Here is a 53,140-nt window from a genome sequence, read left to right as displayed (position 1 = left end):
CGCGCGGGGAACGCGTCCGCCGTCCGAATTCGATGCGCGGGCGGTGTTCGCGGCGTGCGCGGCGTCGGGTGTCGCGGTCGAGATCAATTCGCGGCCGGAGCGTCAGGATCCGCCGGACGACCTCCTCGCGCTGGCCCTCGCGGAGGGATGCCTGTTCTCGATCGACTCCGATGCCCACGCGCCCGGGCAGCTGTCGCTGCTCGACCACGGGGCGGCACGCGCGGAAGCGGCCGGTGTGCCCGCCGAGCGGATCATCACGACGTGGCCGCTTCCGCGGCTCCGGGAGTGGCTCGCGCGCGAGCGCTGAGGTCAGGCGCGCAGCGCGGCCAGGGCCCGGGTCATCGACGTGCCGAGGTTCCAGCGCGCGGCGAGTTCGGTGGCGGCCTCGGCGCGGGCGTCGTCGACGGCGATGCGGTCGTCGGCGGGCGCGAGGTCGAGGTCGCGCACGACTCGGACGACCGTCGGCGCGACGTCGAGGTAGTCCGCGGCGGCCAGGATCTTGGCCCGCTGCGCCGGAGATCCAACAGTGCCCTCCGCGGCGGCGGAGCGGATGCCGTCGAGGTCGCCGCCCGCAGCCAGCAGCGTGGCCGCGGACTTCTCGCCGATCCCCGGCACGCCCGGAAGGCCGTCGGACGGGTCGCCGCGGAGCGCCGCGAAGTCGGCGTATTGCGCCGCACGGATGCCGTAGCGGGCCTGCACGGCCGCGTCGTCGATGATCTCGAGATTGCTCATTCCTCGAGCCGTATAGATCACCCGGATGCCGCGGTCGTCGTCGACGAGCTGGAAGAGGTCGCGATCCCCGGTGACGATGTCGACGGGCACCTCCGCGCGCGTGGCGAGGGTTCCGATCACGTCATCGGCCTCGTGCTCGGGCGCCCCGACGATCGCGAGGCCGAGCGTCTCGAGGGTTTCGCGGATCAGCGGGATCTGCGCGGTGAGCGCCTCCGGCACTTCCTCGACGTCCGGCGCGCCCGTCACGGCCTGGACGACCCGGTGTGCCTTGTAGGTGGGGAGCAGGTCGACGCGCCAGCCCGGGCGCCAGTCGTCGTCCCAGCAGGCGACGAGCCGCGTCGGCTCGTACGTGGTCACGAGCTTCACGATGATGTCGAGCAGACCCCGCACGGCGTTGACGGACGTGCCGTCGTCTGCCTTGACCTTGTCGGGCACGCCGTAGAAGGCGCGGAAATAGAGCGACGCGGTGTCGAGAAGGAGGAGCTTTTCCGGACGGGATGCCATGGGCTCAGGGTAGTGAGGAGAGGGGGCTGATCGGCCGAGGGGCTCGTTCTCCCGCTGCCAGTAGGCTCGGCCTCATGTGCGCCGAAGCCGCCCCTCTCGCGGTGCTCGGCGTGCGCTGGGCGGAGGACCCCCAGTGGGATGTGAAGATCCGAGGGCTTTTCCGCTGGCGGTTCGAGGCGACTGCCCGTGAGCCGCTGAAGTTCATCGACTGGACGATCGACGGCCAGCCTCTTCGCGACCGGATGACCTTCTCCAACGGTCGAACGTGTGAGGACATCACCTTCTTGATCGAAGGTTCCCGCGCCGATGGGCTCGCTGCCGCCAGTCTTCGTGTGCTCCTCGGCGAGGATGCTTCCGATATGGATCGATGGGTGCGGTACGACGACGGTCGTGTCGGGTTGCTGTTCTGCCGGGGGTGCGGAGGTCTGGACTGCGGCGGTGTGAGCACCGACGTCCGAGTGTTGGACACGACGGTCGAGTGGCGGAGCGTCGGATACCAGGATGCCAATCATCCCTTCGACACCGAGCAGGAGGTGCCGGTGTTCACGCTGCGCTTCGACCGCGCGCAGTACGAGACGACGGTGCGCACGCTGCTCGCCGTGTGGAGTGCCTAGAGTGTCGGAGTGTCCTTCGGCGTTCGCTCCCATCGGCCGGCGGCCTCGGCGCCGTGCCCGTGCGGGCGCGCGGCGTTCGGCGAGTGCTGCGGGCCGCTGCTCGACGGTGAGGCCGCGCCCTCGGCGGAACGGCTCATGCGGTCGCGGTACACCGCGTTCGCGCTCGGCGACGCGGATCACCTCGTGCGGACATGGCATCCACGGACCCGCCCGGACGACGTCGACCTCGACGACGGTACGACGTGGGAGGGGCTCGTCGTCGAGGAGGCGAGCGAAGACGGGGATGCCGCGACCGTGACGTTCCGCGCGTCGTGGCGGCGCGGCGCTGAGCGGGGCGTGCTGGCGGAGCGGAGCCGGTTCGTCCGGCGCGGCGGGCGCTGGGTGTACGTCGACGGTGACGTCGACTGACCCGTCAACCCCGACCTCGGTGTCGGAGGGGGTGCGTAGGCTCGCGAAGCGACACCCGACGAGAGGACACGCATGATCCCCGATGCGCTTCGCGACCTGCTCGAGAACCCGAACTACGGCGCCCTGGGCACCGTCCGCCCGGACGGAACGGTCCAGGTCAACCCGATGTGGTTCGAGTTCGACGGCGAGCACGTGCTCTTCACGCACACGACGACCCGGCAGAAGTACCGCAACCTGCAGGCGAACCCGTCGATGAGCTTCATGGTCTTCGACCCCGAGCAGCCGTACCGCTACATCGAGGTGCGCGGACGATTGGTGGACGAGGTCCCCGATCCCGAGGGGGCGTTCTACGTCCGTCTCGGTCAGCGCTACGGCAACGCGGGGCAGCAGCCGCCGCCGGATCGCGGGAACCGCGTGATCCTGAAGATGTCGGTCGAGAAGGTCGGAGGTCAGTGACATGGAACGCATCGTGATCATCGGAGGGCACGGCAAGGTCGCGCTGCACCTCACGGGGCTCCTGGCTGAGCGCGGGGACGAGGCGGTCTCGATCGTCCGCAACCCGGACCATCGCGCCGACGTGGAGGCCGCGGGCGGGCACCCGCTCGTGCTCGACGTCGAGAAGGCGGACGTCGACGCGCTCGCCGAGGCCTTCGACGGCGCCGACGCCGTGGTGTGGTCGGCCGGTGCGGGCGGCGGCTCGGCCGAGCGCACGTACGCGGTCGACCGGGATGCCGCGCAGCGCGCGATGGACGCGGCGGCGAAGGCCGGCATCCGTCGATTCGTGATGGTCTCGTGGATCGGGTCGACGCCGGATCACGGCATTCCGAAAGACGATCCGTTCTTCGCCTACGCCGACGCCAAGCTCGCGGCCGACGACCATCTGCGTGCGAGCGACCTGGACTGGACGATCCTCGGTCCGGGGACGCTCACGCTCGACCCGCCGACCGGGCGCATCACCACGGCGCCGCAGGGCAAGGGCGAGGTCGGGCGCGCGGACGTCGCGGCGGTGGTCGCCGCGACGCTCGTGCAGTCCGCGACGATCGGCCGGTTCATCCGCTTCGGCGCGGGCGACACGCTCATCCCCGAGGCGCTCGTCGCCGATCCGGAACTCGACGCCGACCCCGAGTCCTGAGGTCAGGACGGCTCAGTCGTCCTCGGCGTCGTCATCGGGATCGTCCACGACCACGATGACGCCGTCGGGGATGGGGTCGCCGAGCAGCGGTTCGGCGGCGAGCGTGAGGTCGATCGTCGCGCGCAGCAGCCCGCCCATCGTGGCCGAGCGCAGCAGCTCCATCTGATCCAGTTCGCCCAGCGGCGCGATCGCGGCCACCTGCCAGGCACGTTCGAGCGGCTCGTCCGACAGCTCCACCTCGGGATCCCACCGGGTGGCGCCGTACTCCCGCGCACGTCCGAGGACCCGGCGGACCACGCCTTCGGCCTCGTCGAGCAGGGGCTCCAACGCCTCGTTCCACTCCAGCTCGGGAAGAGCCCGGACCTCGGCCCGCGGGTACGGGGCGTCGTCGAGCCATTCGACGATCTCGAATCGCTCGGCGCCGCGCGCGACGATCGACATCTGGCCGGCCTGCGGAACGACGTGGCTGAGCCGCGCCATCGTGCCGAGGGTGAAGCGCTGGTCTCCGCCGCCGGTCTCGACGCCCCGCTCGATCAGCACGACCCCGAACTCCGGGTCCACCTCGTCCAGCAGCATGCCGAGCATCACGAGGTAGCGCTCCTCGAAGATCCGCAACGCGAGGGGCGTGTGCGGAAAGAGGACGGCTCCCAACGGGAACATCGCGGTACCCATGCCGACCAGTCAACCAGCGCTGCGGGGCGCGAGGGTCGTCGGCGCCGAGTTCACGCGGGCTCGTCGCTCAGCGTCTCGTGGATGCGATGGAGGTCCATCAGCAGCGAGCCGATGAGCACCCAGTGCTCGGGGGACGGCGTGCGGATCTGCAGCGGCCGCGTGAGCGCCGGTTCCTCGGCGACCGGGGCGCGCGCGGTGTCGGGCTCGAGGCTGAAGTCGAGGCGCACGTCGTGGGCGGCGCGGTGCAGCTGCTCGGCGATCGCGCGCACCGACGGGTCCTCGACGATCGAGGACGTGTACCCGTCGTAGACGGCGCGCGTCATCCCGACGGTCTGCGTCACGACGGGGGTGAAGCGATCGAGCCGCGCCTGCATCTCGGCGAGGTCGGCGCGGTGGCGGGAGCTGCGGGGGTTGAGGGACAGCGAGTCGGCGCCGTCGCGGATCGCGTCGGCCGCGGCATCCCGAACGGGCCGAAGGAGGCGGGCCTCGAGCAGGAGGCCCTCGAGGGCCTCGCGCGTCTGCGGCGTCTCGAGCGCGTCGGCGAGACGCTCGAGGGCAGCCGCGAGTTCGCGGCCCAGGATGTCGACCTTGGACCGGGCATCGGGCACGAGCACGGGAGGGACGAGGGCGGTGTTCACCAGGATGCCGATGATCGCCCCGATCACCGTCTCGAGGACGCGGTCGACGGCGTAGTTCGGGGTCGCCGTTCCGAGGGCGAGTACGAGCACCGCGCTGATGGCGACCTGGTTCGTCGCGCCGGGCGACATGCGAAGCACCCACGCCACGACGAGCGACACCGCGCCGGCGAGCAGGATGACCCACGTCGGGGAGCCGAGGAGGATGCCGAGCACCGAGGCGATCACGACGCCGACGATCACGCCGACGCTGCGCTCGACCGCGCGCGTGAACGACTGGTTGATGCTCGGCTGGACGACGAGGACAGCGGCGATCGCGGCGAAGATCGGGGGCGGGCCCGGCACGAGGAGGTCGGCCACGACCCACGCGGCGATCATCGCGATCGCCGACTTCGCCACCTGCAGGAACGGCCCACGCCGCGGAGCGCGGAAACTCAGGCTTTCACGCGGGAGTCGCAGCGGGAGGCGCATGGATCGAGCGTACGGTGCGGTCGGGATCAGTCCGGCCGATCCAGCATCGCGGCGGCGTTGTCGGCCACCCAGTCCATCAGCGGGAGCATGCGCATCATCAGGTCGCGCCCGAGCGCGGTCAGCGCGTATTCGACGCGCGGCGGAACCTCGGGATAGGCGGTGCGCCGCACGAGCCCGTCGGCCTCCAGGGTCTTCAGGGTGCTCGCGAGCATCTTCTCGCTGATCCCCGAGATGTTGCGGCGGAGTTCGCCCCACCGCTGGGTGCCGTCGGAGAGCGCGACCAGGACCAGCACGCCCCACTTGCCCATCACGTGGTCGAGGACCGTGCGCGTCGGGCACCCGTCCGAAAAAGCTTCGGGCCGCTCGGCCCGGATTTCCGCAAGACTCACCATCACGCCAGTACCTAACTCGAAAGTGGGTACCGACATTCCGGAATGTGTCTCGGATGGGCGCGTTGGTCTCGGCGTACCGACCGAAAGGACACATCATGACCCTCCTCGTCTCCGCCGCCAACGGCCACCTCGGACGCCACGTCCTCGACGCTCTGATCGAGCGCGGGGTCCCGGCATCCGACATCGTCGCCGGCGTCCGCACCCCCGCCAAGGCCGACGACATCGCCGCCCGCGGCATCCACGTTGTCGAGTTCGACTACTCCCGGCCCGAGACCCTGACCGCCGGGCTCGAGGGCGTGACGCGCGTCCTGCTCATCTCGGGCACCGACCCCGACCGGGCCACCGGCCACCGCAACGTCGTCGAGGCCGCGCGGGCCGCGGGCATCGAGCGCCTCGTCTACACCAGCGCGCCGCGCGTCGACGAGATCGAGTACGCGCTGGGCGCGGACCACCTCGCCACGGAGCGCGCGATCGCCGCGTCGGGACTGGATGCCACGATCCTCCGCAACAACTGGTACACCGAGAACTACCTCGACTCCGTCTCGCGCGCCGCGGAGTCCGGCGTCATCGTCGCCGCCGTCGGCGACGGCCGGGTCGCGAGCGCCAACCGCCGCGACTACGCCGAAGCCGCCGCCGTGGCCCTGACCACGGACGATTTCGCGGGCCAGACGCTCGAGCTCGGCGGCGACGTCACCTGGACGTACGACGAGCTCGCCGCGGCAGCCGCCGAGGTGCTCGGACGCGAGGTCGTGTACCAGCCGGTCTCGGTCGAGCAGCTCGCCGCGGGTCTCCAGCAGGCGGGCCTGGATGCCGGGACCGCGGCGTTCGTCGCCGGCATCGACGACGCGATCGCCCGCGGCGCGCTGTCGCAGACCGACGGCACCCTCGCCCGCGTGATCGGCCACCCGACGACGCCGCTCGTCGAGGGCCTGCGCGCCGCCCTGAAGGGCTGACGCCCACCCGCGTGAGGTGCCAGGATTTGTCGCCCGACGCGCAGCCGAAGCGACAAATCCTGGCGACTCACGCGTCCGCGCGAGCGGCGGGTGCGAGCGAGCGGCGGGCCGTCAGCTTACGTTCGCGCATCGCGAGGAACAGCGGGAACGTGAAGGCGAACGCGGTCAGCCCGGACAGCACGACGTACAGCCACGCGTGCCGCATGCCGAGGCGCCGAGCTTCCACGAGCAGGAAGATGCTGCCGGCCACCGCCACGACGAGCAGGTCGACGGTGATCGACGACACCGCCGGGCCGCTGGTCATGAGGTCGCCGAGGAAGTCCGCCATCTGCACCACGGCCAGGACGTTGAAGGTCCAGGTTCCGACGAGCCCGAGGATCGACAGCACGAGGAACGCCACCGACAGTGGGGTCCAGTGCTTGGTGAGGTCAGCCATGGACCGATCGTGGCGGTTCGCCCGCCCCCGATCCAGCCCGGCCCCGGTGTCGGAGCCCCGCGCTACGTTCGAGGGATGGATGCCACCCGAGCCACCGCGCTCCTCGACGAGCTCGACCGTGCCGTCGAGCGGCGTCTGCGGCACCTGACCGCCGACGCCGAGAGCCTGCGGCACGATCGGGCGGATGCCACGGCCGACGACGAGCACGACCCCGAGGGATCGACGCTGTCGGGGGAGTGGGCGCACGTCGACGCCCTGGCGCGCGAGGCGCGCGGGGAGCGGGACGAGATCCGGGCCGCGCGGGAGCGCGTGGCATCCGGGACCTTCGGGGTGTGCGAGGTGTGCGGCCGTCCCATCGCGGATGCACGTCTGGAGGCGCGGCCGACCGCGCGACGCTGCATCGCCTGCGCGACCTGAACCCCCGCGTAGGCTCGCAGGGTGGAACCGCTGCTGATCGTCCTGCTCTTCGCCAACGCCGTCTTCAACGCGGTCGTGTGGCCCCGGTTCTATCCGCGGATCGCGAAGGACCCCCGGGCGCGGGATGCCGCGGGCAAGCCGACCCCGTTCCTCATCGTGCACACGGTGCTGATCGCGATCGCCCTGGTGCTCGCGCTCGCGTCGGTGATCGCGGCGATCGCGGCGCTCGTCTCCTGAGCCGCTCGCGCGGCGCCTCTGTAGAATGAAGGGGCGGGTTCGCCCGCCGCACCTCGTGCATCTACCTACCGGACCGGCAAGGCGGCACCGCCCCCTGCCCCGGAGATCCTCATGCACCACCCTGCCCCGACCGTCGCGCACCGCTCGCTGATCCACCACACGGGGTTCTGGTTCTTCCCCGTCGCGTTCGTCGCGCGACTCCCGTTCGCGATGATGACGGTCGGCGTGCTGGCGCTCGTCGTCGCGGTGCGCGGTTCCGTCGCGCTCGGCGGGCTCACCTCGGCCGCCGTCGGCATCGGCGTCGTCGTGGCGGGTCCGATCCTGGGCGACCTCGCCGACCGGTTCGGGCAGTCGCGCGTGCTCGTTCCCACGGGCCTGGCCAATGGCATCCTGCTCGCTCTCTTCCCGGTCGTCGTGGGCTCGCCGATCGGCGACGGCTTCGTGCTCGCGGCCGCCGTCGCGATCGGCCTCACCGGTCCGCAGACGGCGGCGATGTCGCGCAGCCGGGTCATGGCGTTGATCGGCGACCGGGTCGCCGCCGACCGCCGGGAGCGCACGTTCTCGCGCGCCATGGCGTACGAGTCCGCGGCCGACGAGACCGCGTTCGTCGTCGGCCCGTTCGTCGTGGGTCTCCTCGCGGCGGTCCTCGCGCCGTGGGCGCCGATCGTCGCCGCGGCGGTCCTCAGCCTCATCTTCGTCACGGCGTTCGCGCTGCACCCGACGGGTCGCGTCGTTCCCGTGGCGGCCCAACGCGGGGCGATGGCGCCCGTGCGCGAACTGCTCCGGCCACCGGTTCTCATGCTCGTCGTCGCCGTCATCGGCGTCGGCGCGTTCTTCGGTTCGACGCTCACCTCGCTCACCGCGTTCATGGAAGCGCGCGGAGCCGCCGAGGCCGGCGCCCTGCTGTACGGCGTGATGGGCGTCGGTTCGGCGGTGCTCGCGCTCGCGGTGGCGGTGCTCCCCGCGCGCTTCTCGCTGCGGTGGCGACTCGTGACGTTCGCAATCCTGCTGTTCGCCTCGGCGGGGGCGTACTCGGTCGGCGGGTCCGTCGTCACCGTGACAGCGGTGCTGTGCCTCATGGGCGTCGGGGTGGGTCCGTCGCTCGTGACGCTGTTCAGCCTCGCGGGACACCGCGCCCCGGCCGGGCGCACCGCCACGACGATGACGGTGCTCGCCTCGGCGCTGACCCTCGCGCAGGCGCTGTCGTCCGCGGTCACCGGTGCCGTCGCGGAGCGCGTGTCGGTCGAGACGGCGATGCTCTTCCCCGCCGGGGCGGCGCTGATCGTGCTCGCCATGGCGGCGCTCAACCTGGCTCAGGCCGGTCGGTGGGATGCCACCCGCCCGTCGTCGATCGGATAGATCCGCCGCAGGATCAGGCGCTGCCCGAACGTCCAGAGGGTCGTGACGGCGAGGTAGAGCCCCGCGGCGAGCGGGACGAACAGCGCGACGACGGCGGTGGTGAACGGGAGCACGGCCGTCATCACGACGACCGCGCGCGGGGTCGCCGGATCGAACGGCGGGCGCAGGAAGCGGCGCGTGAGCTCGCCCGCGCCGGCGATCACGGCGACGAGGATCCCGAGGAGCAGCACGGTCGTGGCATCCGCGCTCCCTCCGGTGACGGCGGCGAGGAGGCTCGTGCCGAGCGGGACGCCGGCGAGCTGCTGGGTGAGCAGGGCGTTGGCGTGTCCCGCGACCGTCGGGTGCAGGAACACGGCGTACAGCAGGCCGACCACGGGTGCCTGCGCGAGGACGGGGAGGCACCCCGCGAACGGGGAGACGCCCGCATCGCGATACAGCTGCATGGTCTCGCGCTGGAGGCGTTCGGGGTTCTTCCCCCATCGTTCGCGGAGCACGCGCAGGCGCGGGGCGAGCCGTGCGCGGTCGCGTTCCGCGCGGGCCTGCGACACCCCGACGGGGATGAGCGCGGCGCGGACGACGAGCGTCACCAGCACCACCGCCAGCGCGGCGGCCGCGGCCCCGGCGACAGGGGACAGGAAGGACGTGAGGGCCAGGAGGCCCTGCGTGGTCAGGTCGAGCAGGGCCGCGAGCGGCGGCAGGGCGAAGAAATCCAAGGAAGTATCCGTTCGTGGAAGCGATCAGGGCGTGATCGGCCACGAAGGGAGGCCACCGCGGCGCCGTCGAGGGCGCGGGGGCGTGCTACGCGGCCGCGGCCGCGCGTCCGGGAGCTCGCGGGCGCGGGTGGCCGGCGGCGTCGGGATCGCTCTGCGCGAGCGGAGCGGAGGGGTCGATGGGGCGCGTCGCCTCTACCGGCGGCGAGCCGGACAGGATCCGGAACACCACCACGGCGATCGCGACGGTCAGCACGACCGCGGCCGCCAGCGCGAGGGCCAGCAGTGGAGCGGGCGACGACCCGCCGTCGGGGACGAGCGCGAGCTCCGCGGCGACGAGCAGGAGGTTCAGGGCGCTGAGGAAGGACGCGATCATTCCGTGCCCCCTCTCGCCGGTCCAGCCTTCACGCTACCAGCGGCCCGGTGGCTACGCTTTCGAGCATGACGACTCTCGTGATCACCGTGGTGGGCGACGACCGCGCCGGGCTCGTGGCATCCCTCGCCGACATCGTCGACGCGCACGGCGGCAACTGGGAGACGAGCGAGCTCGCGGAACTGGCCGGCGCGTTCGCCGGAATCGTCGAGGTGTCGGTGGCGCCCGATCGAGCCGACGACCTCCGGGCCGCCCTCGAAGCCGCGGCGGGCACGCTGCGCGTCACGGTGCACGGTCCGGCGCCGGTGGCGGCGAACCCGGCCCGCACCGTCGCGTTGACGGTGATGGGCAACGACCGTCCCGGGATCGTGCGGGAGATCACGAGCGCGCTGAACGCCCGCGGCGCCAGCATCGCGCGGATGTCGACCGAGACGACGGATGCCGCGATGGCGGGCGGTCGCCTGTTCGAGGCGTCGGTCACCGCGACGCTGGCCGAGGGCGGCGGGGTCGACGAGCTGGTGGAGGACCTTCAGGGTCTCGCGGCGGAGATCCAGGTCGACGTCACGCTGATCGACTGACCCGCACGCGCGCGACGAGCGCCGCGATCGCGCGCCACCCGACGAGGAACAGCAGAAGGGTGATCCCCGCGACGATGACGAACGCCACCGCGACGCCCTGACCGCTCAGCGCCCGGAGCAGCATTCCGGCCACGAGCGTGACGGCCCATACCGGCAGTCCGGTCCGGAGCGGCGCTGTGGGGCGCCGCCAGCCGAGGCTCACGACCCAGCCGAGCAGCAGCCCCGCGAGGAACGGCCACGCGGTCGTGGCGAGGCCCGATCCGCCCGGGCCGAGGATGTCGCCGTCGTGGGTCGCCCGCCCGATGGCGGCGAACACCACCACGAGCACGGCATCGAGGAGCAGGGCGAGGAGGGCTGCGCGGCGGATCGTCACGCTCCATCCTCGCACCGCCGGGTCGCCCGCCCGGTCGCCCGCCCGACCGCATATCGCGGACGTATCGGTTCGCGCAGACACCCGGGCAACGTCGCGCGCGGTCCGATGGAGTCTTCCGATCCCTGGAGGCCCGATGTCCGCCCGTCCCGCTCCGACGTTCACCGCCGGTCGCATTCTCGCCGCCACCTTCGCCGTCGCCGCGGTCGCCGGGCTCACCCTGGCCCCGCGGTCGTGGGCCTGGCCCGCGCGCTCGTGGGCGCTCGACGCCGTCGCGCTCCTGCCGACGCGGTGGGCCGACTTCCTGCTCGGCGGGGACGCGGATCGAGCGCTGAACATCGCTATCTTCGTGCCGCTGGGCGCCGCGATCGCCGCGCTGCTTCCGCTGCGCTGGGTGCCGGCATCCGTCGGGGTGGGTTTCGCGATCTCGTGCGCCGTCGAGATGGCTCAGACGGCGATCCCGGGACGTGTTCCCGACGTCGCCGACATCGTCGCCAACACCGCCGGAGCGCTCATGGGAACCGTTCTCGTCCTGGCCGTGCGGCTCATCGCGCGGATGTGACCGGGAGCCGACGGGGGAGGTGCAGGCGTGCGCGCAGTCCGCCGTCCTCGCGCGGCCATAGCTCGAGCAGGCCGCCGTGCGCCCGCGCGATCGACACGACGATGGCGAGTCCCAGCCCCGCTCCGTCGCGGGATCCGCGGGCGCGGCCGGCACCGCGGACGAAGGGCTCCGGGAGCGTCGCGACGAGCTCGCGCGTCAGGACCGGGCCGGAGTTCTCGACGTCGATGACGGCCGCCGTCGCCGTTCCGTGGACGTCCACCCGCACCCACCCGCCCGGGAGGTTGTGCACGACGGCGTTGTGGACGAGGTTCGCCACGGCCTGGTGGATCAGCAACGCGTCGCCCTCGACCGGGTCGCTCGCCGTGGTCGTGACCGCGAGCTCGACGTGGGCGCCCGCTTCCGCGTCGCGCTCCTCCTCGACCACGGCCGTGGCGACGGCGGCGACGTCCACCGGTCCCGGGCCGACGCCCCCGCGCCGCCCGACGCGCGCGAGGGTCAGCAGGGCCTCGGTGAGGCGGATCGCCCGCTCGTTCGTCGCCTCCAGGCGGGGGAGGAGGACGGCGAGGTCGACGCCGTCGGGGTCGGCGCGCGCGACCTCCAGCAGCGTCCGCATCGTCGCGAGCGGCGTCCGCAGTTCGTGCGAGGCGTTGGCCGCGAACCGCTGCTGCTCCTCGAGGGTCTCGCTCAGGCGCGCGATCATCGCGTCGAGGGTGTCTGCCAGATCGGTGAGCTCGTCGCGACGCCCGGGCAGGTCGACCCGCTGCCCGAGATCGCCGTCGCGCACCGCGCCCGCGGCATCCGTGATCCGTGTGAGCGGCCGCAGCATGATTCCGGCGACGATCCACCCGCCGCCGAGGCCCACGACCGCGAGGCCGGCGACGGTCCACCATGCGTAACGGACGAACGCGGCGATGAGGTCGCGCCGGGCGGGAGTGAACTCGCCGCTGTCGGCGAAGAGATTCCCGTCGGGGAGAAAGCGCAGGACGAGGAACCCGAGCGTGAAGACCGCGATGCCGACGAGCACGACGAAGACCGCGTAGCTCAGCGTGAGTTTCACCCGGACGGACAGGCCCGGCGGGCGCTCACGCATCCGCGGGTCCCATGCGGTATCCCACGCCCGCCACCGTCTGGATGAGCCAGGGTTCGCCGAGGCGCTTGCGCAGCGTGGAGATCGTGATGCGCACCGCATTGGTGAAGGGGTCGGCGTTCTCGTCCCACGCCCGTTCGAGGAGAGCCTCGGCGCTGACGACCCCGCCCGCCGCGGTCATGAGCACCTCGAGGACGGCGAACTGCTTCCGGGTCAGCGCGACGTAGTGACCGTCGCGGAAGACCTCGCGGCGGAACGGATCCAGACGGATGCCGTGCTGCTCGAGGACAGGCGGGGTCGCGGCCGTGCGTCGGCGTTCGAGCGCCCGCAGGCGCAGCACCAGCTCCCGCAGCACGAACGGCTTGGTCAGGTAGTCGTCCGCGCCGCTCGCGAAGCCGGTGACCTTGTCGTCCAGGCGATCGGCGGCGGTGAGCATGAGCACCCGCGGCGCTCCGGGCTGCCCGGAGAGGTGCCGGGCGATGTCGTCGCCGTTCGGGCCCGGGATGTCGCGGTCCAGGACGACCACGTCGTAACCGGTGTGACTCAGGCGTTCCAGGGCGGTGTCGCCGTCCCCGGCGATGTCGGCGGCGATCGCCTCGAGCCGCAGTCCGTCGCGGATCGCCTCGGCGAGGAAGGGCTCGTCCTCGACGATCAGCACGCGCATCCCGTCATCGTAGGCGCGCCGATGTATCGCGAGTGTATGTAGCGTGGCGGGATGGCGACCCGCGTGCTCCTCGTGGCCGACACCCACGTTCCGAAGCGGGCGCGGCACCTGCCCCGCGAGCTGCTGCGTGCGGCGGACGAGGTCGATCTCATCGTGCACGCGGGCGACTGGGTGGAGGTCGACGTTCTCGACGAACTCGGCGCTCTGGCGCCGGTGCTGGGCGTGTGGGGCAACAACGACGGAGCGGCTCTCCGCGAGCGGCTGCCCGAGGTCGCGCGCGCCGACATCGACGGGGTCCGCGTCGCGGTGATCCACGAGACCGGTCCGGCCGCGGGTCGCGAGAAACGGATGGATGCCACCTTCCCGGACGCGGATCTCCTCGTGTTCGGGCACAGCCACATCCCGTGGGACACGGTGACGCCGCGCGGGCTCCGCCTCCTCAATCCGGGATCGCCGACCGACCGGCGCCGGCAACCCGACTGCACCCTCATGACCGCCACGCTCGCCGACAGCGGCGTTCACGACGTCCGCCTCCGCGCGGTGTCGCGGGACTGAGGCGTATCGCCGGCATATCGTCGCGCGCATACGCGCTGGCAACGCGGCCCGGACTCGACTGGGGGCGTGAGTACCTCGGCATCCCTTCTCGCCCGCCATGTCCTCCGACGTCGGATCGCCCTGCTAGCCGGGTGCGGCCTCGCGATCGTGATCCTCGCCTCGGTGCTCTTCCTCGCGGCGTCGACGACGATGTCGGGCTTCACCGCGCGCATCGTGGCGGGAGCGGCGACCCCACCGACCGCGGACGACGGGGTGATCGACGCCGACGCCCCTCTGACCGTCGATGACGACGACCACCCCGCGATGACCCGGCTCGATCCCGCTCTGCGCGATGCGCTGCGGGCGGCGCAGGCCGCCGCCTCTGCGGACGGGATCACGTTCGAGGTCACGAGCGGGTGGCGCAGCGACGGCTACCAGCGGTGGCTCCTGACCGACGCGATCCGCACCTACGGCAGCCGGGAGATCGCGGAGCAGTACGTCGCCGCCCCCGAGGTCTCGAGCCACGTCACCGGTCACGCCGTCGACATCGGGCCGCTCGACGCGCAGCTCTGGCTCGCCGACCACGGACGCGAGTGGGGACTGTGCCAGACCTACGCGAACGAACGCTGGCACTTTGAGCGGGCGACGGATGCCGGGGGAGAGTGCCCCACCCCGCATCTCGACGCCCGCGGATGACCGACCCCCGTCAGACGCGCCGCGCCGCCGAGGTCAGCGGGCACTCGAACGGGTCGCGGGCGGCGAGGCCCACGCGGTTCAGGTACGCGATGACGATCCCGTAGGACTGGAGGAGCGTCGTCTCGACGTACGGCACCTGCAGCGTCTGGCAGTGCTCGCGCACGATCTCGCGCGCGCGGCTGAGGTACGGCCGCGGCATGTTCGGGAAGAGGTGGTGCTCGATCTGATAGTTGAGGCCGCCCATGAGCCAGGTCGCCCACCATCCGCCCGAGACATTGCGGGACGTGCGCACCTGCTTGCTGAAGAAGTCGAGCTTCGCGCCCGGCGCGATGACGGCCATGCCCTTGTGGTTGGGGGCGAACGACGCGCCCATGTACACGCCGAACACGGCCAGCTGCACGCCGAGGAACGCGAACGCCATCCCGAGCGGGAGGAACACGAACACCGGGGCGACGAAGAGCGCCATACGGAGGGTGAGGAGGCCCAGCTCGGTCCAGCGTCCCTTGACCTCGCCGCGGGAGAAGAGGTGGCGGATCGCCAGGGCGTGGAGGTTCAGGCCCTCGAGCGTGAGGAGGGGGAAGAACAACCAGCCCTGCCGCTGGGTGATCCAGCGCTGGATGCCGCGAGCCTTGGCGGCATCCTCGTCGAGGAACGAGATCGTGTCGATCTCGATGTCGGGGTCCTTGCCGACGCGGTTGGGGTTGGCGTGATGGCGGGTGTGCTTGGTGGCCCACCACGACTGGCTCATACCGACGACGCCGTTGCCGATCCACAGCGCCAGGCGGTCGTTGGCCCGCCCGGAGGCGAAGATCTGCCGGTGGTTGGCCTCGTGCGCGAGGAAGGCGACCTGGGTGAACAGGATGCCGAGCGCTGCGGCGATGAGCAGCTGGAACCAGCTGTCACCGAGCAGGACGAAGCCGGTGATCGCCCCGCCGAAGCCGAGGACGATGGCCGCGCCGACGAGCGAGTAGAAGACGGGGGTGCGGGCCAGGAACCCGCTCTCGCGGATTACCTGCGAGAGTTCCGTGTAGGCCTTGGCGATCGGGGGGAATTCGGTGGTGCCGGAATAGGTCTGACGGACGGGGCCGAGTCGGGACTCGACGATGGTGGAGGCGATGAAGATGCTCCTCGCGATGATGACCGAAGTCGGGAACCGAGGCGTTTACCCGGGCTGCGGCTCACACTACGGGGGAGTCCATAAGCGTGTCGGTATACGCCCTCATGCACGGCATATTCACCGGAACCCGGCATCTCGCGGACACCGCTTCATCGTTCGCCGGGTATCGCGTTGCGTGAACGCGGCGAAGGCCGGGGAGCCGCCGAAGCGGCCCTCCCGGCCTTCGCTGAGGAGCGTGAGCTCAGAGGGGACGGATGTTCGCCGCCTGCATGCCCTTGGGGCCCTGCTCAGCGTCGAATTCGACCTTCTGTGCTTCCTGCAGCTCCTTGAAGCCATTGCCCTGGATCGCGCTGAAGTGCGCGAACAGGTCGGCCGAGCCGTCGTCGGGTGCGATGAACCCGTAGCCCTTCTCGGAGTTGAACCATTTCACGGTGCCAGTGGCCATCGTGTTCTTCCTTTTTCTTCGTGGGCCGCGATTGCGGCCGGGTGCGCCGCTCCGACGCATGCGGAGCGGACGGGGACGCCGCGCGACCGGGAGGGTCGTGCGAACGCGGTGGACGTCGACGGCGGACTGGGCCGCGGCGACGGAGTCGTGGATGCCGAGATCTTCACCGCGCGCCCCCTGGGCTTCGAAGCCCGAGGGGACGGCGCCGACGAAACCGGCGTACGCCGAATCGACCGTCGCGACGAACACGTCGAGATCGGCCTGGCGCCACGACAGAGGCGGGGGGAGGAGAGGAGACACGCGAACTTTCCGCGGCCGATGGGCGACCGGGGGTCGCGCCCACGCAGACCGCGCGGAGATGAGGAGGGAATGGCATCGATCACGGCTCGGTGCCGTGCGCCCGGCATCTCAGCGATGAGGCGGACGTCGATGAAGCTAATCCCAGAACGAATACTCCACGGTAGCACGGATGGCCCCCACGACCTATGGGCGCACGTCGCGGCCCGACCGCACCGTACGCGGCCGGGCCGGAATCACCGGGGCGTCAGCCGCCGGAGGGGTTGTCGACCGGCGCGTCGTCGTCATCCGTGCCGTCGGGGATTTCGGGGAGGTCGGCCGTCTCGAGCTCGTCGGGCTGGTCGGCGGTGTCGGGCGTGGAGTCAGGTGTGGAGGTCATGCCATCCACTCGACCAACGATCGCGGGCGGGCGCAGGTCCCTTGCGCGGGAGCGGTCGGTGTGCACGGCGCAAGCCCCCGATCCGGACCGCACCCCGCTGGCACCATGACGCCATGTCACGACCTCCGCTGCGCACCAAGCCGTGCGCCTACTGCGGCCGCCCCTTCTCCGATCGGAAGCGCTGGAGCGGGCGCGACCAGTGGGACGAGGTCCTGTACTGCTCGCGCGGATGCCGCGCCAACGCGGCGAAGCAGCGGCGGCGCGCGTGAGGGCGGCGCTGATCCTCGCGACGCAGCAGTTCGCGGAGCATCCGGCGTTCGCCGACGACGGCGTGGAGGAGTTCTTCTTCATCGAGTCCGCGCCGCGCTTCGCGAAGCTGCCGTACCACCGGCACAAGATCGTGCTGCTGCTCTCCGCGATGCGGCACACCGCGGCGCGGCTCGAGGCGGAGGGGCGGACCGTCCGGCGCATCGTGCTCGCCGACGACCTCACGTTCCGCGCGGGCCTCGAGCGCCTGATAGAGAAGCACGGCGCCACCGAGCTGACGTGGATGAGCGATCCCAACCGGCCGGTCGACGAGCGCATCGCGGCGATCTGCGCGGCGCACGACGTGGAAACCGACATCCTTCCGGACGGCCTGTTCTTGACCCCGGAGGACGAGGTCGACGGGTGGTTCGCGGAGCACCCCACGCCGTTGATGGAGGACTTCTATCACTGGCAGCGCCGGCGCACCGGCATCCTGATGGAGGGCGGGAAGCCCGCGGGCCGGCGCTGGAACTTCGACGCCGACAATCGCAAGCCGCTGCCGAAGAAGGGCGTCGGGATCCCGGCTCTGCCGACGCTCGCGCACGACGACATCACGGCCGCGGTCATCGCCGAGGTCGACGACCGCTTCCCCGAGCACCCCGGTGCCGCGACGGACTTCTGGCTCCCCGTCACCCCGGAGGACGCGCGTGCGTGGCTCGACGTCTTCGTCGCCGAACGCCTCGGCGACTTCGGCCGGTACGAAGACGCCATGAAGGCCGACGAGCCGTTCCTCTTCCACGCGGTCATCTCGCCGATGCTCAACATCGGGCTGCTCACCGTCGGAGAGGTGATCGCCGCGGTCACGCGGACCGCCGCGCCGCTGGCATCCCTCGAGGGTTTCGTCCGGCAGGTGATCGGCTGGCGCGAGTACATGCGCGGCATGTACCGGGCGCACCCGAAGCTCGAGCGGGTGAACGCGCTGCACCTCGAGCGACGTGTCGAGAAGTACTGGTACTCGGGGAAACGGATGCCGTCCGACCTGCCGGTGCCGGTGCGAACCGTACTCGAGCGCGTGCATCGGTGGGGGTACGCGCACCACATCGAGCGGCTCATGGTGCTCGGCAACTGGTTCCTGCTGCAGGGGTATGCCCCGCGGGAGGTGAACGCGTGGTTCCTCGCGCTGTTCGTCGACGCGTACGACTGGGTCATGGTGCCCAACGTCATGGGCATGAGCCAGTTCGCCGACGGCGGCTTCGTCGCCACCAAGCCGTACGTGTCGGGCGGGGCGTACCTGCAGAAGATGGGGTCGTGGTGGCCGTCGGCCCAGGATGCCAAGGACTCGGTGTTCACCGACGCGTACTGGGCATTCCTCGAGCGGCATGAGGACGTGCTCGCGGGCAACCACCGGCTGTCCCTCGCACTCGCGCAGATGCGCAAACGGAGGGAGGCGGCGGGGTGACCGCGGGCGGCGGTGCCGGGCTCCGGATCGGCGGGCGATCGGGGCGACTCGGAGGCGACTGAGGCCCTGTTCCCGCCGAATCCTCCGGAGCCCGGGACGCGTCAGCTCTTCAGCTTGTTCAGCGCCGAACCCTTGTGGGCGGCGGTCGAGCCGGATTTCTCCGACTTGACGATGTAGGCCGGGTCGTCGTCGGATGCCGTGAATTTCTGGCCGTCGTGCTGGAAGTCCTTCGTCTTCTTCTCCACGACCTCACCCTGCGTGCGGCCCTGCGGTGTGTCCCAGCTGACGCGGTCACCCTTGGACAGATCCTTCGACATGTGCGGTTCCTTCCGATCGGTCCCGCCATGCTCGCGAGCCGCCGGATCGCGGAGCCGGGGATTGACAGCCGCACCCGTCATACGATCGCTCGGTCACGTCGGGTCAACCGGAATCGGGATGCCAGCACTCCGGCGATCAGCGCGCCGACACCTCCCGCGACCATGTCGCCGATGGTGTCGTCGTACGTCACGAAGATCGAGTCCGTGATGAAGCGATAGCCGAACCACTCGACCATCTCCCAGACGGCGCTGAGCGCGAGTCCCGCGATGGTCGCGACGATCACCGGCGTGCGGCGCCGGCCGGTCCGGACGACGACATCGGCATCGGCCAGCACCACCAGAGCGACCGCCGCGAGCACTCCGGTGCACACCGCGTGCACGATGAGGTCCCATCCCGTCCAGGAGCGGTACAGGTCGACGACGTTGCTGCCGGCCGCGACGATCACCGTGACGCAGACCGCGAGGTCGAGGCCCGCGCGCAGACCCAGCATCCGGGAGAGCATGACGGCGGGAAGCGCCATCGACAGCACGGCCGCCTCGGTCGGGGGGAGGGCGAAGACAGCCACGGCGACCCCGATGATGGCGACCGCACGGATGGCATCCGTGATCCACTCGAGCGCCGTTCGCGGCGGGCGCTTCAGGTTGGCGTACAGCGCGCCGATCACCGCGGCACCGGGATGCGCACGACGGCCTGGACGGGAAGGTGGTCGGAGGGCCAGCTCGTACCCGTCGGGCGCGGGTCGATGCCCGTCGCGCGCACGCCGACGTCGGGGGTCGCGAGGATCGCGTCGATGCGACGGGCGCCGACGCGCGGTCGCCGGTAGTTGTTGAACGTGCCCCATTCGACCGTCCGGCGAGTGGGGGCGTACGACCAGGTGTCGACGAGGCTGCCGTCGGCGAACATCCCGGCCAGTTCCGCCGAGCGGATCGGGGCGTTCACGTCGGCTGTGAACAGCAGGGGCAGCTCCTCCGTCGCGACGAGCTCGGCGAGCCAGCGAGCGGAGCGGCGACGCGCGCGGCGCGAGAACGCGTCGAAGTGGCTGTTGACGAACACGAACGGAGCGCCCGTCGCGGAGTCGACGAACCGCGCGATGACCGCGATGCGCGGAATTGTGTTGCCCCAGCCCACGGAGCCGTCGATCGCCGGGGTGTCGGACAGGGCGACCTGCGTCCAGTCCAGGAGGTCGACCCGGTCGCGGTCGTAGAAGATCGGCGTGCCCTCGCCGTCGCCGTCCTTGCCGCGGCCGTGGCCGATGCGCCCGTACGCGCTCCCGAGGGACTCCTGCACCCAGCGCGCCTGATCGGGACGGGCCTCCTGCGACCCGAGGATGTGCGGCTTGTTGGCGCCCAGGAACACCCGCAGGCGCTCCTTCCGCAGACCCCAGCGGTCCTCCGGCGGCCAGGTGACCCGCTCGAACCGGCGGCGGATGTTGAAGCTCATCACGTGCAGGTCGGGAGCCCCGACGTTCGGGAACAGCACCGCGGTCACGAGCGCCCCCCCAGACGTCGCGCCCAGCGCAGGGGCGGGAGTTCGCGCGGCCAGTGCGCGAACACGGTGCCCATCCCGCGTGAGAAGCTCTTCGCGAACCGGCGGGGCCGCACCGTGCGGGAGGACACCCGCATGTGCTGCCCGGAGACGATGCGAATGCGGTGGTCCGGGCCGAGGTGGAACGCGAGGTCGAGATCGTCGTGCAGCTCGGGGTCGAGGTGCACCCGGTCGCGGACCGCGAGCCAGGCCGCGCGCCGGAAGGCCATGTTCGACCCCCACAGCGGTGCGTGCCCCAGCGCCGGATAGGCGAAGGCGGCGTAGGTGCCGAGGAACGCCCACGCCATCGGCCGTCGACCCCGCGCTGGCCCGTCGTGGAACACGGCGCCGGCGGTGACGGCATCCACGTCCGGGTCGGAGAGCGCGGCGGTCATGTGCGCGATCCAGCCGGGGGCGGGCAGGCTGTCCGCATCGAGCCGCAGGATGAGGTCGCCGGTCGCGGCGTCGTACCCGGCGGCTGCGGCGGCGGGGATTCCGCGCTCGCCGCAGAACACCACCCGCGCTCCCGCGGCACGCGCCACGTCGGCGCTGTCGTCGGTGGAGGCGTTGTCGACCACGACGATCTCGTCCGCGGGGTGCGTCTGCGCGGCGAGCGCCGCGAGGCACGCGGCCAGGGGCGCGGCGTCGTCCCGGACGGGGATCACGACCGAGACGGTCGGGGCGGCGAGAGTCATCGCGTGTCACGCTAGCGTCCGACGCGTCCGGCACGAGGTGCCTTGCGCTCTGCGTACCCTGGATGCCATGGCATCCAGGGCATCCGGGACATCCGTCCTCAACGTCTCGGCGTATCTGTTCACGCCGATCGACGATCCCGCGGCGCTCCGGCCCGTGCTGCGCGAGCGCGCGGCGGACGCGGGGCTGCGCGGGACGATCCTGCTCGCCGAGGAGGGCATCAACCTGTTCCTCGCGGGTCAGTCGGACGCCGTGCGGGGCTTCGTCGACGGGTTGCGCGGGGACTTTCCGGCCCTTCAGACGAAGGAGAGCTGGTCGGATGCCGTGCCCTTCGGTCGTCTGCTCGTGAAGGTGAAGCGCGAGATCATCCGCATGGACCGGCCCGAGGTGCGCCCGCAGGACGGTCGTGCCCCCGCGGTGTCGCCCGCGACGCTGCGCCGCTGGCTCGACCGCGGAGCCGATGACGAGGGCCGCGAGGTCGTGCTCGTCGACACGCGCAACGCGTTCGAGGTGGACTACGGCACGTTCTCCGGAGCCCGCGACTGGCGCATCGAGCGGTTCACGCAGTTCCCGGAAGCCGCGAGCGCCCACCGCGACGAACTCGACGGCAAGACCGTGGTGAGCTTCTGCACCGGTGGCATCCGGTGCGAGAAGGCGGCCCTCTATCTGCGCGACCAGGGCCTCGACGCGTACCAGCTCGACGGCGGCATCCTCGGCTGGTTCGCCGCCGAGGGCGACGCGCACTGGGACGGCGACTGCTTCGTCTTCGACGAGCGCGAAGCCCTCGACCCGGCGCTCGCCGCCCGCGCGGGCGTCGCCTGATGCTGTGGGATCAGCACGCGTGCGCCGAACTCGTCGAGACCGCTGACCTCACGGAACTGCACCGCTACCGTCCGGCCGGTGGCGGACTCGTCTCGCTCAACGTCGGATACGCCCCGCACGGCCCCGAGGTCATGGCATCAGTCCTCCGCGCCTTCCGTGCCCAGGTGACCGCGATCGACGGGCTGGAGCTCGCCGCGACGGTCGCGGACGTCGACCGGATCGCCGCCGTCGGCGACACCGCGGTCGTGTTCGACCTCGAGGACTGCGCGCCGCTGGGCGGTGACCTCGACGCGGTGGCGACGCTCGTCGCTCAGGGCGTCCGCACGCTCGGCCCGGTGTACAACTACACCAACGCGGCCGGGGGCGGATGCCTGGATGCCGAGGACCCCGGGCTCTCGCGCTGGGGCCGCGACCTCGTCGCCGAGCTGAATCTGCGCGGCGTGGTTCCGGACGGCTCGCACGTCGGCACCCGCACCTCGCTCGACATGTGCGCGGTGTCGACCCGGCCCGTCGTCTTCAGCCACTCGTGCATGCGCGCCGTGTGGGACCACCCCCGCAACATCACCGACGACCAGGCCCGCGCGGCCGCCGACACCGGGGGAGTCGTGGGCATCACCGGCGTCGGCATCTTCCTCGGCCCCAACACCCCGACCCTCGAGGCGATGGTGCACCACATCGAGTACGCCGTCGAGGTCGTCGGCATCCGACACGTCGGGGTGAGCACGGACTTCTCGTTCGACTGGGAGACGTTCCAGACCACCCTGGCCGAGAGCCCCGCGCTGTACGACGCGAGCTACACCGCGTGGGGCCCGGTCGAATGGATGCCACCCGAGACCTTCGTCGGCCTGGGCGCGGCGCTCCGCGACCGCGGGTGGGACGATGCCGATATCTCGGCGGTCCTCGGCGGGAACTTCCGCCGCGTCGCCCTGGAGAGCTGGGAGCCTCAGCCATGACCGAACTGACCGACGGCGCCGTCCTGCGCCGCGCCCGCCCCGGCGACGAGGCCGGGATCCTCGCGTGCATCCAGGCGCTCGCCGACTACGAACACGAACCGGATGCCGTCGACAACACCGTCGACATGCTCACGGCCACGCTGTTCGGCGACGACCCCCGCGCGTTCGCGTTCGTCGTGGAAAAGGGTGGAGAGATTCGCGCGATCGCGATCTGGTTCCTGACCTACTCGACCTGGACCGGAAAGCACGGCATCTGGCTCGAGGACCTGTTCGTGCACGAGCGTTACCGCTCGCACGGCTACGGGGTGGCGCTGCTGTCCGCGCTCGCCACCGAGTGCCTCGCGCAGGGGTACCCGCGGCTCGAGTGGACGGTGCTCGACTGGAACGAGCCCGCGATCGGCTTCTACCGCGCCCTCGGCGCCGAGGCGATGGAGGAGTGGACGACGCGGCGCGTGACCGGTGCGGCGCTGGAGGCACTCGCCGCGCGGGGCTGACGCACCCCGGTCACCGCCCGGCCCGGCGGGCGAGGAACCTCGCGATCCGCGCGACCGCGAGGAGCTTCCGCAGTCGCCCCGGCCGCTGCACCGTGCCGAAGTCGGCGCGGTCGGGGGCATCCGCGAGGTGACGCTGCAGGGCGCGGAAGCTGTCCACCTGCCGGGCGAGGAGATCGAGATCGACTCCCGCGTGCGGCGTCTCCGCGAGGAGGGAGGCGGGGCCCGTGACGAGGGCGATCGCCGGGATGCCCTTCTCCCACAGCGGCTCACCCTCGCCGAGGTGCACCACCGCGCCGGGCCGCACCGGGCGCACGGCGGGGTTCCGCCACTCGGCTCGAACGAGCGCGGCGAACTCGACGGTCGTGGCGTAGAGCAGCTCGGGTTCGACGTCGTCGGTTCCGGCCTCCGTCGACGGGTCGTCGTCGCGCCGGTGCTTCGCGCCGAGGTGCTCGATGACGAGGCCGGCCACCGCGGTCGGCCCGTCGGCCGCGGGCGACCACAGCTCGGGATGCGCGTGCAGCCACGCCGTCGTCGCCTGGCCGTGCGCGGTCACCGCCGGGATCCGCAGGTGCCCGGCGACCAGCACGAACACGATCGTCCGGTCGTGCGGGGTCTCGGCCGCGTCGCGGGCCAGCTCGAGCAGACCGATGAACCCGTTCTCCTCCACGGCGTTGCCGCCGTCGCTGTGCGTGACGACGAGGACGCTCTCGTCGGCATGGATGCCACTCCCCGGCGACACCGCCCACACCGTGTCCATCGTCGCGCCGTCGTGCCGCGTGGCATCCAGGACCAGGGTCGTGGACCCGCCGCGACCCGCCGCTTCGAGGAGCCGTTCGCGTTCCGACTCGGGCGCCCACACGGCCGGAAGTCCGGCGTACGGCCGGGTGAAGGGCAGGTACTGGCCGCGCGCCTCGACGTCGGTGAGTCCGTGCCAGACGGCGATCACGCCGACGACTCCCGCCGCTCGGGCGGCGACCAGGTCGATGCCCGCCAACTCGGCGGAGATGACCGGGTTCGCGACCGCGTCGAACGGCATCCGTCCGTCCCAGGAATCGACGAGGAGGGATGCCGGGACCTCGACGTTCGCGACCTCGACGAGGGCGATCCGGCCGCGGGCGTCCTTCCATCGCGGTCGACGTCCCGCGAGGCGGACGAGGGGAGCCGTGACGCCCGCCGATCCGGTTTCGCCGGAGTACGGCCACGCCGACGCGACGGGAACCGTGCGCCCCTCCACGGTCAGCGACACATCCCTTTCGTCGACGTCCCACCGCTCGAAGGTGTGCGTATCCCGCTCGGGGTGATAGCCGAGGGCGACGAGTTCGGCGGCGACCTCGTCGATCAGGGTCCGATGGGCCTCGTTCCCCGAACGGCGGGGGCCGAGGGTGTTGAGCCGGGCGATGTGTTCTGCGGCGGTGGCCATGTCAGCCGAGGAACGGTCGCAGCTCCACCCGGCGACCGCACGCACGCGAACCGTCGATCGTGAGGTCTCGGGCCGTGTCGAGGTCGGAGGCCTCGATGATCCAGAATCCGGCGACCCACTCGGCGGTGTCGTTCGCGGGCCCGGGGGTGACCACGGCCTCCCCGGATCGCGCGTCGATGACGAGCGAATCCGCGGGGTGCGCGACGCCCGCGGCGAGCACCCAGTGCCCCTCCGCGACGAGGCGATCGTTGAAGGCGTCGATCGCCTCGCCCTCGTCGTCGGTCGCGGAGGAGCTGCGGTCGTCGATGACGTTCAGGAGGAATCGCATGCGGCCACTCTGACACCGACCTCCGACACGGGAAAGGGGCGCGTCACCCGAGGTCGTGCAACACAGCCTCGGCCGCTCGCTGCCCGGAGACGAGCGCGCCCTGGATCGAGGCGGTGTCGCGGTGGTCGCTGGCGACGTACCGCCCGTCGCCGAGGCGGACCGGACGCCGCAGACGCAGCGGCGGGTTCCTGCGCGGGGAGCGCCGCGGCGATGTCGTCGCGCCGCAGCAGTCGCCAGGGTCGGGTATCGGTGCCCCACAGCTCCTCGAGGTGCCGGCGGACGTCGGCCTCCGTCGCCGTGGTGGGCAGCACGACCGTCGCCTCGACCAGGTGCCGGCCGCGTGGCGCGTACGTGGGCGCGGTGTTGCTGACGATCGCCGTGTGCACGATCGGCCCGCGTCGGAGCCCGTCCACGCGGAGCGCGCCGTCGTCGTGATGCCGCTCGTCCGTGGCGAACCACCACGTCTGCAAGCCTCGCGGGCGGGGGAGGGGAACGTCCAGACCGGGGGTCAGACCGGTGGCCAGCACCACGGCGCGGGTGTCGATGGCATCCGCGTTCTCGATCTCGATGCGCCATCCCCGACCGTGCGGCCGGGTCGCGGTCACCCGATGGGAGAGACGGATGCCGGCTCCCGCCCGCCGCGCGGTGTCGGCCAGCTGCGCGGGGAGAGCGCCGATCCCCGCGGCGGGCACCCCGGGAGCGCCGAGCGCGAAGCTGCGGACGAGGAGGCGCACGAAGATGTCGGAGGACTCCTGCCGGTCGTCGGCGAGGACGCCCGCGAGGAACGGTTCGAGCACGCTCTCGCGCAGGGTGCCGCGGAGGCCCGCGCGATCCCACGCCTCGGCGAGCCGGCGATCCGGTCCACGCTTGACCGCGCGGGGATTCGCGAGGACGGGGAGCGCCCACCGCGCGAGGGGCAGCAGGTCGGCGGGTCGGACGAGCCCGCTCCCGAGCGAGGCCGGAATGGTCGCCGGGTGGCGGAGGGGATGGGCGATTCGGGCCACGCCGTCGTCGAGCCGCACGGACAGGGCCACCGGGAACCGTCGCAGCGCCAGCGCGCCGACGTCGACCCATCGCCGCACCGCCGGATACGCCGGGTTGAGCACGTGGAAGCCGCGATCGAGGCGGAACCCGTCCACGACGTCGGTGCGCTCGCGCCCGCCGACGGCGTCCTCGGCCTCGAGCACCACGACGTCCCGCCCCGCCTCCGCGAGCCGCGTCGCGCAGCGCAATCCGGCGAGCCCCGCTCCGATGACCACGACGTCGTATTCGCTCACGTTTCGAGCGTAGGCAACGCGTGTTCTCGACCGGTGGGGGTTGCGGCACGCGCAGCTAGGGTGGCGTCATGCGTACGCGACCCCGGGGGCGGGGGCCCCTCGTCATTGCCGCCATCCTTCTCGTGGGTGTCCTCGCGGGATGTGCCACGCCGGTGGGGAGTGCGGACCCGTCGCCGACACACAAGGGCCCGCCGCCCGCGTCGCAGGAGGTCCTGGTGCCGGTCGGGACCCCGACGGCCGACACCGGAGCGGTAGCGCGCGCCCAGATCTGGCTCGACTCCGCGTCGGTGCCCGAGGGGGCCGTCCGCGTGGAGGCGGGAGACGTCCCGGCGTTCCACTCCTTCGTGGGCTGGCCGCGCACGCCGGTCGCGACTCTGACGGGCTGTTGGCGGATCCCGGATGCCGACGCCGTCGACATCGTGAACTGGATGGCCGCGAACCCGACTCCCGGTCTGACGGTTCCTTTCGTGCCGCAGTACCCGCCCGGGAACACGGGCGAGATGGCGGTGGGGCAGCTCCCGACGCCCGACAGCCAAGAGGGCATCGTGTTCGACGTCATGCGCATCTATGACGGCTCCGTCGTCATCCGCGCCCAGGTCGCCGCGCTCGCCGCGGATGCGACGTGCGCCGACCCGGGCGCGGGCTCGCGCTGGGGTGCTCCCGGTCAGGGGTGAATCAGCTCTCGTTCCCCAGCGCCGCGCGCGCCAGGTCCAGCGCGTCCGACGGCGCGACACCGAGGTCGTGCATCGCGCGGGCGAACGCGGCGGCGGCGTCGGCGGCGCGGGCGCGCGCGGCATCCGTTCCCGCCGAGACGAACGTTCCGGCGCGGCCGCGGGTCTCGACGAAGCGCGCCTCCTCGAGCTCCTTGTAGACGCGCGCCACGGTGTTCGCGGCGAGGCCGAGGTCCGTCGCAAGCGTGCGCACCGGCGGCAGCCGCGTCCCCGTCGGCAGCTCGCCGCTGTCGATCAGCGCGATGATCTGCGCGCGCACCTGAGCGAACGGCGGTGTGGCGGAGGCGGCGTCGACGCGGATGTCCATGGTGCCGCCACCGTACCAACGCCGCCGTTCGAGCCGACGTGGATCAGCGCATGCCGCCTTCCAGAAGTGCTCTCTGCATGGTGCGGACCGTACGGAAGCCGGCCATCCGTGCGATGCGCTCCAGTTCCCGCTCTCCTGTCGCATTGCGTTCGGCCAGGAGCGTCTGGGCGCGGAAAACTCTGCTGTAACGAAGGCGGCGGGACGGAGTCACCCCCGTCGGCGCGAAGGACAGGTGCAGATAGGAGCGGGAGACCCCGAGAATGTCCGCCAGAGTGTCAACGGTGAAGGCCGGGTCCGCGGAACATGTTTCGATCACCTGCAGCGCTCGAGCGACGAGATCGGCTTGAGAGGTGGAGAGGGAGGAGAGACGCGCGGGCTCGCGCTGAAGCACGAGCGCCTCGATCAGCGCTTCCAAGCTTCTCTGCACGCTGCCGAATCCCGGAGTCCGGGGGTGGACGGGGGTATTCAACGTGGCCGTCATGGTGCTCAGGATGACACGGAGGTAATCCGGGTCCGCCGCCCACGCCTGCCCGATGGGGATCGGAGGGCCGCGGTGGGTCCGGAGCCTGTCCCACTCGGAAACGATGACCATTCGGCCGACCGGTTGCGAGGCCTCCACGACCATCGGTTCGTTGAGGTTCTGCAGGTAGACGTCACCGGGCCGGATGACGTGGGTGCCTGTCGTCGTATGGAGGATCTGCGTTCCGTCGATCCCGATCACCATCAGGAAGTTCCGGGCACCCCAGCTCTCGTTGCCGACCAGTTTCGCGCGGCAGGAGGTGTGCCAGATCCGTCCGAGCGCGAAAGGATCGGCACGGATGAGATCCGCGAAGATGCGCAGACTTTCGATGAGACCCGTAGCTCTCCATCCCTGCGCGGAGAGCCAGTCCACAGCCTCCTCGCCATCGAGCGCGACTTCGCGCCAGGTCGCTTTTAAGGAATGTCCTAAACCGCGCATAAGTCCTGACTAACAGTGAGTCGAATGACCAGACGGGTCATCGATTCGCGATTGACGCCGACATTTGTTGATCTTTCGGCGGGGGTGGAAGCCGTCGATTTGCGGTGCGTCACGATCGGGATCCGACCCTCGGAGGTGCCGTCGCTTCTCGACTCCCGACGTCGAGAGGGGTTCCTCCCGCCGCATACCTCGAAGGAATGAAATGACCGAAGAAACGCCTGGCGCGACCGGACCACACGGACTCACCCGCCGGACCATCGTCAAGGGCGCCGCATGGTCGGTGCCCGCCGTCGCGGTCGCGATCGCCGCGCCCACAGCCAGCGCTTCCGACACCAGTACGTGTCCGTCGTTGCCGGTCCCCGGTGCGTGGGTCACCTCCACCTCGGGTACGGGCAACTCCGCATTCGCAGGCTGGAACAACACGACGCGGACCGAAGACGGATTCACCTTCATCCGCGACTCGGACAGCTCGTCGACGCCCTACGTCTATACGATCTCGACGTTCGTCGATCTCGAGGCGGGAAGGAGTTACCTCTTCCGCCTCGACTACGTCGCGGGTCGGGGGTGCACGAGCGCGACAGGGCCGGGGGCGACGTCCGTGAACACTGACCTTCGCTTCGCCGTCGGAACGGAGGCGTTCGGACTCCGTTCGACGCAGAGTACCGGCGCCTACGCCGTCGTGACACACCTCCCCCCGTGCGCGACGGGATTCAGCACGGAGACCGAGACCCTCCAGGGGATCCTCGAGCCCACGCAGACGGGACCGGTCCCCGTGGCCATCCAGTTCGTCGCCTACCCCACGCTCGAGGGCAACAACGACGACTACTACGTCATCCCGTCGATCGTGTGCCTCTGAGTCGACAAGAGGGCCTGGATGCCATGGCATCCAGGCCCCCTTCCGGGACTTACGCGGTCGCGTCCTCGCGCTTGGGCAGCACCCAACCGGGGCGCACGAAGTGGCACGTGTAGCCGTTCGGGATGCGGATGAGGTAGTCCTGGTGCTCGGGCTCGGCCTCCCAGAAGGGAGCCTCGGGCTCGATGGTCGTGACGACCTTCGCGGGCCAGATGCCCGACGCGTCGACGTCGGCGATCGTGTCGCGGGCGACCTGCTCCTGCTCGGGGGAGAGCGGGAAGATCGCGGAGCGGTAGCTCGTGCCGATGTCATTGCCCTGACGGTTCAGGGTCGACGGGTCGTGGATCTGGAAGAAGAACGCCAGGATGTCGCGGTACGACGTCTTGGCGGGGTCGAACACGATCTCGACGGCCTCGGCGTGACCGGGGTGGTTGCGGTAGGTCGCGTGGTCGTTCGATCCGCCGGTGTAGCCGACGCGCGTGTCGAGCACGCCGGGCTGGCGACGGATGAGGTCCTCGACGCCCCAGAAGCAGCCGCCCGCGAGGACGGCGGTCTCGGTGCCGGGACGGCGGGTGATCTCGCCGGTGTCGGTGGGTCCGCTGGTCATGGTGTTGCTCCTTTTGCGGTTGCGGAAGGGGAAGAGGTTCACGAGGCTCGGGTCTCGCGGAACAGGGACAGGAAGTCGCCGTAGCCCTGCTCCTCGAGCTCCGCCACGGGCACGAACCGCAGCGCCGCCGAGTTCATGCAGTATCTCAGCCCGCCGGCCTGGCGGGGGCCGTCGTCGAAGACGTGGCCGAGGTGGCTGTCGGCGCCGCTGGAACGCACCTCGGTGCGCTTCATCCACAGCGTCCGATCGGTCTTCTCCACGACGGCGCTGGCGTCGATGGGCTTGGTGAAACTCGGCCAGCCCGACCCGCTGTCGAACTTGTCGGTCGAGGAGAACAGCGGCTGCCCCGACACGACGTCGACGTAGATGCCCTCCTCGTGGTTGTCCCAGTACTCGTTGCGGAACGGCGGCTCCGTCGCGTCGTCCTGCGTGACGGCGAACTGGCGGTCGGTGAGGCGCCCCAGCGCCTCCGACGTCTTGCGGTACTCCGTGGTCACGGTGTGATCCTTTCGCCTGCGATGCCCGCTTCAGGCATCACTGAGGAGAACGCGGGGCCTCGCGGTTTTGGTCCCGCGGGGCTGGGAGCGCGCTGTGAGTTCTCGGGGGTTCCGGATGCCGAGGGCAAGCCCCGGATCCGACACAGGTGCGCTCGCTACCGTGACGTCGACCCTTCAGGAGGACCCATGCCCCGCACGATCGTGATCACCGGAGCCAGCGACGGAATCGGCGCGGCCGCGGCCCGCCAGCTGCACGAGATCGGCGAGGAGGTCGTGGTCGTGGGTCGTAACCCCGACAAGACGCGCCGAGTCGCCGACGCGCTCGGGGTGCGCTCGTTCACCGCGGACTTCTCCGACCTCGTCCAGGTGCGCGAGCTCGCCGAGACCCTGCGGGCCGAGTATCCCCGCATCGACGTGCTCGCCAACAACGCGGGCGGGATCTTCGGCGAGCGCACGCTCACGGGCGACGGCTTCGAGGTCACGTTCCAGGTCAACCACCTCGCGCCGTTCCTCCTCACGAACCTGCTGCGCGAGACGCTCCTCGAGTCGCGCGCGTCGGTGATCCAGACCTCCAGCGCCGCCGCCCGCCTCTTCTCCCGCTTCGACATCGACGATCTGCAGGGGCAGCGCCACTACTCGGCGTCGCGCGCGTACGGCAACGCGAAGCTCGCGAACGTGCTGTTCACGAAGGAACTGAACCGGCGCTTCGGCGACGCGGGGCTCTCCGCCGTCGCGTACCACCCCGGGGTGATCGCCTCGAGCTTCGGTTCGACCGGCAGCGGCTCGTGGAAGTTCCTCTACGGCGGTCCGCTCGCCGAACGCTTCATGACCTCGACGGACGTCGGCGGCGCCCGCCTCACCTGGCTCGCGCTCGGCAAGCCTGGCGTCGACTGGCATCCCGGCGGCTTCTACGCGAACAACAAGCCCGCGCGCACGCATCGACGCGCGGACGACCCCGCTCTGGCCCGACTCCTGTGGGATCGCAGCGCCGAACTCGTCGGTCTCGCCCCCTGACGAGCTGTCCGTTTCCTATGGGATGACCCAGGAGGGCGAATTCTTGGCGAACTCTGGGAGGGCGGCCGCCATTCTGACGGCATGACCGCCACCACCACCGTTCCCCTCCCCGTGGAGCTCCCCGCCTCGCGGCCTCGCCGCGCACGGGTCGTGCGTCCGCGGGCTCGGCTCGGCTGGAACCTCGCCGCGACCGCGCTGATCTGGCTCTCGAGCCTCGCGGTGGTGGCTCTGTGGGTCGCGGGGGGTGGCATCCAGTCCCTTCTCGCGATGGATGCCGAGACCCTGAACACCCTCGGACGCCTGTGCGGACTGGTCTCGGCGAACCTGCTGCTGTACCAGGTGCTGCTCATGGCCCGGGTGCCGGTGTTCGAGCGCGGCTTCGGGCGCGACGGGATCACGCGGATGCACCGGCTCGTCGGGTTCTGGTCCTTCGCGCTGTTCTCCGCGCACATCGTGCTGCAGACCCTGGGCTACGCCGCGGCCGCGAGCGTGAACCCCATCGTGCAGCTGTGGGAGTTCGTCTGGGACTACCCGGGCATGCTGCTCGCCACCGCCGGTACGGGTCTCCTGCTGCTGGTCGTCGCCACGTCGCTGCGCCGGGCGCGCCGCAAGCTGCGCTACGAGTCCTGGCACCTCCTCCACCTCTACGGCTACCTCGGGGTCGGCCTCGCCGTTCCGCACATGCTGTGGACCGGTGCCGACTTCACCGCGCACCCGCTCGCCGCGGTGTACTGGTGGGTGCTGTGGGGCGCGACGGCGGCCGCCGTACTCGTCTACCGCGTCGGCCTGCCGCTCGTGCGGTCGCTGCGGCATGGCCTCCGCGTCTCGGCTGTCACGCGCGACGGCGACCGCGGAGTGGCGGTCACCATGACCGGACGGGCACTGCACCGGATGCCGGTGCGCGCGGGCCAGTTCTTCGTGTGGCGGTTCCTCGACGGCCCGGGCTGGACCCGCGGCCACCCGTTCTCGCTCGCCGCGGCCCCCGGCGGCGGCTCCCTCACCATCGCGGCGCGACTCGTCGGCGACGGCACCGAACGCCTGGCATCCGTTCGCCCGGGCACCCGTGTCCTGATCGAGGGACCGTACGGCGAGATGACCACCGACGCCCGAACCGGTCGCAAACTGCTCCTCATCGGCGCCGGCGCCGGCGTCGCACCGCTGGTCGCGCTCGCCGAAGAGGCCGGGTGGGCGCCGGGCGAGGCGACTCTGCTGGTTCGCGACCACACCGACGGCGACGCCCTCCGGCGCGCGGCCATCGCCCGCCTCGAACGCGACCGCGGCCTCCGCTACGGCGCCCTCGTGGGGCCGCGCGCTCCCGGAGCCTCGTCGTGGCTGCCCGTCGGACACGCCGGATGGAAGGGTCCCGACCTGCTCCGGTACGTCGCGCCCGACCTCGAGCAGTACGACGTCTACCTGTGCGGACCGGGCCCGTGGATGGATGCCGTGCGCACCGACCTCCGTCGCGCCGGGGTCGTATCGACCCGTATCCACGCCGAATCGTTCACCGTCTGAGACCCGAGGGGGAGACACAGAGATGAAGAAGATCTTCTACGCCCTGATGGCGACCGTCACGGGACTCGTGCTGCTGTTCAGCTACCGGACCTCGCTCGGTGGGGGCACCGAGAGTGCGGCGGCCCTCCCTGCCACGACACCGGCGCCCGCGTCGGCGCAGCGCGAGACGCCGTCGACCTCGCCCTCGCCCTCGCCCTCGGCGTCCTCGTCGGCGACAGCCCCGACGCAGGCCGCCCCGACCCAGGCCGCGCCCGCGTCGTCCGGTCTCGCGGACGGCACCTACACCGGCTCCGCCGCGAACACGCGCTACGGCCCGGTGCAGGTGCAGATCACGGTGTCCGGCGGTGTCGTCACCGACGTGCAGGTGCCCCGACTACCCGTCCGAAGACTTCCGCGATCAGCAGATCAACTCCCGCGCACTGCCGATCCTCGTCCAGGAGACGCTCTCCGCGCAGTCCGCCGACATCGACATGGTCTCCGGCGCCACCTACACCAGTACGGGCTACAAGAAGTCGCTGCAGTCGGCGCTCGACGAGGCACACGCATGACCCGCCTCCCCGCCGCCACGGTCGTCGAACCCGTGATGGGCACCGTCGTGACCGTGCAGGTGCGCGGACGCGCCACGGACGATCCGGCCGTCCGGGAGCGGGTGGATGCCGCGATGGCGGCGGTCGTCGCCCGGATGCGGGACGACGAACGCGTCTTCTCGACCTACCTGCCCGACTCCGACGTGAGCCTGCTGCGCGACGGCCTGCGCGGCCTCGACGACGTGGACCCCCGCGTCCGCGAGGTCGAGGCGCTGTGTCGACGCCTCCGCGACGACACGGGCGGCGTCTTCGACGCGTGGTGGCGCGGGTGGTTCGATCCGACCGGGGTCGTGAAGGGGTGGTCGGTGGATGCCGCATCGGCGGCGCTCGGCGCGCTGCTGACCGTGCCGGGGGTCGAGGCGGCCGCGGTCAACGCGGGCGGCGACATGCGCCTGCTCCGGGCGCCCGGGAGCGATCACGTCTGGAACGTCGGCGTGGCCGACCCCGAGGACCCCGCCGCCGTGCTGGCCACGATCTCGCTGCCGGAGGGGGCCGTCGCGACGTCGGGCACCGCCGAGCGCGGGGCGCACCTCATCGACCCGCGGTCGGAGCGCCCGGTCCGGGGCCTCGTGTCCGCGACGGTCGTCGCCGACACGCTCACGGTCGCGGACGCCTGGGCCACCGTGGCCGCGGTCACCGGGATCGACGACCTCGACGCGGTGCGCGCCGCGCCCGTGGCATCCGGGATCGTCTGGAGCGACGGACGCGTCCGCCGGTGGGCGAGCGGCGTCGAGGTCGACCGCTTCCGTGACCCGGTCGCTGCCTCAGTGCGCGCGCGGGAGGCGCAGGAGGAACACCGTCCCCCTCGGTGAGGTGCTCTCGACGGCGATCGTGCCGCCGTGACGTGTCGCCGCTTCGCGGACGAGGGCGAGCCCGAGACCGAATCCCCGCCGCCGGCCCGACTCCGCGCCGCGGGCGAACCTCTCGAAGATCCGCTCGCGATCCTCGGGACGGATGCCGCCGCCCGCATCGGCGACCCGGATCTCGACCGTGCCGCCCTCGACGCGTGCCGTGACCGAGACGGTGCTGCCGCTCGGCGCGTGACTCACGGCGTTGTCGATCAGCGCGGTGCACACCCGGGTGAGCGTCACCGGCGGCAGCGCGGCGCGGAGCCCGGCCGGTCCGCCGTCGATGTCGATCGCGACCCCGGCCTCGGCGGCGAGCGGCCCGACGACCGTCACCGCCGCCCGGAGGCCGTCGGCGACCGCCGCCGTGCCGTCGGCCGACGCCGCACCCTCCGCCGACAGCAGCATGTCGGTGAGGATGTCGTCCATCAGGTCCGCGTCCCCGCGCAGCCGGTCGAGTGTGTCGTCCAGCGGCTCGCCGCGCGCGAGGCGCCGCTGGGCGATCTGCACGCGGCTGTTGAGGGCCGTGAGAGGAGTGCGGAGTTCGTGACTGGCATCCGAGACGAACGCGCGCTGACGGCGGAGCGCGTCGTCGAGCGGACGGACCGACCAGCGGGATGCCGCCCACCCCACGAGCCCCATGACGGCCACGCCCAACAGGCCCAGGCCGAGCACCCACGGCAGCACGTCGTCGAAGTCGACCACGACCCGGTCGCCCGGCAGTCCGCCGGGAGCCCCGTGGTGGGCGGCTTCGCGGCGCGCGTTGGAGAGGAGGACGGCGACGAGGATGCCGACGCCCGCCGTGAGCGCGATGGCCGAGCCGCCGCCGACCAGCAGACCGACCCGCGCCGCGGCGCGCCGCACGACCCGGCGGTCGTCCGCCGCGGTCATCGGGCGCCGCCTGCGCGGTAGCCGCGCCCGGGGACCGTCTCGACGATGTCGGGGGAGCACTTGCGGCGGAGGTAGTGGACGTAGGTGTCGACCGTAGTGACGGCGTCGGCGGAGGCGAACACGTCGCGCGCGATCTGCTCGCGCGAGAAGACGTGATCGGGGCTGGACGTGAGGAGGTCGAGCAGGGCGTTCTCGGTGATCGTGAGGCTCACGCGCGCGCCGCCGGGGGAGTACGCCGCCGCCGCGTCGGGGACGTACGTCCACTCCGCGACCGCACGTCGGCGCCCCTCGGCGCGAAACCCGCGATGGAGCGCGCGCAGGCGCGCGAGGAGCTCGTCGTAGTCGAACGGCTTCACCAGGTAATCGTTGGCCCCGGCATCCAGGCCGTCGACGCGATCGGCGATCGACCCGAGCGCCGTGAGCATCAGCACCGGCGTCGTGATGCGCGCCGTGCGCAGCGCCGCGACGACGTGCTCGCCATCGAGCCCCGGCAGGCGCCGGTCCAGCACGATGAGGTCGAACCGCTCGCGCAGGGCGCGGTCCCGCGCCGCGAGACCGTCGCTCTCGTGGGCGACGTCGTAGACCTCGCCCAGCACCTCGATCGTCATGGCGGAGATCTCTCCGTCGTCCTCGACGTACAGCAGGCGCGGACGCCGCGTGTCGCCGAGGGTCATCGCACGCCCGCGCGCGGAGGTTCGACGGTCCACCCGAGACGCTCGAGCGCGGCGTGCAGTCGACGTGCCTGCGCCCACGCGATCTCGCCCGAGACATCGGAGTAGACGTCGATCGCGAACGGCGGCGGGTCGGCGAACTTCGGGATCTCGACCTCCGCCCACGCGTGCGGAGCGAGCCAGACGCGCGGGTGCGACGTCCGGGCGTCGTCGACCCCTCCGTCGGCCGCGAACGCGATGACGTCGAGCGCGTCGATCTTGGTGATGGGCATGTCGACGACGAGGGTCACGGCGTGGAGTTCTTCGGTCATCGGGCACCTCCCGCGATCATCCTCACACGCGCGACCCTCACCCGGGCGGGGAACGCGCCCCGGGACTACCCTCGACCGCATGCGTTCCCCCCGCGACGACCTGCAGTCCCTCGTCGACGGCGCCACCGCCGAGATGTTCGCGGCGCCGCAGCCGCTGCCGGTCGACGGCGAGGCGCGCGACGCCGCGGTGCTCATCCTCTTCGGAACCCTGGATGCCGTGCCCAGCGCGCACGTCGCGCGCGCCGTCCCGTCCGACCTCGACGTCCTGCTCCTCGCCCGCGCCGACACGCTCCGCGCCCACCCCGGACAGGTGGCCTTCCCCGGCGGCCGGGTCGACCCCGGTGATGACGGGCCGGTCGCCGCGGCGCTGCGCGAAGCGCGGGAGGAGACGGGCCTGGATCCCGCCGGCGTCGGCGTCATCGGAACGCTCCCGCCCGTGCCGCTCGTCTACTCCCGCCATCTCGTCACCCCGGTCGTGGCCTGGTGGGAGCGGCCCACCCCGGTTCGGGCGGTGGATGCCGCGGAATCGGCCGCAGTGTTCCGCGCCCCGGTCGCTGACCTCCTCCATCCGGAGCGTCGCGGGGTCACCGTGATCCGCCGGGACGGCCGCGAGTGGCGCGGTCCCGCGTTCGTGGTTCCGCACGCGGCCGGCGCTCACGTCGTGTGGGGCTTCACCGCGATGCTCCTGGACGGGATGTTCGACCTTTTGGGGTGGACGGAGCCGTGGGATCGCACGCGCGAGATCGCCCTGCCCGCGGTGAGCGCCCCTCCTCCCCAGGCATCCATTCCCTAGCGTTTTCCTCTCCGTTCGTCACCCCGCGCACCCGTGCCCCCGAGGGTCGCTAGCGTGGTGTTCGTGACTGCTCCCGTTGATCCCACCACCACGTCCGCCTGGGCCCGCCTCACGGCCCTGCGCGAGAGCTTCGACCCCGATCTGCGCGGATGGTTCGCCGCCGACCCGGGTCGCGTCGACAGCCTCACCCGCACCGTGGGCGATCTGCACGTCGACCTCTCCAAGAACCTCGTGACCCCCGAGATCCTCGAGGCCCTCGTGGCGCTCGCCGACGAGACCGGCGTCCGCGAGCGGTTCGCCGAGATGCTGAGCGGCGCCCACCTCAACACGTCCGAAGACCGCGCGGTCCTGCACACCGCGCTGCGTCGTCCTGCGGACGCCACGCCCGCGCTGCACGTCGACGGGCAGGACGTCGACCACGACGTCCAGGCCGTCCTCTCCGCGATGTCCGCTTTCGCCGATCGCGTGCGCAGCGGCGAGTGGCAGGGGGTGACCGGCAAGAAGGTCACGCACGTCGTCAACATCGGCATCGGCGGCTCCGACCTCGGCCCCGTGATGGTCTACGAGGCTCTGAAGCCCCTGGCGGATGCCGGCATCCAGGCGCGGTTCGTCAGCAACATCGACCCGACCGACATCGCCGAGAAGACCGCCGACCTCGACCCCGAGACGACCCTCTTCATCGTCGCGTCGAAGACGTTCACGACGCTCGAGACCCTCACCAACGCCCGCCTCGCGCGCGACTGGCTCTGGTCCGGTCTCGCCGGGGCCGGCGCGATCGACGACACCGACGCGGCGCGGGTCGACGCCGTCGCCCATCACTTCGTCGCGGTCTCCACGGCGCTCGACAAGGTCGAGGCCTTCGGCATCGACCCCACGAACGCGTTCGGGTTCTGGGACTGGGTCGGCGGTCGCTACTCCGTCGACTCGGCGATCGGGCTCTCGCTCATGATCGCGTTCGGTCCGGCCGCGTTCCGCGAGCTCCTCAGCGGCTTCCACACCGTCGACGTCCACGTCGCCACCACGCCCGTCGAGCAGAACGTCCCCGTCCTCATGGGGCTGCTCAACGTCTGGTACACCAACTTCCTCGGCGCGCAGTCGCACGCGGTGCTGCCGTACGCGCAGCAGCTGAGCCGCTTCGCCGCGTATTTGCAGCAGCTCACGATGGAGTCCAACGGCAAGTCGGTGCGCTGGGACGGCTCGCGGGTCACGACCGACACGGGCGAGATCTTCTGGGGCGAGCCGGGAACCAACGGTCAGCACGCCTTCTACCAGCTCATCCACCAGGGCACGCGTCTCATCCCCGCCGACTTCATCGCGTTCGTGAACCCCGCGTACCCGCTCGCCGACGGTGGCCGTGACGTGCACGGCCTGTTCCTCGCGAACTTCCTCGCGCAGACCAAGGCCCTCGCCTTCGGCAAGACGGCCGAAGAGGTCGAGGCCGAGGGCACCACGGGCGCCCTGGTGGCCGCGCGCACGTTCCCCGGCAACCGGCCGACGACGTCGATCTTCGCGCCGGCGCTGACGCCCGCCGTGCTCGGCCAGCTCATCGCGCTGTACGAGCACATCACCTTCACGCAGGGCACCGTGTGGGGCATCAACTCCTTCGACCAGTGGGGTGTCGAACTCGGCAAGCAGCTCGCGCTGCAGATCGCTCCCGCGATCGAGGGCGACGACGACGCTCTCGCGTCTCAGGATGCCTCCACCGCGGCGCTCCTGAACTACTACCGCGCACACCGATCCTGACGACGCCCGCCGCTCCTCGCGAGGGCGCGGCGGCCGGGGAACGCGACGAACGGGTCGATTCGAGAGAATTTTCTCGCCGGATCGGCCCGTTCGTCGTTCGTGCGAGCGAGCAGGTTCCGCTGGCCCGCGGCCGGCGGGCGATCCGCCGTGGACGCCATGAGGTAAACACCCGACCAAGGCGCATATTTGGGCGCGAATCGGCGGCGCTGTGTGTGATGACGCTTCCGGTGCTGTCGGACCCGCGCGGCCGACGCGGCGGCGACGCCCGCACCCACGGCCCTCTCAGGTAACGAACAGATAACGCTCAGAACGGCCACCCACACTCGGGGACTCGTGTCGACCCGACGGCACGGTTCCCGCGCTCGTACCCGACGAGACGCGCCGATGACGAAAGATTCACTCGTTTTGCTGCGTTCCGATTTGAAGCTCCAGAAGAAGATCCGCCACGTCCATCACGCTCGCCGATCGCTCGTCACCGCCGCCACCTGCGCCGGCGTCGCGCTGGGTATCGTCGCCACGACCGGCGTCGCCGCGGCCGCCCCCGTGTCGCTGCCCGAGGCTGCGGCGTCCTCTTTCTCGGCCCCCGTGTTCCGCGCGGTCTCCGCGAGCGGCAGCCCGGTCACGCTCGAGGGCGTGGTCGGCGACGCCGACTCCGCGCTCACCCGGGCGCAGACGACCCTCACGGATGCCGCGACCGTCGAGTCCGACATCGCGAAGACCGGACTCCCACTGTCGGTGGGGGACACCTCGGTCGACACCTCCGCACTCCAGGCCGCGGCTGACCGGTTGTCGGCATCCGATCTGCTCCCCGTGGTCCTGGTCCCGGCGCTGAGCCAGAACGCGGCGACGGAGACCGAGCGGGTCGCCGATCGTGTCGCGGAACTCCGCGGCAGCCTCAACGACGCGGTGGCCGCGAAGGCCGCGGCCGATGCCGCCGCGGAGGCGAAGCGTCAGGCGGAGGCGGCGGCTGCGGCCGAGGCGCAGCGGCAGAAGGAGGCGGCCGAGGCTCTCGCTCGCGTCAATACCCCCGACGGCGCGAAGGAATTCGCCGCGACCTATGCCGCCGAGCAGTACGGCTGGGGCTCCGACCAGTTCTCGTGCCTCGTGTCGCTGTGGACCAAGGAGTCCGGCTGGAACTACCAGGCCTACAACCCCAGTGGGGCCACCGGCATCCCGCAGTCGCTCCCCGGGAGCAAGATGGCGACGTTCGGCGACGACTGGCAGACCAACGCCGCCACCCAGATCAAGTGGGGCCTGGACTACATCTCCCGCGGCTACGGAACCCCGTGCGCTGCGTGGGGTCACTCGCAGGCGACCAACTGGTACTGAGCGCGAATTCCCAGCCCGCACCCCTCCTCAGCGATATATCGTTGTATATCGCTGGACCCATCCGGGGTTCGCTTTTCGGGAGGTCATCATGAGTGGTTCGTTCCTGGGAGACGCCTTCGGCGCCCGCGGCGGTGCCGCCGGTCAGGGCTGGCCGATGTCGAACATCCTCGACGCGGTCGAGCAGCTGCGCGCGCAGTTCGAGCAGAAGGCGTCGAGCGGCTCGCGGATGAACAAGGGCGACGTGCGTTCCGCCGTTCTCTCGCTGCTGCTCGAAGAGCCGATGCACGGCTACCAGATCATCCGCGAGATCGAGGAGCGCAGCGGCGGCTCGTGGAAGCCGAGCCCCGGTTCGGTGTATCCGACGCTGCAGCTGCTCACCGACGAGGGTCTCGTGCGGGCCGAGGAATCGGGCGGACGGAAGACCTACTCGCTCACCGAGGAGGGGCGCGCCGCGGCCGGCGAAGAGACCACCGAGCGCACCGCGCCCTGGGAGTCCGCGACCGCACGCGACAGCGGACGCATGACCGCGCTGCCGAAGGCGGGCGTCGAGCTCGCGCAGGCGACGGCGCAGGTCGCGCGTTCGGGAAGCAAGGAGCAGATCGCTCAGGCCGTCGAGATCCTCGACGACGCGCGTCGTAAGCTCTACTCCATCCTCGCCCAGAGCTGAGGGTGCCCGAGCCCGACGGCAATCGCCGGGTCATCGGCATCCCGGAGATCCGATGACCGACGACGCCCTTCTGCGCGCCCGCTATCGGCGCATCACGCGGTTCGCCGCGCGTTACCTCGTCCAGGCGTGGTGGTACGAGCTGTTCCTGCCGCGGCTCGGCCTCGAGCGCATCTCCGCTCGGGGTCGGACCCGGCGGCTCCAGCTCATCGCCCGCCGGTTCCACGCCCTCGCGATCGACCTGGGCGGCCTGATGATCAAGGTCGGCCAGTTCATGTCGTCGCGCCTCGACGTTCTGCCGCCGGTCATCACGAAGGAGCTCGAGGGGCTCCAGGACGAGGTGCCCTCGGTCCCGTTCGCGCAGATGCGCGCCCGCGCCGAGGAGGAGCTCGGGATGCCACTCGAGCGCGCCTTCGCATCGGTCGATGAGCGTCCGCTCGCGGCCGCCTCGCTCGGGCAGGCCCACCGCGCGGTGCTGACCGACGATCTCGCCGCCGACACCGGTCTGCGCGAAGTCGTGGTGAAGATCCAGCGCCCCGGTATCGATCGCATCGTCGACGTCGACCTGCGCGCTCTGCGTAAGGTCGGCGTGTGGCTCAGCCGGGTCGCCCTCGTACGCGACCGGGTCGATATGCCGGCGCTCGTCGAGGAGTTCGCCGCGACGAGCCTCGAGGAGATCGACTACCTCCACGAGGCCGCGAACTCGGAGCGCTTCGCCGACGAGTTCGGCGGCGACGGGGGAGTGGCCGTGCCCGAGGTCGTCTGGGAGCGAACGACCCGGCGCGTCCTGACCCTGCAGGACGTCACGGCGATCAAGATCAACGACGTCGACGCGCTCCGGGCCGCGGGCATCGACCCGTCCGAGGTCGCGGCGCGCTTCGCCGCCGTGATGTTCGACCAGCTGTTCGACGACGGGTTCTTCCACGCCGACCCGCATCCGGGCAACGTCTTCGTGACTCCGCTTCCCGGACCCGTGGATGCCACCTCCCCGGCGTGGCGGTTCACCTTCATCGACTTCGGGATGATGGGGGAGGTCCCCCCGAATCTGCGACGAGGTCTGCGACGGGTGCTCATCGCCGCGGCGTCACGCGACGGTAAAGGGCTCGTCGACGGCATCCGCGACGTCGGCGTACTGCTCCCGTCCGCAGATACGGTGCAGCTCGAACGGGCGATGACCCAGCTCTTCTCCCGCTTCGGCGGGATGGGGTTCGCCGAACTCCAGGAGGTCGACCCGCGGGAGTTCCGCGCCTTCGCGGTCGAGTTCGGCGACGTCGTGCGGGCGCTGCCGTTCCAACTGCCCGAGAACTTCCTCCTGATCGTGCGCGCGATGTCGCTGACCAGCGGCATGTGCAGCGCCCTGGATCCGGCGTTCAACATCTGGGATGCCGTCGAGCCTTACGCCCAGCGCCTCATCCGCGAGGAGAGTGGGAACACTGTCCAGGCCCTCGCCCGTGAGGCGGCTTCGGTGGCCGCGCTGACGGCGCGCCTCCCGCGGCGACTGGATGCCATGATCTCGCGCGTCGAAGAGGGCGGGGTGTCGGCTCAAGTGCCTCGCGTCGAGCGACGTCTGCGCGACCTCGAGCGCATGATCCGTCGGGTCGTGTCGGCGGTCCTCTTCACGGGACTCCTCATCGGCGGCATTCTGCTGCAGGCCGAGCAGGCCGTTCTCGGCACCGTGTTGATGGTGCTGTCGATCGCTCCGGCCGCGCACGCGCTCTTCGCGGGGATCGTCGCCCGACGCAGCGGTCGCTGACCGCCTGCTCCGGCGCGGGGCGAAGCGGGAGGTGACCGTCACCCGGCTGGCGCCGTCCGGGCGAAGCCGTCGCGGACCGTCACGCGCCGCCCAGGAGCGCGACGCACGGGCCGAGGAGGACGATCCACGCCGCGGCGCTGACGATGAGTACCCCGGTCGACACCTTGCGGGTGGCGTCGAAGAACATCCCGACGATGGCGGCCACCCCGATGACGTAGAAGGGCCACAGCGCTCCCCAGATGCCCGCGGCGGCCATCAACGACACCAACATCAGGGGGAACGCGATGACGTGCGCGGCGCAGCCGAGACCGACGCCGACCCCCACCCCGGGACCGCGGCCTCCGGCCGGCGGCGCCGACGGGATGCCGGTCCCCGGCTGATCCGGGGGCGCCGTATCCCGGGGCGGCGCGGGAACGACGAACCCTTCTTGCGCGGCGGAGCCGCCGGGGTGCGCGGGCCCGGCCGCCGGCGGAGGCCAGCCTGACGGCGCGGGGGCGGAAGGCGTCGCGAGCGTCTCGCTGTCCGGCGCCACTGTGCCGTCGGGGGTCGCGGGCGTATCGGCGGGCGGGTCCGCGGGCACGTCGTGGTCCGGCGGAGCAGTGCCGTTGGCCGGCGCTTCGCCCTCCGGCGGCACGTGGCCCTCCGGCGCAGCCGTGCCATCCGGCTGCGAGGCGCCGTCTGCTGCCGCCCCCTCCGGGGGAACGTCCTCGTGTTCGTCGGGCGCGTCAGGCTGCTGTGGCATCCGTGAGCCTTTCTGGTCGGGGGGAGCCGGAAGTGAAGTCGCCGCGCCGCGCCATCCACGCGAGCCGCGCGAGCAGGAGCGGGATCGACACGGCGAGGAAGAGTTGCGGGCGGGTCAGTCCCGCCCAGGCGATGTCGTTCCCGCGGACGAACTCGACGCCGAAGCGGAAGATCGCGTAGGCGGCGATGAAGAGGGTGAGCGTCTCGCCCGCGGCGATCGGCCGGTGCCGCAGCCAGAACCACAGCACGCAGAACGCGACGACGTGGAACGGGATCTCGTACACGAAGCTCGGATGTAACGGCACTCCCGCGGGCGCGCCCACCCGGGCCGCGGCGGCGGGGTCGAGGACGATGCCCCAGTCGCTGCCGGTCGGCGTCCCGGGCTTCTCCGTCAGCAGACAGCCGATGCGGCCGATGGCGAGCGCGAGCGCGACGGCGGGCGCGAACAGATCACCGCTGCGGTGCGGGTAGCGCACGATCCTCTTGGCGACATGAACTCCCGCCCACGCGCCGACCAGCGCCGACAGCATCGACGCGTTCCCCCGCGCGAGCTGGTCGAGCAGGCTCAGGTTCTGGGACGGATCGAGGTGCTGGGCCCACGTCCCGAGGCGGGAGAAGACCGCCGCGCCGACGAGGGCGCCCAGCACGAGGTACACGATCCGGGGGTCGTCGACCTGCCGCCGACGCTTCTCGACGAGGAACACGATGCCCGCGGCCGCGAGGGCGATCGTGACCAGCGTCGAGTGGGTGTCCCACGGCGGCAGCCACGGCGCGAGATCGTTGAGCCGGGGGAACACGGCTAGCTCCAGACCCGGATCCACAGGAGCACCCAGAGCGGGATGCCGACCACCGCTAGCACCTCCACGCCCCACAGGTACGCCAGCACGACGCGGGTGTCGCCGAGCTTGCAGCGCGAGCGGAGCAGACCTCCGCGCCGGGCTGCGCGGTACCCGGCGATCGCCACCCCCGCGAAGACCGCCACCGCGACCGGGCCGAGGAGCGCGCTGATCACCGCGATCGTCGTGAAGACGCACAGCCGCAGCGGGTCGAATCCGCCGGGCGGGGCCGGTACCGACGGGTCGCGCTGATTCAGGTGAAGGAACTCCGACGCGCTCATCGCACCGTCACCGGGATCGATCGACGACCGGTCGCCGTCGAGAGGCGGGTGCGTGAGAGCGGTGCCCACGCCTGCACGGCGCAGAACGGAGCGCACTGGTGCGCATCGGTCGTGGCGTTGACCGTGGCGACGTGCACGCAGCACTGAGTCAGGCGCTCCTCGATCATCGTGTTCATGTCCATGAAGGGCTTGACCGTGATGCGGAGCACCCGTTCCCCGAGCATGGCGCGCAGCCGCGCGTGCTGGCCGGGGAGCTTCGAGGCCGCGAGCGTCGCGAGCGTCCCGATGCCCAGGTCGCAGTTCCGACAGATGTCGCCCCAGATGGATGCCATGGACGGGTGCGACAGCGAGGACTGCTCGCTGAGCAGGTCGAGCAACGACGTCTTCACGACCTCGCGGATCGCCTTGTTCACGTGGGAGTCGGCGATGCGGTTCGCCACCAGGTCGGGGGAGAGGTCGAGGAACTCCTTGAGTCGCTCGTGGCCGATGAGTCCCACGAGCGACTTCCACTCGCCGGAGTCGTCCTTCAGGAAGTACCCCACCGAGCAGCAGTGCGGGTGACTGCACGGCAACGCGGTCAGGTCGCGCCACGTGATGTCGCCGTCGGTCTGCGGCCCGAGGCGCGCGAGCACTCCCGTGTGGGTCAGGCGATCGTTCGGGTCGATGCCCGAACCCCGCCCGGAGCCGAAGACCGGCTGGATCGTGACGCCGCCGACGTACGGCGTGTTCTGCGCCCGGCGGATGACGGCCCCGATCTCGTCGTCGTTGACGCCGAGCGTCGCGGTCATCGTGAGCGTCGTGAAGACCCCGGCGGCGGACAGCCTCTCGAGCGCGCGTTCCTTGAAGCGGCGGATGTCGGCTCCACGGTGGAAGCTCGACGACTCCGCCGACTCGCCGTCGTACTGCAGGTAGATCTCGACGCGTTGCCGGTGCTTCTTGAGAACCTCGACGAACGCGTCGTCCTGCGCGATCCGCAGCCCGTTCGAGTTGATGAGGATGCGCACGACCGGCCGGGCGACGAGATGCTCGAGCAACTGCTCCAGCCACGGGTACAGCGTCGGTTCGCCGCCGGAGAGCATCAGGACGTCGATCCGGTCGTTCTCCCGCGCGAGGCGCGCGTCCACCGACGCGAGTACTTCCGCCAGCGGAGCCACGGCGGACGCCGCCGGCCCTGATTCCGCGAAGCACGTCGGACAGCGCAGGTTGCAGTGGTCGGTGAGGTCCTCCAGCAGGATGCAGGTGTGCTGCGTCTGCATCGCGGGCAGGCCGTTCTCGTACGCCGAGGGCACCGGCGCGAAGTTGCCGACGGTGTCCGGCGTGTGCACCTTCGTCGGTGCGGTCCATTGCTCGAGGTAGCTGAGGATCTCCGCGGACTCGTCGTACAGCGTGCGCACGAGTCCGTGCGTGGCGCATCCGCGTTCCAGCCACACCGTGCCGTCGCGGTCGGCGAGCCACCCCGACAGTCGCTGCACCTGGTCGAGCGGACGCTCGGGATCCTCCTCGTGGCACAGCGGGCAGAATGCGTTGACGTATCGATGGATGCGGTAGTCCCGCAGGGGCATTCCGGTTCCGGGGGGAGTCATCCGGCCACCCTAGCCAGGCCGTCGCGACGCCCACCAGACCCGTCCACAGCATCGTCGCTGTGGAGGAGGGGTCGCGCCCGCAAAGCGAAAGGGCCGCACCGGCATCGCCGGTGCGGCCCTTCACGGGGTGTCGCGGGTCAGTACCACCCGGTCGACTGCGAGTGACCCCACGCGCCGCACGGGCTGCCGTAGCGGCCCGAGATGTAGCCGAGGCCCCACGAGATCTGCGTCGCGGCGTTGTTCTGCCAGTCGGCGCCGGCCGAGCCCATCTTGCTGCCGGGGAGCGCCTGCGGGATGCCGTAGGCGCCGCTGCCGGAGTTGTACGCGTGCACGTTCCAGCCGGACTCGCGGTTCCACAGCGACACGAGGCACGAGAACTGGTCGTCGCCCCAGCCGTAGCCGGCCAGCATGCCGCGGGCGGTCGCCTGCGCGCCGCCGGGGCTGTTGTCGCCCGAGCCTCCGCCACTCGAGACAGCCGGCGCGGGCGCGGACGACGAGCTCGAGGACGAAGACGACTCGCGCGCGGCGGCCGCGGCTTCCGCCTCGGCCTTCGCCTTGGCGGCCGCTTCGGCCTCCTGGCGCGCCTTCTCGGCGGCTTCCTCCGCCTGCTTCTTGGCGATGGCGGCATCCAGGCTGCCACGCAGCTGCGCGACGCGCTGGTCGACGGTCGAGGCCGCGGTGGTCACCTCATCGGTGAGCTCGGGCAGGAAGGTCGCGGGGAGCGACTCGGCGGCGGCGAGCCGCTGAGTCGCGGCGGTGAGGGCGGCCGTGTCGATCGTGGCGGGCTGCCCGATGTCGAGCCCGGATGCCGCGATGTCGTTCTGCACGGAGGCCGCGGCCTGCGCCGTGGTGTCGGCGGAGGCGACGGCGGCGCGGGCGGCGACGGTTTCGGGCACGGCGCTCGCGGCGGGCGTGCTGTACGAGGCGAGGCGGAACGAGGCCGACGAGAGGTCGGCGGGGGAGGCGGCGGATGCCAGCGGCGCAGTGCCCGTGAGGGCGGCGGTCGCGAGGACTCCGACGGCGAGGACACCGGCGGTCAGAGCGGGTCGGCGACGAGCTCGGCGGGAGGCCAGGCGGCGGTCGCGGCGGTTGGAGGAGGGCGTTGAATCAGAGCGCATAGAACCGGTTTCGTGTCACGGGGACGGCGCGGGTTTCGCACGTCCGACCCGCGAAGAGCGGGCACGAAACGGGGAGCCTGGCACGGCAGTCTGGACGGAACCTGGGTGAACGATGCTTTCCGGGGGCGGAAAACGGCTGATCCGAGGCTCTTCCGGGCCGGGGTCGGGGTGCCGCCGCGGGCGCCCCGACCCCTCTTCGGTCAGCCCACGGCGACCGGCTCGGCGGGGGCTTCGTGCGCTCCCGCAGCCGCCTGCGGGGTGCGGGAGCGACGCCGGAACAGCACCGCCGCGAGCACCGCTCCGCTCGCGAAGAACGCCGCGCCCCACGTGAACGCCGTGGTGTACCCCGTGACCGCCGCGGGACCCAGCGCCGCGGGTCCGTCGGCGAGGTGGTCGGTCAGGTAGGTGGTGGTCGCGGTCGCGGCGATCGTGTTGAGCAGGGCCGTGCCGATCGACCCGCCGACCTGCTGGCTGGTGTTGACCATGGCGGATGCCACTCCCGCGAAGTGGCGATCCACGCCGAGGGTCGCCGTCTGCATGGATGCCGGCATGATCGAGCCCATCGCGAGGCCGAGCAGAACCAGGCCGGGGAGCACGTCGGTGACATAGACGCTGTCGACGGTGAGGCGCGTGAGCAGCAGCATCCCGCTCATTCCGAGGATCATGCCGATCGGGACCATCACCTTCGCGCCGAGGCGGGGGAAGAGCAGGTTCGTCGACAGCTGCGCGGCGACGACGAGCATGACGACCATCGGCAGGAAGGCCAGCCCGGTCTGGATGGGGCTGAACTTCAGCGTCGCCTGCAGGAAGTACGTGACGAACAGGAAGATGCCGAACATGCTCGCGCCGGCGATGAGGATCGACAGGTACGCGGCGGAGCGGTTGCGGTCGGTCAGGATGGCCAGCGGCAGGAGCGGGTGCGAGGCGCGGCGCTGCCACAGGATGAAGGCGGTGAGGAGAACCGCCGCCGCGGCGAGCGGCACCCAGCTGAGCGGAGAGTCCCAACCCTCGGTCTCGGCGTTGGCGAAGCCGTACACGACGCCGAAGAGGCCGGACGACACGAGCACGGTGCCGGGCAGGTCCAGCCGGGGCCGCGGACCGTCGCTCTCGACCCGGCCGACGAAGATGAGTGTGCCGATGATCGCGACGATCGCGAAGCCGACGTTGATATAGAGGTTCCAGCGCCAGTCGAGGGTCTCGGTGAGGAATCCGCCGAGCAGCAGGCCGACGGCGCCACCCGCCCCGGCGATCGCGCCGAAGACGCCGAACGCGCGGGCGCGCTCCTTCGGGATCGTGAACGTCGTGGTCAGGACGGCGAGCGCGGTCGGTGCGAGCAGCGCGCCGAAGACGCCCTGCAGGGCACGCGCGGCGACGAGAACGCCGAAGTCGGGCGCCGCGCCACCGAGCGCGGAGGCCGCGGCGAATCCGATGAGACCGGTGATGAAGGTGCGCTTGCGGCCGAAGAGGTCGGAGAGCCTACCGCCCAGGAGGAGCAGGGAGCCGAAGGCGAGGGAGTAGGCCGTGACGACCCACTGACGGTCGCCGTCCGAGAACCCCAGGTCGGCCTGGGCGGACGGAAGGGCGATGTTCACGACGGTCGCGTCGAGCACGACCATGAGCTGCGCGATGCCGACGATCGCGAGGGTCAGCCAGCGCCGACGGGAGGGGGTCGCGGATGCCGACCCGATGGCCGGCGCGACGGAGGAGGAGGTCATGGGCACAACATATACGGAACGTTGGAGTTTCGGAAATGAAATGTTCCTGAAACACTCTGTCTCGTAATGGCGTAGGCTCGAGGCATCCGAACGGAAGGACGCTCGATGACGACGGCCCCGGAAAACACCGCGACCGAGGCTCCCCGGCTCGGTCGCAAGCGCGACCTCAGCCGCGATCCGGAGATCCTCGAAGCGGCCCTGGACGTGCTCGCCGAGACCGGGTTCGAGCGCATGACGATCGACGAGGTCGCCACCCGCGCCCGCGCGGGAAAGGCCACGCTCTACCGGCGGTGGCCGTCGAAGTCGGAGCTCGTGATCGACGCCGTCGCCTGCATGAAGCGGGGCGTCTACGACCTGTCGGCGCTCCCCGACACGGGCACGCTGCGCGGCGACCTCGTCGCGATGATCAAGGAGCCCTCGATCGCCGACGCGCAGCGGAAGATGCAGGTGATGGCGGGCATCGTCTCGATGCTGTCGCGATCGCCCGAGCTCGCGGACGTCGCCGAGGAGGCGCTCGTGGCCCCGCGTCGCGAGGCGAACCGCGTTCTGATCGAGCGCGCTATCGCGCGCGGCGAGGTGACGGATGCCATCGACGTCGACCTCATCTCCTCCGTCGGCTCGGCGATGGTCGCGCAGCGCCTGCTGGTCGAGCGGAAGCCCGTCACACGAGCGTTCCTGCTGTCGATCATCGACGGCATCGTGCTCCCCGCGCTCGGGCTGCGCGCCGCGGACTGACCCGCGCGGACCGGCATCTTCGCCCGACGGTTCCCCGGTCGATTCTGATAGCCTTGGGTGTCACTCGTGTGGCTCGTTCCGCACGCCCGGGCTCCGGCCCAGTGGCATCGCACGAAAACACTCCGCTTCGCTTCGGCTCGCGGCATCCGTTCGCCTTTGGGCGGAGGATGCTCCGGCCGGCGGGATCCACCCGGACCCCGTCGTAAGAGTCGAGGCCCGACACCAATCCAACTAGGACAACCCACTACATGACTACCGCAACGACCGCCCCGGCCATCAAGCAGGTCGCGATCAACGACATCGGCTCTGCTGAAGACTTCCTGGCCGCGGTCGAGAAGACCCTGAAGTTCTTCAACGACGGCGACCTCATCGAGGGCACCGTGGTGAAGATCGACCGCGACGAGGTCCTCCTCGACGTCGGTTACAAGACCGAGGGTGTCATCCCCTCGCGCGAGCTTTCGATCAAGCACGACGTCGACCCGAACGAGGTCGTCAACGTCGGCGATCACGTCGAGGCCCTCGTTCTCCAGAAGGAGGACAAGGAAGGCCGTCTCATCCTGTCCAAGAAGCGCGCCCAGTACGAGCGCGCGTGGGGCGACGTCGAGAAGATCAAGGAGAACGACGGTGTGGTCACCGGCTCCGTGATCGAGGTCGTCAAGGGTGGCCTCATCGTCGACATCGGCCTCCGCGGCTTCCTCCCGGCGTCGCTCATCGAGCTGCGCCGCGTCCGCGACCTGACTCCGTACCTCGGCCAGGAGATCGAGGCGAAGATCCTCGAGCTCGACAAGAACCGCAACAACGTCGTGCTCTCGCGCCGCGCCCTGCTCGAGCAGACGCAGTCCGAGTCGCGTACCACGTTCCTGAACAACCTCCACAAGGGCCAGGTCCGCAAGGGCACGGTCTCGTCGATCGTCAACTTCGGTGCGTTCGTCGACCTGGGCGGCGTCGACGGTCTCGTCCACGTCTCCGAGCTCTCGTGGAAGCACATCGAGCACGCTTCCGAGGTCGTCGAGGTGGGCCAGGAGGTCACCGTCGAGATCCTCGAGGTCGACCTCGACCGCGAGCGCGTGTCGCTCTCGCTCAAGGCCACCCAGGAAGACCCGTGGCAGGTGTTCGCCCGGACCCACGCGATCGGTCAGATCGCTCCAGGCAAGGTCACCAAGCTCGTTCCGTTCGGTGCGTTCGTCCGTGTGGCGGACGGCATCGAGGGCCTCGTGCACATCTCCGAGCTGTCGGGCAAGCACGTCGAGCTCGCCGAGCAGGTCGTGTCGGTCGGCGAAGAGGTCTTCGTCAAGATCATCGACATCGACCTCGAGCGTCGTCGCATCTCGCTGTCGCTCAAGCAGGCCAACGAGTCCGTCGACCCCAACGGCACCGAGTTCGACCCGGCGCTGTACGGCATGGTCACCGAGTACGACGAGCGTGGCGAGTACAAGTACCCCGAGGGCTTCGACCCCGAGTCGGGTGCGTGGCTCGAGGGCTTCGACGCTCAGCGCGAGCAGTGGGAGCAGGAGTACGCCGCTGCCCAGGGCCGCTGGGAGGCTCACAAGGCTGCCGTTGCCAAGGCCCTCGAGGCCGAGGCTGCGAACCCGACTGATTCGGGTTCGTTCGGTGGATCCTTCTCGTCCGAGTCGCCCGCCCAGGGCACCCTCGCCGACGACGAGTCCCTCGCCGCTCTGCGGGAGAAGCTCAGCGGTCGCTGATCCTCCCGTCCTGACCGAAGGCCGGTATCTCTGCGGAGGTGCCGGCCTTCGGCGTTCCTGCGCAAGCCCCGATTCCGCACGCGGCGCTTCGCGACAATGGGGGCATGATCTCTCGACTTCCGCTCCTGCTGGCGATCGCCGGCTCCGCCGTCCTGTTCCTCGCGATTGCGTTCGTGTACGTGCTGGTGATCGGCGCGATCTTCTTCGGCGGCATCGAGTTCACCGGGGGATCGATGGATGCCACCCTCCCGCTGCCGTCGATCCCGTCGCTCATCTGAGCCTCTCGAGGCGTACGAGGCTCACTGCGGGCCTAACGGGCTACTTCCGCGTTTTTCCGCGGTTTTGGCGATGCGACACGCCCGGGGTGCGGTGTGGATTGGACGACTGGGCGGGATCCGCGTAACTTATTACTTGTTCGCCCCACAGGGGAGAGCGGAGCGGCCGGAAGGCCCCGCGTCCTCTCAAGCGGTGAACGAAACCCAAGACCTGCTCCGGATGGTGTAGAGTTTTGGTTCTGGTCTTCGACCGGCCTCCACGACGTTGATCCCTTGATGGGTCCCACTGTGTGAGACGGGGTCGGGGATCGTATAAGGTAGTGAAGTTGCCTCACGGGTAGGTCGAGAGATCGTTTCTGTGGGTGCGTCCGTTCCTTGAGAACTCAACAGCGTGCACTTGTCAAATGCCAATTTATTCCTCGTCGGTCCGTTTTTCGGATTGCGAGAAATTCCTTTGGATCAAAGTCCAACCCTTTGGGGTTGGCATTCGGATCGTCAGTAATGATGTTTCGTTTTGGTCAGATTGAACTCGTCTGTCCCGGCCTTATTCCGGTTGGGTGGGCATTTTTCTTTTACGGAGAGTTTGATCCTGGCTCAGGATGAACGCTGGCGGCGTGCTTAACACATGCAAGTCGAACGGTGAAGCCAAGCTTGCTTGGTGGATCAGTGGCGAACGGGTGAGTAACACGTGAGCAACCTGCCCTGGACTCTGGGATAAGCGCTGGAAACGGCGTCTAATACTGGATATGAGCTCTCATCGCATGGTGGGGGTTGGAAAGATTTTTTGGTCTGGGATGGGCTCGCGGCCTATCAGCTTGTTGGTGAGGTAATGGCTCACCAAGGCGTCGACGGGTAGCCGGCCTGAGAGGGTGACCGGCCACACTGGGACTGAGACACGGCCCAGACTCCTACGGGAGGCAGCAGTGGGGAATATTGCACAATGGGCGGAAGCCTGATGCAGCAACGCCGCGTGAGGGATGACGGCCTTCGGGTTGTAAACCTCTTTTAGCAGGGAAGAAGCGAGAGTGACGGTACCTGCAGAAAAAGCGCCGGCTAACTACGTGCCAGCAGCCGCGGTAATACGTAGGGCGCAAGCGTTATCCGGAATTATTGGGCGTAAAGAGCTCGTAGGCGGTTTGTCGCGTCTGCTGTGAAATCCCGAGGCTCAACCTCGGGCCTGCAGTGGGTACGGGCAGACTAGAGTGCGGTAGGGGAGATTGGAATTCCTGGTGTAGCGGTGGAATGCGCAGATATCAGGAGGAACACCGATGGCGAAGGCAGATCTCTGGGCCGTAACTGACGCTGAGGAGCGAAAGGGTGGGGAGCAAACAGGCTTAGATACCCTGGTAGTCCACCCCGTAAACGTTGGGAACTAGTTGTGGGGACCATTCCACGGTTTCCGTGACGCAGCTAACGCATTAAGTTCCCCGCCTGGGGAGTACGGCCGCAAGGCTAAAACTCAAAGGAATTGACGGGGACCCGCACAAGCGGCGGAGCATGCGGATTAATTCGATGCAACGCGAAGAACCTTACCAAGGCTTGACATACACCAGAACACCGTAGAAATACGGGACTCTTTGGACACTGGTGAACAGGTGGTGCATGGTTGTCGTCAGCTCGTGTCGTGAGATGTTGGGTTAAGTCCCGCAACGAGCGCAACCCTCGTTCTATGTTGCCAGCACGTAATGGTGGGAACTCATGGGATACTGCCGGGGTCAACTCGGAGGAAGGTGGGGATGACGTCAAATCATCATGCCCCTTATGTCTTGGGCTTCACGC

At 70.7% G+C, this 53,140-nt stretch carries 66 protein-coding genes and 1 rRNA gene (2 of these 67 only partly in view); 33 read left to right on the top strand and 34 right to left on the bottom strand.

The genetic code is table 11. The features are described 5' to 3' along the window. A protein-coding gene (locus RKD05_RS16805) for a PHP domain-containing protein (RefSeq protein WP_424711545.1) crosses the window boundary here: on the top strand, positions 1-307 show its end. Its footprint begins 686 nt before the window's first position; the window shows 307 of its 993 coding nt (coding positions 687-993); the start codon falls outside the window, past its left edge; it ends in the stop codon at positions 305-307. 2 nt (positions 308-309) lie between these two features. Here the strand turns inward: RKD05_RS16805 and RKD05_RS16800 are convergent, their stop codons facing one another. Continuing rightward, a complete protein-coding gene (locus tag RKD05_RS16800) occupies positions 310-1,236 on the bottom strand; it encodes a 5'-3' exonuclease (RefSeq protein WP_424711544.1) in 927 nt (308 codons plus the stop codon). Between the two features lie 101 nt (positions 1,237-1,337). On the opposite strand from RKD05_RS16800, the gene RKD05_RS16795 reads away from it, so the two are divergent. The 4 genes from RKD05_RS16795 to RKD05_RS16780 all read left to right on the top strand — a co-directional run bounded on the left by RKD05_RS16795 (position 1,338) and on the right by RKD05_RS16780 (position 3,390). Next, positions 1,338-1,850, top strand: a complete 513-nt coding sequence (locus tag RKD05_RS16795; RefSeq protein WP_424711542.1) for a hypothetical protein — start codon at positions 1,338-1,340, stop codon at positions 1,848-1,850. A gap of 9 nt (positions 1,851-1,859) precedes the next feature. Beyond that, on the top strand, positions 1,860-2,258 hold the full coding sequence (locus RKD05_RS16790) for a YchJ family protein (protein WP_424711541.1): 399 nt from the start codon (positions 1,860-1,862) through the stop codon (positions 2,256-2,258). A 72-nt stretch (positions 2,259-2,330) separates the two neighbouring features. After that, positions 2,331-2,714: a PPOX class F420-dependent oxidoreductase gene (locus RKD05_RS16785; RefSeq protein WP_424711540.1), complete on the top strand. Its 384-nt coding sequence runs from the start codon at positions 2,331-2,333 to the stop codon at positions 2,712-2,714. A gap of 1 nt (position 2,715) precedes the next feature. After that, positions 2,716-3,390 carry an SDR family oxidoreductase gene (locus RKD05_RS16780; protein ID WP_424711538.1) on the top strand — a complete coding sequence of 225 codons (675 nt, stop codon included), beginning with the start codon at positions 2,716-2,718 and terminating at the stop codon, positions 3,388-3,390. A 12-nt stretch (positions 3,391-3,402) separates the two neighbouring features. On the opposite strand, the gene RKD05_RS16775 is transcribed toward RKD05_RS16780, so the two are convergent. The 3 genes from RKD05_RS16775 to RKD05_RS16765 are packed head-to-tail and all read right to left on the bottom strand — an operon-like array spanning position 3,403 to position 5,563. Further along, positions 3,403-4,062 carry an LON peptidase substrate-binding domain-containing protein gene (locus RKD05_RS16775; RefSeq protein WP_424711536.1) on the bottom strand — a complete coding sequence of 220 codons (660 nt, stop codon included), beginning with the start codon at positions 4,060-4,062 and terminating at the stop codon, positions 3,403-3,405. Between the two features lie 50 nt (positions 4,063-4,112). Further along, positions 4,113-5,168 carry an FUSC family protein gene (locus tag RKD05_RS16770; RefSeq protein ID WP_424711534.1) on the bottom strand — a complete coding sequence of 352 codons (1,056 nt, stop codon included), beginning with the start codon at positions 5,166-5,168 and terminating at the stop codon, positions 4,113-4,115. A 26-nt stretch (positions 5,169-5,194) separates the two neighbouring features. After that, complete coding sequence (locus tag RKD05_RS16765) at positions 5,195-5,563, bottom strand: winged helix-turn-helix transcriptional regulator (RefSeq protein ID WP_424711532.1); 369 nt, start codon at positions 5,561-5,563, stop codon at positions 5,195-5,197. 92 nt (positions 5,564-5,655) lie between these two features. On the opposite strand from RKD05_RS16765, the gene RKD05_RS16760 reads away from it, so the two are divergent. After that, complete coding sequence (locus RKD05_RS16760; protein WP_424711531.1) at positions 5,656-6,513, top strand: SDR family oxidoreductase; 858 nt, start codon at positions 5,656-5,658, stop codon at positions 6,511-6,513. Between the two features lie 67 nt (positions 6,514-6,580). Here the strand turns inward: RKD05_RS16760 and RKD05_RS16755 are convergent, their stop codons facing one another. After that, complete coding sequence (locus RKD05_RS16755; RefSeq protein WP_424711529.1) at positions 6,581-6,949, bottom strand: DUF2834 domain-containing protein; 369 nt, start codon at positions 6,947-6,949, stop codon at positions 6,581-6,583. A gap of 75 nt (positions 6,950-7,024) precedes the next feature. Between RKD05_RS16755 and RKD05_RS16750 the strand changes: the two genes are divergently transcribed. From RKD05_RS16750 to RKD05_RS16740, 3 genes are all read left to right on the top strand, one after another. After that, entirely contained in the window at positions 7,025-7,366 is a 342-nt protein-coding gene (locus RKD05_RS16750) for a TraR/DksA family transcriptional regulator (RefSeq protein ID WP_424711527.1), read from the top strand. 21 nt (positions 7,367-7,387) lie between these two features. Further along, positions 7,388-7,603, top strand: a complete 216-nt coding sequence (locus RKD05_RS16745; protein ID WP_128216296.1) for an SCO4848 family membrane protein — start codon at positions 7,388-7,390, stop codon at positions 7,601-7,603. A 111-nt stretch (positions 7,604-7,714) separates the two neighbouring features. Further along, positions 7,715-8,962 (top strand): MFS transporter, encoded by a 1,248-nt coding sequence (locus RKD05_RS16740; RefSeq protein WP_424711525.1) that lies wholly within the window; start codon positions 7,715-7,717, stop codon positions 8,960-8,962. Here RKD05_RS16740 and RKD05_RS16735 read toward each other — a convergent pair. Both RKD05_RS16735 and RKD05_RS16730 read right to left on the bottom strand, forming a co-directional pair. Further along, positions 8,917-9,675, bottom strand: coding sequence for a YidC/Oxa1 family membrane protein insertase (locus RKD05_RS16735; RefSeq protein ID WP_424711523.1), 759 nt, complete (start codon positions 9,673-9,675; stop codon positions 8,917-8,919). The genes RKD05_RS16740 and RKD05_RS16735 overlap by 46 nt on opposite strands. Positions 9,676-9,760: 85 nt before the next feature. After that, the gene (locus tag RKD05_RS16730) at positions 9,761-10,048 is read right to left on the bottom strand and encodes a DUF6412 domain-containing protein (protein WP_424711521.1); all 288 of its coding nucleotides are present in this window, start codon (positions 10,046-10,048) and stop codon (positions 9,761-9,763) included. A gap of 65 nt (positions 10,049-10,113) precedes the next feature. Here RKD05_RS16730 and RKD05_RS16725 point away from each other — a divergent pair, with 65 nt between their 5' ends. Then, entirely contained in the window at positions 10,114-10,623 is a 510-nt protein-coding gene (locus RKD05_RS16725; protein ID WP_424711520.1) for a glycine cleavage system protein R, read from the top strand. Here RKD05_RS16725 and RKD05_RS16720 read toward each other — a convergent pair. Continuing rightward, the gene (locus tag RKD05_RS16720) at positions 10,607-10,996 is read right to left on the bottom strand and encodes a DUF3054 domain-containing protein (protein WP_424711518.1); all 390 of its coding nucleotides are present in this window, start codon (positions 10,994-10,996) and stop codon (positions 10,607-10,609) included. The genes RKD05_RS16725 and RKD05_RS16720 overlap by 17 nt on opposite strands. 133 nt (positions 10,997-11,129) lie before the next feature. Here RKD05_RS16720 and RKD05_RS16715 point away from each other — a divergent pair, with 133 nt between their 5' ends. Then, positions 11,130-11,555 carry a VanZ family protein gene (locus tag RKD05_RS16715; RefSeq protein ID WP_424711516.1) on the top strand — a complete coding sequence of 142 codons (426 nt, stop codon included), beginning with the start codon at positions 11,130-11,132 and terminating at the stop codon, positions 11,553-11,555. Here RKD05_RS16715 and RKD05_RS16710 read toward each other — a convergent pair. Then, the gene (locus RKD05_RS16710) at positions 11,539-12,645 is read right to left on the bottom strand and encodes a sensor histidine kinase (RefSeq protein WP_424711514.1); all 1,107 of its coding nucleotides are present in this window, start codon (positions 12,643-12,645) and stop codon (positions 11,539-11,541) included. The two genes, RKD05_RS16715 and RKD05_RS16710, sit on opposite strands and share 17 nt — an antisense overlap. Then, entirely contained in the window at positions 12,638-13,306 is a 669-nt protein-coding gene (locus RKD05_RS16705; RefSeq protein ID WP_026095527.1) for a response regulator transcription factor, read from the bottom strand. The genes RKD05_RS16710 and RKD05_RS16705 overlap by 8 nt, the downstream gene beginning before the upstream one ends. Before the next feature lie 51 nt (positions 13,307-13,357). On the opposite strand from RKD05_RS16705, the gene RKD05_RS16700 reads away from it, so the two are divergent. Both RKD05_RS16700 and RKD05_RS16695 read left to right on the top strand, forming a co-directional pair. Continuing rightward, entirely contained in the window at positions 13,358-13,861 is a 504-nt protein-coding gene (locus tag RKD05_RS16700; protein WP_424711512.1) for a metallophosphoesterase family protein, read from the top strand. Between the two features lie 66 nt (positions 13,862-13,927). Beyond that, positions 13,928-14,536, top strand: coding sequence for a M15 family metallopeptidase (locus RKD05_RS16695; protein WP_424711510.1), 609 nt, complete (start codon positions 13,928-13,930; stop codon positions 14,534-14,536). Between the two features lie 10 nt (positions 14,537-14,546). Here RKD05_RS16695 and RKD05_RS16690 read toward each other — a convergent pair whose 3' ends face one another. From RKD05_RS16690 to RKD05_RS16680, 3 genes are all read right to left on the bottom strand, one after another. Further along, on the bottom strand, positions 14,547-15,674 hold the full coding sequence (locus RKD05_RS16690) for a fatty acid desaturase family protein (protein WP_424711878.1): 1,128 nt from the start codon (positions 15,672-15,674) through the stop codon (positions 14,547-14,549). A 220-nt stretch (positions 15,675-15,894) separates the two neighbouring features. Then, the gene (locus RKD05_RS16685) at positions 15,895-16,098 is read right to left on the bottom strand and encodes a cold-shock protein (RefSeq protein WP_026095524.1); all 204 of its coding nucleotides are present in this window, start codon (positions 16,096-16,098) and stop codon (positions 15,895-15,897) included. Between the two features lie 544 nt (positions 16,099-16,642). Next, the gene (locus RKD05_RS16680) at positions 16,643-16,774 is read right to left on the bottom strand and encodes a hypothetical protein (protein ID WP_424711508.1); all 132 of its coding nucleotides are present in this window, start codon (positions 16,772-16,774) and stop codon (positions 16,643-16,645) included. Between the two features lie 113 nt (positions 16,775-16,887). Between RKD05_RS16680 and RKD05_RS16675 the strand changes: the two genes are divergently transcribed. Then, positions 16,888-17,043: a DUF2256 domain-containing protein gene (locus tag RKD05_RS16675; RefSeq protein WP_082822829.1), complete on the top strand. Its 156-nt coding sequence runs from the start codon at positions 16,888-16,890 to the stop codon at positions 17,041-17,043. Beyond that, complete coding sequence (locus tag RKD05_RS16670; RefSeq protein ID WP_424711507.1) at positions 17,040-18,479, top strand: cryptochrome/photolyase family protein; 1,440 nt, start codon at positions 17,040-17,042, stop codon at positions 18,477-18,479. Before RKD05_RS16675 ends, RKD05_RS16670 begins: the two co-directional genes overlap by 4 nt. A 101-nt stretch (positions 18,480-18,580) precedes the next feature. Here the strand turns inward: RKD05_RS16670 and RKD05_RS16665 are convergent, their stop codons facing one another. From RKD05_RS16665 to RKD05_RS16650, 4 genes are all read right to left on the bottom strand, one after another. Beyond that, positions 18,581-18,796, bottom strand: coding sequence for a DUF2945 domain-containing protein (locus RKD05_RS16665; RefSeq protein WP_058613150.1), 216 nt, complete (start codon positions 18,794-18,796; stop codon positions 18,581-18,583). A gap of 77 nt (positions 18,797-18,873) precedes the next feature. Next, positions 18,874-19,461 (bottom strand): hypothetical protein, encoded by a 588-nt coding sequence (locus tag RKD05_RS16660; RefSeq protein WP_424711506.1) that lies wholly within the window; start codon positions 19,459-19,461, stop codon positions 18,874-18,876. Continuing rightward, positions 19,458-20,285, bottom strand: a complete 828-nt coding sequence (locus RKD05_RS16655; protein WP_424711504.1) for an endonuclease/exonuclease/phosphatase family protein — start codon at positions 20,283-20,285, stop codon at positions 19,458-19,460. Before RKD05_RS16655 ends, RKD05_RS16660 begins: the two co-directional genes overlap by 4 nt. Further along, on the bottom strand, positions 20,282-21,016 hold the full coding sequence (locus RKD05_RS16650) for a glycosyltransferase family 2 protein (protein WP_424711502.1): 735 nt from the start codon (positions 21,014-21,016) through the stop codon (positions 20,282-20,284). Before RKD05_RS16650 ends, RKD05_RS16655 begins: the two co-directional genes overlap by 4 nt. 67 nt (positions 21,017-21,083) lie before the next feature. Between RKD05_RS16650 and RKD05_RS16645 the strand changes: the two genes are divergently transcribed. The 3 genes from RKD05_RS16645 to RKD05_RS16635 are packed head-to-tail and all read left to right on the top strand — an operon-like array spanning position 21,084 to position 23,283. After that, positions 21,084-21,836 (top strand): sulfurtransferase, encoded by a 753-nt coding sequence (locus RKD05_RS16645; RefSeq protein WP_424711500.1) that lies wholly within the window; start codon positions 21,084-21,086, stop codon positions 21,834-21,836. Further along, positions 21,836-22,789: a dipeptidase gene (locus tag RKD05_RS16640; protein ID WP_424711498.1), complete on the top strand. Its 954-nt coding sequence runs from the start codon at positions 21,836-21,838 to the stop codon at positions 22,787-22,789. The genes RKD05_RS16645 and RKD05_RS16640 overlap by 1 nt, the downstream gene beginning before the upstream one ends. Further along, the gene (locus RKD05_RS16635; RefSeq protein WP_424711496.1) at positions 22,786-23,283 is read left to right on the top strand and encodes an N-acetyltransferase family protein; all 498 of its coding nucleotides are present in this window, start codon (positions 22,786-22,788) and stop codon (positions 23,281-23,283) included. Before RKD05_RS16640 ends, RKD05_RS16635 begins: the two co-directional genes overlap by 4 nt. 10 nt (positions 23,284-23,293) lie before the next feature. Here the strand turns inward: RKD05_RS16635 and RKD05_RS16630 are convergent, their stop codons facing one another. Genes RKD05_RS16630 through RKD05_RS16620 form a run of 3 tightly spaced genes read right to left on the bottom strand, consistent with a single transcriptional unit; the run spans position 23,294 to position 26,308 of the window. Continuing rightward, complete coding sequence (locus tag RKD05_RS16630; protein WP_424711494.1) at positions 23,294-24,703, bottom strand: hypothetical protein; 1,410 nt, start codon at positions 24,701-24,703, stop codon at positions 23,294-23,296. Position 24,704: 1 nt separating this feature from the next. Further along, complete coding sequence (locus RKD05_RS16625; RefSeq protein ID WP_424711493.1) at positions 24,705-25,031, bottom strand: YciI family protein; 327 nt, start codon at positions 25,029-25,031, stop codon at positions 24,705-24,707. Beyond that, positions 25,016-26,308 carry an FAD-dependent oxidoreductase gene (locus RKD05_RS16620; protein WP_424711491.1) on the bottom strand — a complete coding sequence of 431 codons (1,293 nt, stop codon included), beginning with the start codon at positions 26,306-26,308 and terminating at the stop codon, positions 25,016-25,018. Before RKD05_RS16620 ends, RKD05_RS16625 begins: the two co-directional genes overlap by 16 nt. Before the next feature lie 215 nt (positions 26,309-26,523). Between RKD05_RS16620 and RKD05_RS16615 the strand changes: the two genes are divergently transcribed. Continuing rightward, on the top strand, positions 26,524-26,982 hold the full coding sequence (locus RKD05_RS16615) for a hypothetical protein (protein ID WP_424711489.1): 459 nt from the start codon (positions 26,524-26,526) through the stop codon (positions 26,980-26,982). A 1-nt stretch (position 26,983) separates the two neighbouring features. On the opposite strand, the gene RKD05_RS16610 is transcribed toward RKD05_RS16615, so the two are convergent. Continuing rightward, complete coding sequence (locus RKD05_RS16610) at positions 26,984-27,346, bottom strand: GntR family transcriptional regulator (protein WP_424711487.1); 363 nt, start codon at positions 27,344-27,346, stop codon at positions 26,984-26,986. Between the two features lie 43 nt (positions 27,347-27,389). After that, the gene (locus RKD05_RS16605; protein WP_424711485.1) at positions 27,390-28,238 is read right to left on the bottom strand and encodes a hypothetical protein; all 849 of its coding nucleotides are present in this window, start codon (positions 28,236-28,238) and stop codon (positions 27,390-27,392) included. A 268-nt stretch (positions 28,239-28,506) separates the two neighbouring features. Between RKD05_RS16605 and RKD05_RS16600 the strand changes: the two genes are divergently transcribed. Continuing rightward, positions 28,507-29,160, top strand: coding sequence for a hypothetical protein (locus tag RKD05_RS16600; RefSeq protein WP_424711483.1), 654 nt, complete (start codon positions 28,507-28,509; stop codon positions 29,158-29,160). 49 nt (positions 29,161-29,209) lie between these two features. Here the strand turns inward: RKD05_RS16600 and msrA are convergent, their stop codons facing one another. Next, the gene (gene msrA, locus RKD05_RS16595; protein WP_424711482.1) at positions 29,210-29,764 is read right to left on the bottom strand and encodes a peptide-methionine (S)-S-oxide reductase MsrA; all 555 of its coding nucleotides are present in this window, start codon (positions 29,762-29,764) and stop codon (positions 29,210-29,212) included. Between the two features lie 38 nt (positions 29,765-29,802). After that, the gene (gene msrB / locus RKD05_RS16590; RefSeq protein ID WP_424711481.1) at positions 29,803-30,261 is read right to left on the bottom strand and encodes a peptide-methionine (R)-S-oxide reductase MsrB; all 459 of its coding nucleotides are present in this window, start codon (positions 30,259-30,261) and stop codon (positions 29,803-29,805) included. Positions 30,262-30,447: 186 nt separating this feature from the next. Between msrB and RKD05_RS16585 the strand changes: the two genes are divergently transcribed. Further along, complete coding sequence (locus RKD05_RS16585; protein ID WP_424711480.1) at positions 30,448-31,275, top strand: SDR family NAD(P)-dependent oxidoreductase; 828 nt, start codon at positions 30,448-30,450, stop codon at positions 31,273-31,275. Between the two features lie 81 nt (positions 31,276-31,356). After that, entirely contained in the window at positions 31,357-32,787 is a 1,431-nt protein-coding gene (locus RKD05_RS16580; protein WP_424711478.1) for a ferredoxin reductase family protein, read from the top strand. An 81-nt stretch (positions 32,788-32,868) separates the two neighbouring features. Here RKD05_RS16580 and RKD05_RS16575 read toward each other — a convergent pair whose 3' ends face one another. Then, positions 32,869-33,066, bottom strand: coding sequence for a hypothetical protein (locus RKD05_RS16575; protein WP_424711476.1), 198 nt, complete (start codon positions 33,064-33,066; stop codon positions 32,869-32,871). Between the two features lie 65 nt (positions 33,067-33,131). Between RKD05_RS16575 and RKD05_RS16570 the strand changes: the two genes are divergently transcribed. Both RKD05_RS16570 and RKD05_RS16565 read left to right on the top strand, forming a co-directional pair. Beyond that, positions 33,132-33,335 (top strand): FMN-binding protein, encoded by a 204-nt coding sequence (locus RKD05_RS16570; RefSeq protein ID WP_424711474.1) that lies wholly within the window; start codon positions 33,132-33,134, stop codon positions 33,333-33,335. Next, positions 33,332-34,186, top strand: coding sequence for an FAD:protein FMN transferase (locus tag RKD05_RS16565; protein ID WP_424711472.1), 855 nt, complete (start codon positions 33,332-33,334; stop codon positions 34,184-34,186). Before RKD05_RS16570 ends, RKD05_RS16565 begins: the two co-directional genes overlap by 4 nt. Here the strand turns inward: RKD05_RS16565 and RKD05_RS16560 are convergent. Genes RKD05_RS16560 through RKD05_RS16550 form a run of 3 tightly spaced genes read right to left on the bottom strand, consistent with a single transcriptional unit; the run spans position 34,139 to position 36,092 of the window. Then, entirely contained in the window at positions 34,139-35,110 is a 972-nt protein-coding gene (locus tag RKD05_RS16560; protein ID WP_424711471.1) for a sensor histidine kinase, read from the bottom strand. The two genes, RKD05_RS16565 and RKD05_RS16560, sit on opposite strands and share 48 nt — an antisense overlap. After that, a complete protein-coding gene (locus RKD05_RS16555; RefSeq protein ID WP_424711469.1) occupies positions 35,107-35,784 on the bottom strand; it encodes a response regulator transcription factor in 678 nt (225 codons plus the stop codon). Before RKD05_RS16555 ends, RKD05_RS16560 begins: the two co-directional genes overlap by 4 nt. Continuing rightward, positions 35,781-36,092: a hypothetical protein gene (locus RKD05_RS16550; protein WP_424711468.1), complete on the bottom strand. Its 312-nt coding sequence runs from the start codon at positions 36,090-36,092 to the stop codon at positions 35,781-35,783. The genes RKD05_RS16555 and RKD05_RS16550 overlap by 4 nt, the downstream gene beginning before the upstream one ends. 79 nt (positions 36,093-36,171) lie before the next feature. On the opposite strand from RKD05_RS16550, the gene RKD05_RS16545 reads away from it, so the two are divergent. The 5 genes from RKD05_RS16545 (at position 36,172) to RKD05_RS16525 (ending at position 42,374) form a co-directional block, all read left to right on the top strand. After that, on the top strand, positions 36,172-36,885 hold the full coding sequence (locus RKD05_RS16545) for an NUDIX hydrolase (RefSeq protein ID WP_424711466.1): 714 nt from the start codon (positions 36,172-36,174) through the stop codon (positions 36,883-36,885). A gap of 63 nt (positions 36,886-36,948) precedes the next feature. Then, positions 36,949-38,628 (top strand): glucose-6-phosphate isomerase, encoded by a 1,680-nt coding sequence (pgi, locus tag RKD05_RS16540; RefSeq protein ID WP_424711464.1) that lies wholly within the window; start codon positions 36,949-36,951, stop codon positions 38,626-38,628. 384 nt (positions 38,629-39,012) lie between these two features. After that, complete coding sequence (locus tag RKD05_RS16535; RefSeq protein WP_424711462.1) at positions 39,013-39,957, top strand: phospholipase; 945 nt, start codon at positions 39,013-39,015, stop codon at positions 39,955-39,957. An 88-nt stretch (positions 39,958-40,045) separates the two neighbouring features. Next, complete coding sequence (locus RKD05_RS16530) at positions 40,046-40,624, top strand: PadR family transcriptional regulator (RefSeq protein WP_022878325.1); 579 nt, start codon at positions 40,046-40,048, stop codon at positions 40,622-40,624. A 52-nt stretch (positions 40,625-40,676) separates the two neighbouring features. Beyond that, entirely contained in the window at positions 40,677-42,374 is a 1,698-nt protein-coding gene (locus RKD05_RS16525; protein ID WP_424711460.1) for an ABC1 kinase family protein, read from the top strand. A 79-nt stretch (positions 42,375-42,453) separates the two neighbouring features. Here RKD05_RS16525 and RKD05_RS16520 read toward each other — a convergent pair whose 3' ends face one another. The 6 genes from RKD05_RS16520 to RKD05_RS16495 form a co-directional block, all read right to left on the bottom strand. Further along, positions 42,454-43,116, bottom strand: a complete 663-nt coding sequence (locus RKD05_RS16520) for a hypothetical protein (protein ID WP_424711459.1) — start codon at positions 43,114-43,116, stop codon at positions 42,454-42,456. Beyond that, on the bottom strand, positions 43,100-43,912 hold the full coding sequence (locus RKD05_RS16515) for a prolipoprotein diacylglyceryl transferase (protein WP_424711458.1): 813 nt from the start codon (positions 43,910-43,912) through the stop codon (positions 43,100-43,102). The genes RKD05_RS16520 and RKD05_RS16515 overlap by 17 nt, the downstream gene beginning before the upstream one ends. A 2-nt stretch (positions 43,913-43,914) precedes the next feature. Further along, positions 43,915-44,232, bottom strand: a complete 318-nt coding sequence (locus tag RKD05_RS16510; protein ID WP_424711456.1) for a hypothetical protein — start codon at positions 44,230-44,232, stop codon at positions 43,915-43,917. Beyond that, complete coding sequence (locus RKD05_RS16505; protein ID WP_424711455.1) at positions 44,229-45,815, bottom strand: radical SAM protein; 1,587 nt, start codon at positions 45,813-45,815, stop codon at positions 44,229-44,231. Before RKD05_RS16505 ends, RKD05_RS16510 begins: the two co-directional genes overlap by 4 nt. 137 nt (positions 45,816-45,952) lie before the next feature. After that, on the bottom strand, positions 45,953-46,933 hold the full coding sequence (locus tag RKD05_RS16500; RefSeq protein ID WP_424711454.1) for a lytic transglycosylase domain-containing protein: 981 nt from the start codon (positions 46,931-46,933) through the stop codon (positions 45,953-45,955). Positions 46,934-47,133: 200 nt separating this feature from the next. Beyond that, the gene (locus RKD05_RS16495; protein WP_424711452.1) at positions 47,134-48,648 is read right to left on the bottom strand and encodes an MFS transporter; all 1,515 of its coding nucleotides are present in this window, start codon (positions 48,646-48,648) and stop codon (positions 47,134-47,136) included. 105 nt (positions 48,649-48,753) lie between these two features. On the opposite strand from RKD05_RS16495, the gene RKD05_RS16490 reads away from it, so the two are divergent. The 4 genes from RKD05_RS16490 to RKD05_RS16475 form a co-directional block, all read left to right on the top strand. Further along, the gene (locus RKD05_RS16490) at positions 48,754-49,383 is read left to right on the top strand and encodes a TetR/AcrR family transcriptional regulator (RefSeq protein ID WP_424711450.1); all 630 of its coding nucleotides are present in this window, start codon (positions 48,754-48,756) and stop codon (positions 49,381-49,383) included. A gap of 248 nt (positions 49,384-49,631) precedes the next feature. Continuing rightward, positions 49,632-51,086: a 30S ribosomal protein S1 gene (gene rpsA, locus RKD05_RS16485; protein WP_063257052.1), complete on the top strand. Its 1,455-nt coding sequence runs from the start codon at positions 49,632-49,634 to the stop codon at positions 51,084-51,086. Between the two features lie 104 nt (positions 51,087-51,190). Further along, positions 51,191-51,364, top strand: a complete 174-nt coding sequence (locus RKD05_RS16480) for a hypothetical protein (protein WP_424711448.1) — start codon at positions 51,191-51,193, stop codon at positions 51,362-51,364. 568 nt (positions 51,365-51,932) lie between these two features. After that, positions 51,933-53,140, top strand: a 16S ribosomal RNA gene (locus RKD05_RS16475); it runs 314 nt beyond the window's last position.

It is taken from the genome of Microbacterium sp. SLBN-111, from assembly GCF_049739645.1.
Classification (GTDB): Bacteria; Actinomycetota; Actinomycetes; order Actinomycetales; family Microbacteriaceae; genus Microbacterium.
The sequence above is the reverse complement of the archived record's forward strand: the minus strand, read 5'-3'. Positions and strand labels throughout refer to the sequence as shown.

Coding starts and splice junctions, on each gene's coding strand:
- RKD05_RS16800 (WP_424711544.1), bottom strand. CDS start 1,236: ATGGCATCCCGTCCGGAAAAGCTCCTCCTTCTCGACACCGCGTCGCTC.
- RKD05_RS16785 (WP_424711540.1), top strand. CDS start 2,331: ATGATCCCCGATGCGCTTCGCGACCTGCTCGAGAACCCGAACTACGGC.
- RKD05_RS16780 (WP_424711538.1), top strand. CDS start 2,716: ATGGAACGCATCGTGATCATCGGAGGGCACGGCAAGGTCGCGCTGCAC.
- RKD05_RS16775 (WP_424711536.1), bottom strand. CDS start 4,062: ATGGGTACCGCGATGTTCCCGTTGGGAGCCGTCCTCTTTCCGCACACG.
- RKD05_RS16770 (WP_424711534.1), bottom strand. CDS start 5,168: ATGCGCCTCCCGCTGCGACTCCCGCGTGAAAGCCTGAGTTTCCGCGCT.
- RKD05_RS16760 (WP_424711531.1), top strand. CDS start 5,656: ATGACCCTCCTCGTCTCCGCCGCCAACGGCCACCTCGGACGCCACGTC.
- RKD05_RS16755 (WP_424711529.1), bottom strand. CDS start 6,949: ATGGCTGACCTCACCAAGCACTGGACCCCACTGTCGGTGGCGTTCCTC.
- RKD05_RS16750 (WP_424711527.1), top strand. CDS start 7,025: ATGGATGCCACCCGAGCCACCGCGCTCCTCGACGAGCTCGACCGTGCC.
- RKD05_RS16740 (WP_424711525.1), top strand. CDS start 7,715: ATGCACCACCCTGCCCCGACCGTCGCGCACCGCTCGCTGATCCACCAC.
- RKD05_RS16730 (WP_424711521.1), bottom strand. CDS start 10,048: ATGATCGCGTCCTTCCTCAGCGCCCTGAACCTCCTGCTCGTCGCCGCG.
- RKD05_RS16725 (WP_424711520.1), top strand. CDS start 10,114: ATGACGACTCTCGTGATCACCGTGGTGGGCGACGACCGCGCCGGGCTC.
- RKD05_RS16715 (WP_424711516.1), top strand. CDS start 11,130: ATGTCCGCCCGTCCCGCTCCGACGTTCACCGCCGGTCGCATTCTCGCC.
- RKD05_RS16710 (WP_424711514.1), bottom strand. CDS start 12,645: ATGCGTGAGCGCCCGCCGGGCCTGTCCGTCCGGGTGAAACTCACGCTG.
- RKD05_RS16705 (WP_026095527.1), bottom strand. CDS start 13,306: ATGCGCGTGCTGATCGTCGAGGACGAGCCCTTCCTCGCCGAGGCGATC.
- RKD05_RS16700 (WP_424711512.1), top strand. CDS start 13,358: ATGGCGACCCGCGTGCTCCTCGTGGCCGACACCCACGTTCCGAAGCGG.
- RKD05_RS16685 (WP_026095524.1), bottom strand. CDS start 16,098: ATGGCCACTGGCACCGTGAAATGGTTCAACTCCGAGAAGGGCTACGGG.
- RKD05_RS16680 (WP_424711508.1), bottom strand. CDS start 16,774: ATGACCTCCACACCTGACTCCACGCCCGACACCGCCGACCAGCCCGAC.
- RKD05_RS16675 (WP_082822829.1), top strand. CDS start 16,888: ATGTCACGACCTCCGCTGCGCACCAAGCCGTGCGCCTACTGCGGCCGC.
- RKD05_RS16665 (WP_058613150.1), bottom strand. CDS start 18,796: ATGTCGAAGGATCTGTCCAAGGGTGACCGCGTCAGCTGGGACACACCG.
- RKD05_RS16650 (WP_424711502.1), bottom strand. CDS start 21,016: ATGACTCTCGCCGCCCCGACCGTCTCGGTCGTGATCCCCGTCCGGGAC.
- RKD05_RS16645 (WP_424711500.1), top strand. CDS start 21,084: ATGGCATCCAGGGCATCCGGGACATCCGTCCTCAACGTCTCGGCGTAT.
- RKD05_RS16640 (WP_424711498.1), top strand. CDS start 21,836: ATGCTGTGGGATCAGCACGCGTGCGCCGAACTCGTCGAGACCGCTGAC.
- RKD05_RS16635 (WP_424711496.1), top strand. CDS start 22,786: ATGACCGAACTGACCGACGGCGCCGTCCTGCGCCGCGCCCGCCCCGGC.
- RKD05_RS16630 (WP_424711494.1), bottom strand. CDS start 24,703: ATGGCCACCGCCGCAGAACACATCGCCCGGCTCAACACCCTCGGCCCC.
- RKD05_RS16625 (WP_424711493.1), bottom strand. CDS start 25,031: ATGCGATTCCTCCTGAACGTCATCGACGACCGCAGCTCCTCCGCGACC.
- RKD05_RS16610 (WP_424711487.1), bottom strand. CDS start 27,346: ATGGACATCCGCGTCGACGCCGCCTCCGCCACACCGCCGTTCGCTCAG.
- RKD05_RS16600 (WP_424711483.1), top strand. CDS start 28,507: ATGACCGAAGAAACGCCTGGCGCGACCGGACCACACGGACTCACCCGC.
- msrA (WP_424711482.1), bottom strand. CDS start 29,764: ATGACCAGCGGACCCACCGACACCGGCGAGATCACCCGCCGTCCCGGC.
- RKD05_RS16585 (WP_424711480.1), top strand. CDS start 30,448: ATGCCCCGCACGATCGTGATCACCGGAGCCAGCGACGGAATCGGCGCG.
- RKD05_RS16580 (WP_424711478.1), top strand. CDS start 31,357: ATGACCGCCACCACCACCGTTCCCCTCCCCGTGGAGCTCCCCGCCTCG.
- RKD05_RS16565 (WP_424711472.1), top strand. CDS start 33,332: ATGACCCGCCTCCCCGCCGCCACGGTCGTCGAACCCGTGATGGGCACC.
- RKD05_RS16560 (WP_424711471.1), bottom strand. CDS start 35,110: ATGACCGCGGCGGACGACCGCCGGGTCGTGCGGCGCGCCGCGGCGCGG.
- RKD05_RS16555 (WP_424711469.1), bottom strand. CDS start 35,784: ATGACCCTCGGCGACACGCGGCGTCCGCGCCTGCTGTACGTCGAGGAC.
- RKD05_RS16550 (WP_424711468.1), bottom strand. CDS start 36,092: ATGACCGAAGAACTCCACGCCGTGACCCTCGTCGTCGACATGCCCATC.
- RKD05_RS16545 (WP_424711466.1), top strand. CDS start 36,172: ATGCGTTCCCCCCGCGACGACCTGCAGTCCCTCGTCGACGGCGCCACC.
- RKD05_RS16535 (WP_424711462.1), top strand. CDS start 39,013: ATGACGAAAGATTCACTCGTTTTGCTGCGTTCCGATTTGAAGCTCCAG.
- RKD05_RS16530 (WP_022878325.1), top strand. CDS start 40,046: ATGAGTGGTTCGTTCCTGGGAGACGCCTTCGGCGCCCGCGGCGGTGCC.
- RKD05_RS16525 (WP_424711460.1), top strand. CDS start 40,677: ATGACCGACGACGCCCTTCTGCGCGCCCGCTATCGGCGCATCACGCGG.
- RKD05_RS16520 (WP_424711459.1), bottom strand. CDS start 43,116: ATGCCACAGCAGCCTGACGCGCCCGACGAACACGAGGACGTTCCCCCG.
- RKD05_RS16510 (WP_424711456.1), bottom strand. CDS start 44,232: ATGAGCGCGTCGGAGTTCCTTCACCTGAATCAGCGCGACCCGTCGGTA.
- RKD05_RS16505 (WP_424711455.1), bottom strand. CDS start 45,815: ATGACTCCCCCCGGAACCGGAATGCCCCTGCGGGACTACCGCATCCAT.
- RKD05_RS16500 (WP_424711454.1), bottom strand. CDS start 46,933: ATGCGCTCTGATTCAACGCCCTCCTCCAACCGCCGCGACCGCCGCCTG.
- RKD05_RS16495 (WP_424711452.1), bottom strand. CDS start 48,648: ATGACCTCCTCCTCCGTCGCGCCGGCCATCGGGTCGGCATCCGCGACC.
- RKD05_RS16490 (WP_424711450.1), top strand. CDS start 48,754: ATGACGACGGCCCCGGAAAACACCGCGACCGAGGCTCCCCGGCTCGGT.
- rpsA (WP_063257052.1), top strand. CDS start 49,632: ATGACTACCGCAACGACCGCCCCGGCCATCAAGCAGGTCGCGATCAAC.
- RKD05_RS16480 (WP_424711448.1), top strand. CDS start 51,191: ATGATCTCTCGACTTCCGCTCCTGCTGGCGATCGCCGGCTCCGCCGTC.